This is a genomic window from Streptomyces sp. NPDC028368 (genome assembly GCF_055565615.1).
The window spans coordinates 1-53,647 of record NZ_JBVHTY010000010.1 but is presented as its reverse complement, the minus strand read 5'-3'; the positions used below and the strand labels follow the sequence as shown (position 1 = coordinate 53,647).

At 70.9% G+C, this 53,647-nt stretch carries 60 protein-coding genes, 1 tRNA gene and 1 pseudogene (1 of these 62 cut by a window edge); 40 read left to right on the top strand and 22 right to left on the bottom strand.

The window, feature by feature from the left end; genetic code table 11:
- Window positions 1–458, top strand: partial view of a hypothetical protein gene (locus tag ACZ4S3_RS23185; RefSeq protein WP_467937139.1) — the 3' portion only. The gene continues 178 nt to the left of window position 1, outside the view; 458 of the gene's 636 nt are visible here — the last part of the coding sequence; its start codon lies off the left edge, out of view; its stop codon occupies window positions 456–458.
- 32 nt (window positions 459–490) lie between these two features.
- Here ACZ4S3_RS23185 and ACZ4S3_RS23180 read toward each other — a convergent pair whose 3' ends face one another.
- From ACZ4S3_RS23180 to ACZ4S3_RS23155, 6 genes are all read right to left on the bottom strand, one after another.
- Complete coding sequence (locus tag ACZ4S3_RS23180) at window positions 491–1,885, bottom strand: FAD-binding oxidoreductase (protein WP_467937137.1); 1,395 nt, start codon at window positions 1,883–1,885, stop codon at window positions 491–493.
- Window positions 1,886–2,012: 127 nt separating this feature from the next.
- Window positions 2,013–2,603 (bottom strand): hypothetical protein, encoded by a 591-nt coding sequence (locus ACZ4S3_RS23175; RefSeq protein WP_467937135.1) that lies wholly within the window; start codon window positions 2,601–2,603, stop codon window positions 2,013–2,015.
- Between the two features lie 34 nt (window positions 2,604–2,637).
- Window positions 2,638–3,036 (bottom strand): nuclear transport factor 2 family protein, encoded by a 399-nt coding sequence (locus ACZ4S3_RS23170; RefSeq protein ID WP_467937133.1) that lies wholly within the window; start codon window positions 3,034–3,036, stop codon window positions 2,638–2,640.
- 187 nt (window positions 3,037–3,223) lie between these two features.
- Window positions 3,224–5,458 carry a family 2 encapsulin nanocompartment cargo protein terpene cyclase gene (locus ACZ4S3_RS23165; RefSeq protein WP_467937131.1) on the bottom strand — a complete coding sequence of 745 codons (2,235 nt, stop codon included), beginning with the start codon at window positions 5,456–5,458 and terminating at the stop codon, window positions 3,224–3,226.
- Between the two features lie 80 nt (window positions 5,459–5,538).
- Window positions 5,539–6,426, bottom strand: coding sequence for an ATP-grasp domain-containing protein (locus ACZ4S3_RS23160; RefSeq protein ID WP_467937129.1), 888 nt, complete (start codon window positions 6,424–6,426; stop codon window positions 5,539–5,541).
- Complete coding sequence (locus ACZ4S3_RS23155) at window positions 6,426–7,400, bottom strand: ATP-grasp domain-containing protein (RefSeq protein ID WP_467937127.1); 975 nt, start codon at window positions 7,398–7,400, stop codon at window positions 6,426–6,428. The genes ACZ4S3_RS23160 and ACZ4S3_RS23155 overlap by 1 nt, the downstream gene beginning before the upstream one ends.
- A gap of 425 nt (window positions 7,401–7,825) precedes the next feature.
- Between ACZ4S3_RS23155 and ACZ4S3_RS23150 the strand changes: the two genes are divergently transcribed.
- Complete coding sequence (locus ACZ4S3_RS23150; RefSeq protein WP_467937125.1) at window positions 7,826–9,397, top strand: amidohydrolase family protein; 1,572 nt, start codon at window positions 7,826–7,828, stop codon at window positions 9,395–9,397.
- A 62-nt stretch (window positions 9,398–9,459) separates the two neighbouring features.
- Here ACZ4S3_RS23150 and ACZ4S3_RS23145 read toward each other — a convergent pair whose 3' ends face one another.
- Window positions 9,460–10,986: an MFS transporter gene (locus ACZ4S3_RS23145; RefSeq protein WP_467937123.1), complete on the bottom strand. Its 1,527-nt coding sequence runs from the start codon at window positions 10,984–10,986 to the stop codon at window positions 9,460–9,462.
- Between the two features lie 13 nt (window positions 10,987–10,999).
- A complete protein-coding gene (locus ACZ4S3_RS23140) occupies window positions 11,000–11,797 on the bottom strand; it encodes a GntR family transcriptional regulator (RefSeq protein ID WP_467937121.1) in 798 nt (265 codons plus the stop codon).
- A gap of 241 nt (window positions 11,798–12,038) precedes the next feature.
- Between ACZ4S3_RS23140 and ACZ4S3_RS23135 the strand changes: the two genes are divergently transcribed.
- The 3 genes from ACZ4S3_RS23135 (at window position 12,039) to rocD (ending at window position 14,858) form a co-directional block, all read left to right on the top strand.
- On the top strand, window positions 12,039–12,545 hold the full coding sequence (locus ACZ4S3_RS23135; protein ID WP_467937119.1) for an Lrp/AsnC family transcriptional regulator: 507 nt from the start codon (window positions 12,039–12,041) through the stop codon (window positions 12,543–12,545).
- 271 nt (window positions 12,546–12,816) lie between these two features.
- Window positions 12,817–13,638 (top strand): dimethylargininase, encoded by an 822-nt coding sequence (ddaH, locus tag ACZ4S3_RS23130; RefSeq protein ID WP_467937565.1) that lies wholly within the window; start codon window positions 12,817–12,819, stop codon window positions 13,636–13,638.
- A complete protein-coding gene (rocD, locus tag ACZ4S3_RS23125; RefSeq protein WP_467937117.1) occupies window positions 13,635–14,858 on the top strand; it encodes an ornithine--oxo-acid transaminase in 1,224 nt (407 codons plus the stop codon). Before ddaH ends, rocD begins: the two co-directional genes overlap by 4 nt.
- Before the next feature lie 75 nt (window positions 14,859–14,933).
- Here the strand turns inward: rocD and ACZ4S3_RS23120 are convergent, their stop codons facing one another.
- On the bottom strand, window positions 14,934–15,524 hold the full coding sequence (locus tag ACZ4S3_RS23120) for a TetR/AcrR family transcriptional regulator (protein WP_467937115.1): 591 nt from the start codon (window positions 15,522–15,524) through the stop codon (window positions 14,934–14,936).
- Between the two features lie 135 nt (window positions 15,525–15,659).
- On the opposite strand from ACZ4S3_RS23120, the gene ACZ4S3_RS23115 reads away from it, so the two are divergent.
- Together ACZ4S3_RS23115 and ACZ4S3_RS23110 are read left to right on the top strand one after the other, a co-directional pair.
- The gene (locus ACZ4S3_RS23115; RefSeq protein ID WP_467937113.1) at window positions 15,660–16,151 is read left to right on the top strand and encodes a nuclear transport factor 2 family protein; all 492 of its coding nucleotides are present in this window, start codon (window positions 15,660–15,662) and stop codon (window positions 16,149–16,151) included.
- A 111-nt stretch (window positions 16,152–16,262) separates the two neighbouring features.
- Window positions 16,263–16,784 carry an LppU/SCO3897 family protein gene (locus tag ACZ4S3_RS23110; RefSeq protein ID WP_467937111.1) on the top strand — a complete coding sequence of 174 codons (522 nt, stop codon included), beginning with the start codon at window positions 16,263–16,265 and terminating at the stop codon, window positions 16,782–16,784.
- Here ACZ4S3_RS23110 and pdxR read toward each other — a convergent pair.
- Complete coding sequence (pdxR, locus tag ACZ4S3_RS23105) at window positions 16,771–18,405, bottom strand: MocR-like pyridoxine biosynthesis transcription factor PdxR (RefSeq protein WP_467937109.1); 1,635 nt, start codon at window positions 18,403–18,405, stop codon at window positions 16,771–16,773. The genes ACZ4S3_RS23110 and pdxR overlap by 14 nt on opposite strands.
- 28 nt (window positions 18,406–18,433) lie before the next feature.
- On the opposite strand from pdxR, the gene ACZ4S3_RS23100 reads away from it, so the two are divergent.
- Window positions 18,434–19,399 carry a methyltransferase domain-containing protein gene (locus tag ACZ4S3_RS23100; protein WP_467937107.1) on the top strand — a complete coding sequence of 322 codons (966 nt, stop codon included), beginning with the start codon at window positions 18,434–18,436 and terminating at the stop codon, window positions 19,397–19,399.
- Here ACZ4S3_RS23100 and ACZ4S3_RS23095 read toward each other — a convergent pair.
- Window positions 19,366–20,115: pseudogene (locus tag ACZ4S3_RS23095) on the bottom strand (helix-turn-helix transcriptional regulator); the annotation flags it as partial. The gene ACZ4S3_RS23100 and the pseudogene ACZ4S3_RS23095 sit on opposite strands and share 34 nt — an antisense overlap.
- Before the next feature lie 85 nt (window positions 20,116–20,200).
- Here ACZ4S3_RS23095 and ACZ4S3_RS23090 point away from each other — a divergent pair.
- From ACZ4S3_RS23090 to ACZ4S3_RS23080, 3 genes are all read left to right on the top strand, one after another.
- Window positions 20,201–21,757 (top strand): MFS transporter, encoded by a 1,557-nt coding sequence (locus ACZ4S3_RS23090; RefSeq protein WP_467937105.1) that lies wholly within the window; start codon window positions 20,201–20,203, stop codon window positions 21,755–21,757.
- Window positions 21,758–21,934: 177 nt separating this feature from the next.
- Window positions 21,935–22,186: a hypothetical protein gene (locus tag ACZ4S3_RS23085; protein ID WP_467937103.1), complete on the top strand. Its 252-nt coding sequence runs from the start codon at window positions 21,935–21,937 to the stop codon at window positions 22,184–22,186.
- An 11-nt stretch (window positions 22,187–22,197) separates the two neighbouring features.
- Window positions 22,198–23,364, top strand: a complete 1,167-nt coding sequence (locus ACZ4S3_RS23080; RefSeq protein WP_467937101.1) for a flotillin family protein — start codon at window positions 22,198–22,200, stop codon at window positions 23,362–23,364.
- A 62-nt stretch (window positions 23,365–23,426) separates the two neighbouring features.
- Here the strand turns inward: ACZ4S3_RS23080 and ACZ4S3_RS23075 are convergent, their stop codons facing one another.
- On the bottom strand, window positions 23,427–23,600 hold the full coding sequence (locus tag ACZ4S3_RS23075; protein ID WP_467937099.1) for a hypothetical protein: 174 nt from the start codon (window positions 23,598–23,600) through the stop codon (window positions 23,427–23,429).
- Window positions 23,601–23,882: 282 nt separating this feature from the next.
- Here ACZ4S3_RS23075 and ACZ4S3_RS23070 point away from each other — a divergent pair, with 282 nt between their 5' ends.
- Together ACZ4S3_RS23070 and ACZ4S3_RS23065 are read left to right on the top strand one after the other, a co-directional pair.
- Window positions 23,883–24,230 carry a hypothetical protein gene (locus ACZ4S3_RS23070; protein WP_467937097.1) on the top strand — a complete coding sequence of 116 codons (348 nt, stop codon included), beginning with the start codon at window positions 23,883–23,885 and terminating at the stop codon, window positions 24,228–24,230.
- A gap of 176 nt (window positions 24,231–24,406) precedes the next feature.
- Window positions 24,407–25,465, top strand: coding sequence for an NAD(P)-dependent alcohol dehydrogenase (locus ACZ4S3_RS23065; protein WP_467937096.1), 1,059 nt, complete (start codon window positions 24,407–24,409; stop codon window positions 25,463–25,465).
- Window positions 25,466–25,592: 127 nt separating this feature from the next.
- Here the strand turns inward: ACZ4S3_RS23065 and ACZ4S3_RS23060 are convergent, their stop codons facing one another.
- Window positions 25,593–27,866 carry an MMPL family transporter gene (locus tag ACZ4S3_RS23060; RefSeq protein WP_467937094.1) on the bottom strand — a complete coding sequence of 758 codons (2,274 nt, stop codon included), beginning with the start codon at window positions 27,864–27,866 and terminating at the stop codon, window positions 25,593–25,595.
- Between the two features lie 199 nt (window positions 27,867–28,065).
- Between ACZ4S3_RS23060 and ACZ4S3_RS23055 the strand changes: the two genes are divergently transcribed.
- The 8 genes from ACZ4S3_RS23055 to ACZ4S3_RS23020 all read left to right on the top strand — a co-directional run bounded on the left by ACZ4S3_RS23055 (window position 28,066) and on the right by ACZ4S3_RS23020 (window position 32,326).
- Window positions 28,066–28,392, top strand: a complete 327-nt coding sequence (locus ACZ4S3_RS23055; RefSeq protein WP_467937092.1) for an ArsR/SmtB family transcription factor — start codon at window positions 28,066–28,068, stop codon at window positions 28,390–28,392.
- Window positions 28,389–28,625 carry a hypothetical protein gene (locus ACZ4S3_RS23050; protein ID WP_467937090.1) on the top strand — a complete coding sequence of 79 codons (237 nt, stop codon included), beginning with the start codon at window positions 28,389–28,391 and terminating at the stop codon, window positions 28,623–28,625. The genes ACZ4S3_RS23055 and ACZ4S3_RS23050 overlap by 4 nt, the downstream gene beginning before the upstream one ends.
- A 123-nt stretch (window positions 28,626–28,748) precedes the next feature.
- Window positions 28,749–29,240 (top strand): LAETG motif-containing sortase-dependent surface protein, encoded by a 492-nt coding sequence (locus tag ACZ4S3_RS23045; protein WP_467937088.1) that lies wholly within the window; start codon window positions 28,749–28,751, stop codon window positions 29,238–29,240.
- 18 nt (window positions 29,241–29,258) lie between these two features.
- Window positions 29,259–29,903, top strand: coding sequence for an RNA polymerase sigma factor (locus ACZ4S3_RS23040; RefSeq protein ID WP_467937086.1), 645 nt, complete (start codon window positions 29,259–29,261; stop codon window positions 29,901–29,903).
- On the top strand, window positions 29,900–30,400 hold the full coding sequence (locus ACZ4S3_RS23035; RefSeq protein WP_467937084.1) for a hypothetical protein: 501 nt from the start codon (window positions 29,900–29,902) through the stop codon (window positions 30,398–30,400). The genes ACZ4S3_RS23040 and ACZ4S3_RS23035 overlap by 4 nt, the downstream gene beginning before the upstream one ends.
- An 82-nt stretch (window positions 30,401–30,482) precedes the next feature.
- A complete protein-coding gene (locus ACZ4S3_RS23030; RefSeq protein ID WP_467937082.1) occupies window positions 30,483–31,061 on the top strand; it encodes a DUF4232 domain-containing protein in 579 nt (192 codons plus the stop codon).
- 186 nt (window positions 31,062–31,247) lie between these two features.
- Window positions 31,248–31,562: a type II toxin-antitoxin system VapB family antitoxin gene (locus ACZ4S3_RS23025; RefSeq protein WP_467937080.1), complete on the top strand. Its 315-nt coding sequence runs from the start codon at window positions 31,248–31,250 to the stop codon at window positions 31,560–31,562.
- Window positions 31,563–31,672: 110 nt separating this feature from the next.
- Entirely contained in the window at window positions 31,673–32,326 is a 654-nt protein-coding gene (locus ACZ4S3_RS23020) for a LytR C-terminal domain-containing protein (RefSeq protein ID WP_467937078.1), read from the top strand.
- Window positions 32,327–32,398: 72 nt separating this feature from the next.
- Here ACZ4S3_RS23020 and upp read toward each other — a convergent pair whose 3' ends face one another.
- The gene (upp, locus tag ACZ4S3_RS23015; RefSeq protein WP_467937076.1) at window positions 32,399–33,034 is read right to left on the bottom strand and encodes a uracil phosphoribosyltransferase; all 636 of its coding nucleotides are present in this window, start codon (window positions 33,032–33,034) and stop codon (window positions 32,399–32,401) included.
- 301 nt (window positions 33,035–33,335) lie between these two features.
- On the opposite strand from upp, the gene ACZ4S3_RS23010 reads away from it, so the two are divergent.
- The 4 genes from ACZ4S3_RS23010 to ACZ4S3_RS22995 all read left to right on the top strand — a co-directional run bounded on the left by ACZ4S3_RS23010 (window position 33,336) and on the right by ACZ4S3_RS22995 (window position 35,024).
- On the top strand, window positions 33,336–33,536 hold the full coding sequence (locus tag ACZ4S3_RS23010; RefSeq protein ID WP_467937074.1) for a hypothetical protein: 201 nt from the start codon (window positions 33,336–33,338) through the stop codon (window positions 33,534–33,536).
- A gap of 188 nt (window positions 33,537–33,724) precedes the next feature.
- Complete coding sequence (locus tag ACZ4S3_RS23005; protein WP_467937072.1) at window positions 33,725–34,273, top strand: tRNA adenosine deaminase-associated protein; 549 nt, start codon at window positions 33,725–33,727, stop codon at window positions 34,271–34,273.
- A gap of 59 nt (window positions 34,274–34,332) precedes the next feature.
- Window positions 34,333–34,833: a tRNA adenosine(34) deaminase TadA gene (gene tadA / locus ACZ4S3_RS23000; protein WP_467937070.1), complete on the top strand. Its 501-nt coding sequence runs from the start codon at window positions 34,333–34,335 to the stop codon at window positions 34,831–34,833.
- Window positions 34,834–34,933: 100 nt separating this feature from the next.
- Window positions 34,934–35,024 (top strand) — tRNA-Ser (locus ACZ4S3_RS22995).
- Between the two features lie 221 nt (window positions 35,025–35,245).
- Here the strand turns inward: ACZ4S3_RS22995 and ACZ4S3_RS22990 are convergent.
- The 3 genes from ACZ4S3_RS22990 to ACZ4S3_RS22980 are packed head-to-tail and all read right to left on the bottom strand — an operon-like array spanning window position 35,246 to window position 37,323.
- A complete protein-coding gene (locus tag ACZ4S3_RS22990; RefSeq protein ID WP_467937068.1) occupies window positions 35,246–36,058 on the bottom strand; it encodes a hypothetical protein in 813 nt (270 codons plus the stop codon).
- A gap of 35 nt (window positions 36,059–36,093) precedes the next feature.
- Window positions 36,094–36,513: a hypothetical protein gene (locus tag ACZ4S3_RS22985; RefSeq protein ID WP_467937066.1), complete on the bottom strand. Its 420-nt coding sequence runs from the start codon at window positions 36,511–36,513 to the stop codon at window positions 36,094–36,096.
- A 30-nt stretch (window positions 36,514–36,543) separates the two neighbouring features.
- Complete coding sequence (locus ACZ4S3_RS22980; RefSeq protein WP_467937064.1) at window positions 36,544–37,323, bottom strand: DUF2127 domain-containing protein; 780 nt, start codon at window positions 37,321–37,323, stop codon at window positions 36,544–36,546.
- Between the two features lie 714 nt (window positions 37,324–38,037).
- Between ACZ4S3_RS22980 and ACZ4S3_RS22975 the strand changes: the two genes are divergently transcribed.
- From ACZ4S3_RS22975 to ACZ4S3_RS22950, 6 genes are all read left to right on the top strand, one after another.
- The gene (locus ACZ4S3_RS22975; protein WP_362702783.1) at window positions 38,038–38,202 is read left to right on the top strand and encodes a hypothetical protein; all 165 of its coding nucleotides are present in this window, start codon (window positions 38,038–38,040) and stop codon (window positions 38,200–38,202) included.
- Between the two features lie 61 nt (window positions 38,203–38,263).
- Window positions 38,264–38,557 (top strand): Dabb family protein, encoded by a 294-nt coding sequence (locus ACZ4S3_RS22970; RefSeq protein ID WP_467937062.1) that lies wholly within the window; start codon window positions 38,264–38,266, stop codon window positions 38,555–38,557.
- A gap of 201 nt (window positions 38,558–38,758) precedes the next feature.
- Window positions 38,759–39,568: an RNA polymerase sigma factor SigF gene (locus tag ACZ4S3_RS22965; protein ID WP_362702785.1), complete on the top strand. Its 810-nt coding sequence runs from the start codon at window positions 38,759–38,761 to the stop codon at window positions 39,566–39,568.
- A gap of 191 nt (window positions 39,569–39,759) precedes the next feature.
- Entirely contained in the window at window positions 39,760–40,608 is an 849-nt protein-coding gene (locus ACZ4S3_RS22960) for an RNA polymerase sigma factor SigF (protein ID WP_467937059.1), read from the top strand.
- A 203-nt stretch (window positions 40,609–40,811) separates the two neighbouring features.
- Window positions 40,812–41,582 carry a hypothetical protein gene (locus ACZ4S3_RS22955; protein ID WP_467937057.1) on the top strand — a complete coding sequence of 257 codons (771 nt, stop codon included), beginning with the start codon at window positions 40,812–40,814 and terminating at the stop codon, window positions 41,580–41,582.
- A 207-nt stretch (window positions 41,583–41,789) separates the two neighbouring features.
- The gene (locus tag ACZ4S3_RS22950) at window positions 41,790–42,263 is read left to right on the top strand and encodes a VOC family protein (RefSeq protein ID WP_467937055.1); all 474 of its coding nucleotides are present in this window, start codon (window positions 41,790–41,792) and stop codon (window positions 42,261–42,263) included.
- Window positions 42,264–42,284: 21 nt separating this feature from the next.
- On the opposite strand, the gene ACZ4S3_RS22945 is transcribed toward ACZ4S3_RS22950, so the two are convergent.
- The 3 genes from ACZ4S3_RS22945 to ACZ4S3_RS22935 form a co-directional block, all read right to left on the bottom strand.
- Window positions 42,285–43,118, bottom strand: coding sequence for a GNAT family N-acetyltransferase (locus ACZ4S3_RS22945; RefSeq protein WP_467937053.1), 834 nt, complete (start codon window positions 43,116–43,118; stop codon window positions 42,285–42,287).
- Between the two features lie 56 nt (window positions 43,119–43,174).
- Window positions 43,175–43,432: a hypothetical protein gene (locus tag ACZ4S3_RS22940; protein WP_467937051.1), complete on the bottom strand. Its 258-nt coding sequence runs from the start codon at window positions 43,430–43,432 to the stop codon at window positions 43,175–43,177.
- A gap of 372 nt (window positions 43,433–43,804) precedes the next feature.
- Window positions 43,805–44,029: a hypothetical protein gene (locus ACZ4S3_RS22935; RefSeq protein WP_467937049.1), complete on the bottom strand. Its 225-nt coding sequence runs from the start codon at window positions 44,027–44,029 to the stop codon at window positions 43,805–43,807.
- A gap of 248 nt (window positions 44,030–44,277) precedes the next feature.
- On the opposite strand from ACZ4S3_RS22935, the gene ACZ4S3_RS22930 reads away from it, so the two are divergent.
- From ACZ4S3_RS22930 to ACZ4S3_RS22920, 3 genes are all read left to right on the top strand, one after another.
- On the top strand, window positions 44,278–44,751 hold the full coding sequence (locus ACZ4S3_RS22930; RefSeq protein ID WP_467937047.1) for a MarR family winged helix-turn-helix transcriptional regulator: 474 nt from the start codon (window positions 44,278–44,280) through the stop codon (window positions 44,749–44,751).
- Between the two features lie 101 nt (window positions 44,752–44,852).
- Window positions 44,853–47,366, top strand: a complete 2,514-nt coding sequence (locus ACZ4S3_RS22925; protein WP_467937045.1) for an MFS transporter — start codon at window positions 44,853–44,855, stop codon at window positions 47,364–47,366.
- Window positions 47,367–47,596: 230 nt separating this feature from the next.
- Complete coding sequence (locus tag ACZ4S3_RS22920; protein WP_467937043.1) at window positions 47,597–48,439, top strand: YceI family protein; 843 nt, start codon at window positions 47,597–47,599, stop codon at window positions 48,437–48,439.
- Window positions 48,440–48,550: 111 nt separating this feature from the next.
- Here ACZ4S3_RS22920 and ACZ4S3_RS22915 read toward each other — a convergent pair whose 3' ends face one another.
- A complete protein-coding gene (locus ACZ4S3_RS22915) occupies window positions 48,551–49,174 on the bottom strand; it encodes an SUKH-4 family immunity protein (RefSeq protein ID WP_467937041.1) in 624 nt (207 codons plus the stop codon).
- 282 nt (window positions 49,175–49,456) lie between these two features.
- Between ACZ4S3_RS22915 and ACZ4S3_RS22910 the strand changes: the two genes are divergently transcribed.
- From ACZ4S3_RS22910 to ACZ4S3_RS22900, 3 genes are all read left to right on the top strand, one after another.
- Window positions 49,457–49,843: a hypothetical protein gene (locus ACZ4S3_RS22910; RefSeq protein ID WP_467937039.1), complete on the top strand. Its 387-nt coding sequence runs from the start codon at window positions 49,457–49,459 to the stop codon at window positions 49,841–49,843.
- A 129-nt stretch (window positions 49,844–49,972) separates the two neighbouring features.
- Complete coding sequence (locus ACZ4S3_RS22905) at window positions 49,973–50,875, top strand: DUF2268 domain-containing putative Zn-dependent protease (RefSeq protein WP_467937037.1); 903 nt, start codon at window positions 49,973–49,975, stop codon at window positions 50,873–50,875.
- 58 nt (window positions 50,876–50,933) lie between these two features.
- Window positions 50,934–51,782: a MerR family transcriptional regulator gene (locus ACZ4S3_RS22900; protein WP_467937035.1), complete on the top strand. Its 849-nt coding sequence runs from the start codon at window positions 50,934–50,936 to the stop codon at window positions 51,780–51,782.
- Between the two features lie 16 nt (window positions 51,783–51,798).
- Here the strand turns inward: ACZ4S3_RS22900 and ACZ4S3_RS22895 are convergent, their stop codons facing one another.
- The gene (locus ACZ4S3_RS22895) at window positions 51,799–52,299 is read right to left on the bottom strand and encodes a TetR/AcrR family transcriptional regulator C-terminal domain-containing protein (protein WP_467937033.1); all 501 of its coding nucleotides are present in this window, start codon (window positions 52,297–52,299) and stop codon (window positions 51,799–51,801) included.
- Window positions 52,300–52,423: 124 nt separating this feature from the next.
- Between ACZ4S3_RS22895 and ACZ4S3_RS22890 the strand changes: the two genes are divergently transcribed.
- The 3 genes from ACZ4S3_RS22890 to ACZ4S3_RS22880 all read left to right on the top strand — a co-directional run.
- On the top strand, window positions 52,424–52,618 hold the full coding sequence (locus ACZ4S3_RS22890; RefSeq protein ID WP_467937032.1) for a hypothetical protein: 195 nt from the start codon (window positions 52,424–52,426) through the stop codon (window positions 52,616–52,618).
- Between the two features lie 203 nt (window positions 52,619–52,821).
- The gene (locus ACZ4S3_RS22885; protein WP_467937031.1) at window positions 52,822–53,199 is read left to right on the top strand and encodes a hypothetical protein; all 378 of its coding nucleotides are present in this window, start codon (window positions 52,822–52,824) and stop codon (window positions 53,197–53,199) included.
- A gap of 284 nt (window positions 53,200–53,483) precedes the next feature.
- Window positions 53,484–53,647: MerR family DNA-binding transcriptional regulator (locus ACZ4S3_RS22880; RefSeq protein ID WP_467937563.1), on the top strand; the 164-nt coding region annotated here is incomplete at its 3' end.

Below are 53,647 nucleotides of genomic sequence, written 5' to 3'. Positions count from 1 at the left end.
TGGCGCTGTTCGTCGGCGTCAGCCTGCTCGGCACGCTCGACCTCGCCCCCCGCACCGGGAAGAACCTGGTCGGCGGGCTCGGCGCCCTGCTGTTCCTCTCCTACCTCTGCATCCTCTATCTCCGCCTCGGCTCGCTGCGCTGCCTGGCCCGTATCCGCGGCGTACTGCGGACCGAACCGTGGCGGCCGATCCCCGGGGCGCGGCGGTCCGGCACCACGGACTCGACCGGCGTGGCCGTTGAGCTGCGGCTGGGCGCCGACGGGAACGAGCCGGCCGGCGGCGTCACGATCCGCAAGGCACACGACGGCGCCCAGGTGGCATCCGCCCGCAACCCCGTCCACCGGCGCCACTGGTCCCCGGCCATGGAGCAGGGCGCCTGGTACGCCGGCGACTTGGCGCACGGCGTCCTCGCCCTCCCGGACGGCACCGGCCTCATGGAGGTCAAGCGCAGGCCCTAGCGGCCCGGATCACCTTCGGGCTTTCGGGCCGTTCACCGGCCCGCCGGGGCAGGCGCCGGCGCCACGTTCTGATTCGCGTGGAAGAAGTTGTCCGGGTCATACATCCGCTTCACACCCGCCAGCCGGTCGTAATGGTCCCGGTAGGTGGCCCTGACCCGGTCCTGCCCCTCCCCCGTCCCCATGAAGTTCACATACGCCCCGCCCATCGAATGCGGATGCAGCTCCTCGCAATAGTCGACCGACCACTGTTTGATGGTCTCCGCGTTGTCCGGGTCGGGGTCGATCCCCGCGATGACGCCGGACCACAGGGCGTCCCGGTAGGCCCAGGCGGTGTCGTCCTTGCCGACCCGGGCCGCGGCGCCGTCGACCGGGTAAAGGTGCATCGTCGACAGGTCGGTGGGGAGGTTCTCGCCGTACTTGAGGTGTACGCCGATGGCCTCGTCCGTGATCCGGTCGAAGAACGCGCCGCGCCAGTACCACTGCAGTCCGGGCGGCAGCAGCTCGTCGAACATGGTCTGCAGCGCCGGATACGGCATCGGCACCGCGAAGTGGAAGGTCGGCGCGCCGGGCCCGTCCGGCGCCGCGAGCGCGGTCTCCACCGCAGCCAGGTCCCCCGTCCAGCACCACACCACGCCGCACATCTTGTGCCCGTGGATCTCTTCCGGGAACGGCGGCGCGGGCGGCACCGTCAGCAGGGCGAAGAATCCGCTCAGGTCCTCGGGAGCCTGGGGGATGACGTCGCGGTACCACTCCAGCACCTCGCGGGTCTGGTCGACGGGCCACAGGGTCACCCCCACGCCCACCGTGTGCACGGGCCGCAACTGGAAGTTGAATGACGTCACCACCCCGAAATTCCCGCCGCCGCCGCGCAGCGCCCAGAACAGATCCGGGTGCTCGGTCGCACTCGCCGTCACGAAGCTGCCGTCGGCCAGTACGACATCCGCACCCACCAGGCTGTCCACCGTCAGGCCGTATTTGCGGGTGAGATAACCGTGCCCGCCGCCGAGGGTCAGGCCCCCGACACCCGTCGTGGACACGATGCCGGAGGGAAGGGCCAGGCCGAAGGCGTGCGTGGCGTGATCGACATCGCCGAGCAGGCTGCCGCCGCCCACCCGTGCCGTCCTCGCCCGGGGATCGACGCGTACCCAGCGGATCGGCGCCAGATCCAACGTGACGGCGTCGTCCTGGACGCACAGGCCGGCGCCGCTGTGCCCGCCGCCGTGTACGGCCGCTTCCAGGCCGCGGTCACGGATGAAGCCGATGGCCGCCATGACATCCGCCGCGTCCGAACACCGCACCACGGCGGCCGGGCGCCGGTGGATCATCGCGTTGTAGATCGTGCGGGCCTCGGGATAGTCCTGGTCCTGAGGGCCGATGACCGGGCCGCGCAGTGCGGTCCGCATCTCTTCCACAGTGGTGCCGTCCATGCCGCACTACTCCTCGACGAGGCGCCGCTACCGACCGCAACCCGCCCAGGCTTCGGCAGAGCCCCACAGGGCTGCTCCATCCAGCGTCCCGCCGGTCGCCGGGCCGCGCAATTCTGGGGCCGCCTCCCTACCGCAGATGCAGCCCGCGCTCCGCACGCTCGGCCTCGCGGAGCTCATCGCACACCTGCTCGGGTTCGCGGAGGATCTCCGGTTCGTGCAGGTCGGCGGACGAGCGGGCGGTGACCGGCAGCCCCAGTCCGGCGAGCCGTTCGGCCCATTCCGCGAACATCTCGTCGCTGTCATGGACGTTGGCGTCCAGACATGCCTCGAGGAAGCCGCTTCCGCGCAAGACCCGGAAGGAGGCCTCCGTGTCGACATGCACGACCGGCGCCGGCTGATCCGCCGGCTCGTCCGGATGCACCCAGTACCCGTAGTAGTCGCCGTCCTCGCCTTTGGCGAAGACCTTGAGGTACTGGGTCATCCGGTCGAAACCCGCGCAGACGGCCGCCATCTCGGGGTCGGCGCGCTCCCGCTCGTTGAGGTAGCTGTGGTCGCGCAGCGGGTCGGTCTCTCCCGGCTCCAGAAACGTGATGCCCCACTCCCCGGGGAACTCCGTGCGTCCCTCCCACTGCGCCCTCAGCAGGGCCTTCAGATCATCCGGTATCGGGCGTCCGCCCAGCCGTTCACGGGAGAACTGCGCCAAGCGGTCGTCAAGCATGCGGATCTCCGTAGGTCACGTACATCACTGCAGGTCAGGCCGCGTCGAACGCGCGTGCCAGTGCGAGGCTGTCCTCGAAGGTGATGTAGCGGGTGATCTTGCCGTTCTCGACGGTGAGATGAAAGGCGAAGGGGGAGGCGAAGGTCTTGCCCGTTGCCTTGACCATGTGGCGCATCCGGCCGAGCGCCACGGCGTCGGCGCCGTCGACGACGAAGCGCGAGATCGTGAAGTCCTCCAGCTGGAGGTGCTCGGGCAGCGACCCGAAGAACTCGGCGGCCTCGGCGCGCGTGGTGCGCCGCCCCACCCAGGGCACCTCCTTGGCACCGTAGATGTCCCACTCGATGGTCTCCGCGAACAGCTCGGCCAGCGCGTCGATTTCGCCGTTGCCGAGTCGGCGGTAGAACTCTTCGACGACGGTCCGGGTATCGCTCATCAGCGTTCCTCACAGGCGCATAAGTGATGGTTCACGCATGTCAGCGCCGCCCGGAGACGATCTATTCCGCCACCCGCCCCCCATCGGATCCACCCTCTGATCCTCCACCAGCCGTACTGGACGCACGAGTTCCGACCCGGGCCCGCCCTTGCGTGGCGACAAGGCGGGCCCGAGGGCGAGCCTCCGCCTACCCGGCCGCGGTGATCGCCTCGAGGATCCGCGCCGCCGCCGTCCCCAGCCCGGACGGCGCCCCGAGGCGGGCCGGGGATCCCGCTGGATACCGCAGGTCGGACTCGCGATAGCGGTAGCAGTCGCGGTGCCAGGTGAGGATGCCCGACAGCCAGTTCTCCAGCTCCCGGACGTAGTCGTCCAGGGCCGCGCGGCCTTCGGGCGAGAGGTTGAAGTCGTCGCAGACGACCGGGAGTTCGTTGGCGGCGACGTGCTGGAATTCCCGCATACGGGACGTCATCAGGTCGTTGATGATCGCCAGGGCGGTCGGATAGTCGCAGTCGAAGAAGTTCTGCACGACGAGGATGCCGTTGTGGACCTCGCCCTCGTACTCGATCTCCTTCTGGTACGAGAAGACGTCGTTGAGCAGCATCGCGTAGTCGGCGGCGGAGTCCTCCAGGGAGCGCAGGGTCCCGGTGCGGAAGATCTCGGGCGGGATCGTCCGGCCGTGGCCGATACGGCAGAGGGCCATCGTCAGATCGGAGCCGAAGGTCGCCCGGCGCATCTCGATGTAGTCGACGGGATCGGGGATACGATTCTGCGCCTGGTTGTCCAGCTCCCAGAGCCAGCTGGCAATCATCGTGTCGACGGCGGCGCGGAAAGTGCGGCGCGCTTCCGGCGTCATCGGACCCGCCGTGCGGGCCCACAGGTCGGCCAGGGAACGTTCCATCGCGGTGGCCGGCTCCGGCACCGGCGTCGAGGAGTCGACGGGCATCTGGGCCGACAGCCGCGCGTTGGTCGCCTTGGCCGCGGCCAGGTCGCGGGTCCGGCCGAAGACCGCGGGGTAGTAGTCGTCCCCGTACGTGCCCCAGGTCAGCCACTGGGAACTCAGGTCGAGTTCCTCCGGGGTGGCGTCCGGGTCGAGGCCCGCCGCGCACAGGGGGAAATCGAATCCGGCGAGGGTGCGCTCGTCCCAGATGTCGGAGAGCGGCACTCCGGGCTGCGGCTGGAGCAGGCCCATCCGGTGCGCCCAGGAGATGCAGTTGCGGCGGGCGGCGTCCAGGTGGGGGCTGAGGGTGGTGGTGAACGGCATGTAGAGGTCGGGGATCCGCGAGGGGCCGACCTTCTGGTGCGGGATGTGGGTGTAGCGGCGTACCCGCTGCGTCTCGGAGACGGCGAGGGCGGCCTTCAGGTCCGCGGCGGTGGTGCCGAGCCCGCCGAGGGTGAAGGGCGACCAGGAGGTACTGCCGGCGGCCCCCGCCCCGCCGCCGTTCATATAGCGGCTGGAGCGCAGATGCCATTCGTGGCCGCCGGACTGCCAGTCCTGGAGCCCCTTGGCGTAGGCGAGGACGTCCGCGCAGGCGTGCGGGGCGAGCCCCTTGTCCGCGAAGAGGACCGGGAGTTCCTCGAAGACCGTGTTCTCGAATTGCTGGAGACGGGACGTGATCAGGTCGTTGACGGCTTCCGCGGCCTCTTGCGTCGTGCAGTCCAGGAATGTCTCCAGGACCAGCACACCATTGCTCAGCTCGCCTTCGTCCTCGGTCTCCCGCTGGTAGGAGAAGAGGTCGTTCCGCAGGTGCACGCCGTCGGAGAAGGTGTCCTTGAGAACCCGCAGCGGCCGCGAATCGGCGACGGCGGCGGGGACTTCGGCCCCGGTCGCGTACTCCACCAGACCGGCGGACCACGGGGCTCCGCCCACCTTGCGGCGCATTTCGATGTACTCGACGGGATTGGGAACCCGGTGAATGTTGATGTTGGACAGTTCCCACAGCGATTCGTTGAGGAGATGCTCGGTGCTTTCCCGGAAACGCGCCCGCCACTCCATCGACATGGCCGGCACGGTGCGCGCCCACAGATCGGCGAGCCCCGCCTCTACGGGATTGGTCGGCTCGGGTACGGGCGTGGCCAGGTCCATCGGCATGAAGGCCGGCAGCCGGTCGAGGTATTCCTTGCCGCCCTCCCGGTCCAGCGTGCGTTTGAACTTCTCCAGGAAGTGGTCGTCGAAGAAGAAGACCCAGACATACCAGTCGGTGACGAGGGAGAGCGCCTGCTCGGAGCAGTCCGGGTGGGTATAGGCGCACAACAGGGCGTAGTCGTGCGCATCGAGATCGCTTTCCTCCCAGATATTCGACCCCTCCAGCATTTCCATGCTCCGGGCCCATTCCTTCGAATGCCGCCGGGCCTCTTCCAGATGCGGGTTCAGCCGCGCCGGATACGGCGTATAGAAGTGCGGCAATTCGAATGGCTGTGTCATTACTGTTGCCCTCTCCCCATCGGTGCACTGCAACGGCAGAGCACTACCCGGGGAGCGCGCGGACTAGGCTTTGCATCGGCTCAACTTGCGGGAATGGGCGGGTTGTTGGTAAAGGAAGCGCGGGCCTTTGGTAGGTGTTCCCGTACGGGTTTGCGGACGGTCGCCCGCAGCGCCAGTTCCGCCAGCGCCTCCGGTGCGCCCTCCTGGCCGCGGATTCCGGGGAAGGCGTTGATGTCCACGATGAGCGGTGCGCCGCCGCCGGCGTCGAGGATGTCCACGCCGTAGACCTCCAGCCCGAAGACCTCGCCGACCCGCAGCGCCGGTTCGGTCCAGGCCGCGGGCAGGTCGCGCACCGGCAGCGGCAGCGTCGGCCCGCGCCCTTCCGGCGCCAGTTCCGAGCGGCGCCGCGCGGCGAAGAGCCGGCCGTCGATCACCCACAGCTTGTGGTCCCAGCCGCTGTTCGCGGTGAACTCCTGGACCACCACCGGCTCGTCGGCCCATTCGGCGGCCAGTGCGTGCAGCTGAGCGGCACCGTCGGCGCGGGCCACCAGGTCATGCCGGCGGCTGTGGCGACTTTTGATCACCAAGGGGGTGGCCGGTCCGCCGTCCGCGGCCAGCGCGGCGAGCGTCGGCACATATGTGGTCGCCGCGAACGGCAGGCCGGCGCCCCGGGCCAGCTCCGCCATCTCGACCCGGTCCTGGCAACGGGCGGTGGCCGCCGAGGAGTTGATGACCCTCGCACCGCGCTCCTCCAGGAGGGCGGCCAGGGCCAGCGCCCGTGGCGTACGCGCCTTGAGCAGGTAGACATCGGCGAGCCCGGCGGCGGAGGCGTGGACCGGTCCGGCCGGGCGGGTCCAGGAAGCTTCCGCCGGATCCAGGAATTCGACCTGGTGGCGGGGTGCCAGCACTTCGGTGGCGGCCGCCAGCAACGGGTGCTCGGGGTCCGCCGTCACCAGACAGATCCTCATCACGCGCCGCCCACCGCTGCCGCGGAGCGGGTCTTGGCCGGCACCACCTGGGGCCGGGCAAGGGGAGCGCGCCCGGCGGCGGCCTGTTCGCCGACCGCCGCCGCACCCGCCGGAACTCCGGCAGGAAGTCCCGTACGAGCCCCCGCATTTCCCTGGGTACGGCCTCCCGTACGCGCGAGCCGCAGCACCGCCTCGCCCACCTTGGCCACGGCATCCGGCACCTGACGAAAGCTCGGGAAGTCATTGACATCGACGACCACCGGGCCGTCCGGCCCGAGCAGAATGTCCGCCCCGTACAGATCCAGCCCGAAGACCTCACCGATCTCGGCGGTGATCCGGGCGACTTCGGGCGTGAGCGGGACCTGGCGTTCGCGGACGGTGTGCGCCGGGTGCAGGGGGGAGCAGCGCTCGGTCGCGTAGAGGTCGCCGGCGACGCTGTACACCTTCAGATCGGTACCGGAGTTGGGGACGTACGGCTGGGCGATGAGCAGCCCGTCGCCGGCCGCCTCGAAGCCCGGCTCCAGCAGCCGGTCCGGCGTCGCAACCAGGCGTACGGCGCGCCCGGAGCTGCCGTCGGCGGGCTTGACCACCAGCGGGTATTCCGCCTCGGGTATCTCGGCGAACTCCTCGGGCCGGGACGCCACATAGGTCACCGGGACCGGCAGCCCGCTGCCCCGCGCGATCACCGCGGCGAGCGCCTTGTCGCGCACTCCCCGTATCGCCCGCGCGTCGTTCACCGTCGTCAGGCCGACGGTGGCGGCGGCTTCCAGAAGGGTCAGGCCGGGGCCGCCGGAGACGGTCTTGAGGACCCAGGCGTCATGGCTGCCCGCCTGTATCGCCTCCGATATCCGGATCAGCGACCGGCCCGGCCACATCACGTCCACCTGGTGGTCCCAGGCGCTGAGTTGGCGGATCACGTCCAGCGGCATGCCGTCGTGGCGGTACTGCTCCTCCACCAGGAAGCAGAGTTTCATCGGTACACCTTCAAAGCGTCGTGTTCAAAGCCGTCGTGATCGCCACATGACGCACCAGGATCCCATGCGTCTCTTGGGCACCGGGCTGTGGCCCGGATCCGGCCGCCAGGGGCGCCCGGCGGTGTTTCGGCGAAGTTACGCCACCGCCCGGATCCGGTACGCGCGCCATGAGCTGGGCTTTGCCGGCCCCGGCCGGGGGCTTCGCCACCCGCCTCCCGACCTCGTGAATCCCGCATGTCGGAAGCCTTGTTCCGCTTCTGGCCGGGTCCTAAGGTCGGGCCACCCGGCGCGGCTGACCTCGTACACGGGTGCTTTCCGGCGTCGACACGTGCGCGGCCCACCCCGCCGCTGCCCGGCTACCGACGCCCGAGGACGTACGTGCTCAGCGGGATCTACGTGTCGGAGCGAGGAAGCAGGCGAGCGGGTTGGCGAACGAAGAGCAGGACCGGCAGCAGTGTGAGCAACAGGAGCGGCACCAGGAGCAGGCGGTACCCCGGGACGACGGCCAGGACGGCGTCGGACGGCGCGGCTTCCTCGTAAAGATGGGCCTGACCAGCGCCGGAGGACTCCTCGGCGCGGCGATGACCAGCGGCACGGCACAGGCGACAACGGCGCAGGAGGCAACGGCAACTCCCACGGCCACGGCCACCACCACAGCGGCAGGGCAGAAGAACGCCCTGCGCCCCGGCCACTTCGACGGCACCGAGCAGCTCCTCGTACCCGAGCTGCTGCTCCTCCCGGAGGGACCGGTCCGGGGCCAGGCCGTCCTCGTCAAAGGCGGGAAATTCCACGCGATCGGCCCCGCGAAGAAGCTGATGGCCGCGCATCACGGTCTGCACCCGGTGCGCCTGGACGGCCATCTGCTCATGCCGGGGTTCGTCGACGCCCACCACCACCTCACCCAGAGTTTCGGCAAGGCCCAGTCCTTCGGGCAGCCTTCGGAGATCTTCAAGACGATCTGGGAGCCGCTGGAGCATGCGCTGGACGAGGAAAGCGCCTATCTCTCGGCAAAGCTGGCTGCCCTGGAAGCGCTGCGTGGCGGCTTCACCACCGTCGCCGACGCCGGAACCCGCGCTCCGGTCGATGTGGCGGCGCTGGCGAAGGGCACCGAGGAAGCCGGTATCCGCTGTGTCCTGTCCAAAATCGTCTCCGACGGGAAGGGCGGGCCCGCGCACCTGGGGCGGTGGGACGCCCACCCTCTGATCCATCCGTCGCTGGCCATCGCCGTGCCCGAGGACGCACCGGATGCCGTCATCAAGCACACCGTGGACCTCTGCGCCGAGGCCGGCGCGATCCTCCAGATCCATGTCAATGAACATCTCGCCTCGGTGGAACGCTCGTTGAAGAGCCTGGGCCGCCGCCCGGTCGACCATCTGCACCACATCGGCGCGCTCGGACCGCACACGCTCGGCGCGCACGCCACCTTGCTCACCCCCGCCGAGATGCGCATGCTGGCCGACTCCGGGGCGGCGATCAGCTACAACCCCGTGGCCAGCGCCTGGAAGGGCAACGCCGTCACCCAGGCCACCATGCTGGCCGCGCTGGGCGTGCGGTTCGGGATGGGCACCGACGGCACCCGCGGCGACGGCTTCCGGCTGCTCGACGCCGCGGAGTCGGCGCAGCGGCTGACCAGCGGAATGGCCACCGGGGACTCGGTGTGCGGGGCCGGGCGGCTGTGGCTGGAGCATGCGACGTCGCGCAGCGCCGACGCGCTCGGGCTGGGCCGCGTCACCGGCGAGATCGCCGTGGGCAAGGCCGCCGACTTCCTCGTCGTGGACATCAACGTCCCGGAGCTCACGCCCTCCTACGACCTGCAGTGGGAACTCGTCCGCCTGGCCAACCGCGACCTGATCACCGCGGTCGTGGTCAACGGCCGGCTGCGGCTGTGGGAGGGCTGGCCCCCCGACTGGGACGCCCGCGCGCTGGTGGAGCGGGCGGCGACGGTGGGGCCCGAGGTCGTAAGCAAGGCCGAACTCCAGCGCGTCGAACCGAGATAGCCGGGGGCGGGGGCCGAGGCCGGGGGCCAGGACCCGGACGGTGGCCGGTGATCGGGGGCCGGTCACCGCCCCTTCGGGATCCACCGGGCGATCAGCAGCGCCGTGAGCACCACTCCCCCGGCCAGCCCCAGCGTCGCCATGTGCAGTCCGCCCGTGAACGCATCGACCACCGCCGCCCGCAGCCGGCCGTCCGCCGTACGGGCCTCGGCCGCCGCCACCGTCGTCGGATGGCCGGGGCCCGACAGCGGCGCGGGCAGCCGGGCCGCGAAGACCGCCGTCGTGATCGTGCCGGTCACCGCGATGCCGAGGGCGCTGCCGAGCTCCCGGGCCAGGCTCTGCAGTCCCGATCCGGTGCCGGCCCGGTCGGCGGGCAGCGCGGCCATCATGGCGTGCGAGAGCAGCGGGGTGGCGATGCCGCAGCCGAGCGCGGTGAGGCCGGCACCGAGCGCGTAGAGCACGTACGGGGTACGGGCGTCGGCGGCGGAGACCGTGCCCAGCCCGCCCGCCAGCACGAACATGCCGACGACGACCGTGCCGCGCCGCCCGCACACCCGCTCCAACAGCAGCCCGCAGCGCGGCCCGGCCAGCAGCGCCACCGCCATCGGCAGCAGCCGCACCCCGGCCCCCAACGGCCCGTATCCCTTGGCGTACTGCAGATACTGGCCGTTGAGGTAGAAGAGCCCGAACATGCCGGTGAACAGCGCCGCCATGCCCACCGCCCCGGCGCGCACACCGGGGCGGGCGAACAGCCGCGGGTCGAGCAGCGGCTCGGCGACCCGCAGTTCATGCCGCGCCCAGGCCGCCAGCAACAGCCCCGCCACGGCGAGCGCCCCCAGGACCGCCGGGCTCCCCCACCCCGACTGCGGTCCGGACACGATCCCGTACAGCAGCGCCAGAAAGCCGCCGGTGAGCAGGGCGCTGCCGAGCGGTGCGGCCGGGCGCGGATAGCGGGCGGTGACGGGAGTGACCGCGGCGACCAGCAGCAGGGCGGCCAGCGCGAGCGGCACCAGACAGACGAAAAGCGTGCGCCAGGTGCCGTACCGGAGGGCCGCGCCGCCGCCCACGTTCCCCAGTACGGCGGCGAGCCCGGTCATCGACGCCCAGATGGCGATGGCCTTGCGCCGCGGCCCGTCCGGCAGCCCGTCCACCAGCAGCGCGAGCGTGGTGGGCAGTACGGCGGCCGCGCCGACGCCGCTGATCATGCGCCCGGCGATCAGCACCCCGACGTGCGGCGCGGCCGCGCACACCACCGAACCGACGGCGAAGACCCCCAGCCCGCTGAGCAGCGTGCCCTTGCGCCCCCGGCGGTCGGCCAGCGCCCCCGCGGGCACCAGCAGGCAGGCGAAGACGACGACATACCCGTCCACGACCCACACCACCGCCTCCGCCGACGGGCGCAGCGCCCCGGCGGAGAGGTCGGGGATGGCCAGGTTGACGGCGGAGACCATGCCGACGACCAGGGTGACGCAGAGGCACATGGCGGTGGTCATCAGGGCGCGGGAGCGGCCACCTCGGCCGGCCGTACCCGTACCCGTTGCGGTATCCGTGTCCGTGTCCGTGTCCCCGTCCGTATCCGTACGCGTAGCCACTCGCGTACGCCCCCTATGACGGGCGGGGTGGGCCGGTGACCGTGCCCCGCGCCCGGTCGAGCGTCGCGTGCAGCGTCAGCCGGTCCCCCCGCAGATGAATGAACTCCAGGTCGGCGGGGCGGCCGTCGGCGAGCCGGGTGAGCCGTTCGACGGCGAGGACGGCACCGCCCTCGGGCATCGCCAGCACCGCGCACGTCGCCGGATCCGCGACCACGGCCTGCACCGACACCTCGGCCCTGCCGAGCGGCATCCCCGCCTCCGTCTCGATCAGGTCGAAGACGTCCTGCCGCTCCAGCGCGTCCCGCCCCCGCGCCAGCAGCGGCTCGCCCACCTCGGCGATGAGATACGTACAGTCCAGGGACAACGGCGCGCCGTCCACCCGCCGCAGCCGCTCCAGATAGACGGCCGGCGCCCCCTCGGCCAGCCCCAGCCGCCGGGCGACCGAGCCGGGCGGCCGTACGATCCCGGCCTCGCGCACCTCGTTGACGACCGTGCCGTGCCGCTGCAGCACCTCGGCCAGGCCGGACAGCTCCCCGAGCGGATGCTCGTACGCCCGCCCGACGGCGACCGTTCCCACGCCCCGCCGCCGCTCGACCAGCCCCTCGTCGCGCAGCAGCCCCAGCGCCTGCCGCACCGTGTTCCGCGAGGCCCCGAACTCGGCGATCAACGCCCGTTCATCCGGCAGCACCCCGCCAGGGAACGCCCCCCGCAACACCTGTCCCCGCAGCACATGGGCCACCCGCCGAGCCCGATCGGCCCGCGTCAGCGGCTCCCCGGCCGCCCCACCGTCCCCCGGCTTCGGATCGCGCACCAAGCCTCCTCGCTCACCCGGATCGAACGCGCCCGACGCTAGGCGCCCGGCGTTACGGCGAAGTTACGCCGCCCCATCTGACCTGCATAGATCGCTGACCTGGGGAAGAGGGGGGCGAGACACGGGCAACGCCACCGCCGCGGCCGCTCCCCTGCGGGCGCACCGTGCGGCAAGCTGATCGCTACCGTGGGGCGGCCCCGCAGGCACCCGCTCCCGCACTCTCTCGAAAGGGCCGTCCGCCATGCCCCACAAGGCCGCCCCGTTCGACACCCTGGACCGCCGGATCGTCGCCGCTCTGATGGAGAACGGCCGGGCCAGCTTCGCGGAGATCGGCGCGGCCATCGGTCTCTCGTCCACCGCGGTCAAGCGCCGGGTCGACCGGCTGCGCGAGACCAACGTGATCACCGGGTTCACCGCCACCGTGCGGCCCGCCGCGCTCGGTTGGCTCACCGAGGCGTACGTCGAGGTGTACTGCGACAGCGCGGCGCCGCCCCGCCGCCTCGCGGAGGTCGTACGCAACCACCCCGAGATCGCCGCCGCGATGACCGTGACCGGCGGCGCCGACGCGTTGCTGCACGTCAGGGCGACCGACGTCGAGCACTTCGAGGAGGTGCTGGAGCGCATCAGGGCCGAGCCGTTCATCCGCAAGACGATCAGCTACATGGTCCTGTCCCATCTGCTCCCGGACAGTCCGGAGGCGGGCGCACGGCAGCCGAGCGCCGCACCCGGCGCAGCAAACCATCAGTAGCGGCGCGACATACGCAGCATTCCTGCGCCAACGAGCAGCTTTCGTTTCTTGTGGCCCGAATCGGGGGCTCCTTACCGTGGAGAACGCCCGGTTGACGACCAGTGACCCTCGGTCACCCCGTCTGGTTCCACCCGGCCGCTCCGCTCCACCCACCCCCGCCTGCCCCGCAGGAAGCGAAAGGGATGCTTCTGTGCCAAGGGATGTTTCCGCGCCACGGGACGCCTTCGCGTCGACGAGCCGTCCGGCACTTCGTACGACGCCGCGTACGACCATCCGCACGCCGCGCGCCCGGCGCTATCTGGTCTGCGAGCCCAGTCACTTCGACGTGCGCTACGCCATCAACCCCTGGATGCGTGAGAACGCGCAGGTGGACACGGCCCTCGCGGCCCGGCAATGGCAGACACTGATCCGCGCCTACCGCGAGCACCACCACACGGTGGAGGCCATCGCCCCCGCACCGGGCCTCCCCGACATGGTCTTCGCGGCGAACTCCGCGCTGACCGTCGCGGGCAAGGTCTTCGGCTCCCTCTTCCACGCGCCCCAACGCCGCCCGGAATCCACCGAGTACGAGACCTGGTTCAAGACGGCGGGATACGACGTCTACCGCCCGGAGTCGGCGTGCGAGGGCGAGGGGGATCTCGTACCGGCCGGCCGCTACATCCTCGCCGGCACGGGCTTCCGTACGACCCGCGAAGCCCACGCCGAGGTGCAGGAGTTCTTCGGCGTACCGACCGTCGGCCTCCGCCTGGTGGACCCGTACTTCTACCACCTGGACACCGCCCTCTTCGTCCTCGAAGAAGCGCCGGAATCGGGCGACGCGAACATCGCCTACTACCCCGAGGCGTTCTCCTCCGGCAGCCGCGAGGTGCTCCAACGGCTCTTTCCCGACGCGCTTCTCGCCACCCGGGACGACGCCATGGCCTTCGGCCTCAACTCCGTCTCCGACGGCCGGCATGTCTTCATCGCCCCCCAGGCCACCGGCCTCATCGACCAGCTCGCCGCCCGCGGCTACGTCCCCGTCCCCGTCGACCTCTCGGAATTCCACAAGGCCGGCGGCGGCATCAAGTGCTGCACCCAGGAGATCCGCTCATGACTGTCACACCTCAGCGCACCCGCCGCTCGTCGGACGCCTTCATCCAGGCCGAAGCCCCCGTCGTCGCCCACAACTACCACCCGCTCCCCGTGGTGATCGCGCGCGCCGAGGGCGTCTGGGTCGAGGACGTCGAGGGGCGCCGCTATCTCGACATGCTGGCCGGCTACTCGGCCCTCAACTTCGGCCACCGCCACCCCGCCCTGATCGAGGCCGCCCACCGCCAGCTCGACCAGCTCACCCTCACCTCCCGCGCCTTCCACCACGACCGCCTCGCCGACTTCGCCACACGCCTGGCCGGCCTGACCGGCCTGGACATGGTGCTCCCGATGAACACCGGCGCCGAGGCGGTGGAGAGCGGCATCAAGGTGGCCCGCAAATGGGCGTACGACGTCAAGGGCGTCCCGGCCGGTCAGGCCACCATCGTCGTGGCCGCCGGCAACTTCCACGGCCGTACGACCACCATCGTCAGCTTCTCCGACGACGACACCGCCCGCACCGGCTTCGGGCCCTTCACGCCGGGCTTCCGCACCGTCCCCTACAACGACCTCGCCGCCCTCGAAGCGGCCATCGACGAAACGACCGCCGCCGTCCTGATCGAACCCATCCAGGGCGAGGCGGGCGTCCTGATCCCCGACGACGGCTACCTCACCGGCGTACGCGAGCTGACCCAACGCACCGGCTGCCTCTTCATCGCCGACGAAATCCAGTCCGGCCTCGGCCGCACCGGCCACACCCTCGCCGTCGACCACGAATCCGTCCGGCCCGACATCCTCCTGCTCGGCAAGGCCCTCGGCGGCGGCATCGTCCCGGTCTCCGCGGTCGTCGCCCGCCGTGACGTCCTCAGCGTCCTCGGCCCCGGCCAGCACGGCTCCACCTTCGGCGGAAACCCCCTCGCCGCCGCCGTCGGCTCGGCCGTCATCGACCTCCTCGCCACCGGCGAATTCCAGCGCCGCGCCGCCGAGTTGGGCAAGGTCCTGCACACCGGCCTGGCCGCCCTCACCACCAAGGGCGTCACCGGCTTCCGTACCCGCGGCCTCTGGGCCGGCATCGACATCGACCCGGCCCTGGGCACCGGCCGCCAGATCAGCGAACGCCTCCTGAACGAAGGCATCCTCGTCAAGGACACCCACGGCTCCACCATCCGCCTCGCCCCGCCGCTGACCATCAGCCGGGAAGAGCTGGAGGGGGCACTGGACGCCCTGGAGCGCACGCTGTCGTAGGCCCGCCGCCGGCGCCCTCGCGCGCCCGCTCGCATGAGGGCGCCCCCTCCGGAGGTCGATTTCGAGGGGGCGCCGTCATGCCCGTTCCGACGCCATCAGTGCGCGCGCCGCCGCGCCGGCGTCCCGCGCCGCTTGTGGGCTGCCGGATATCGCGGCCGTGGTGATCGCCCCGTCGACCAGCAGCGCCAACTGGCCTCCCAGCACGGCGGGTTCCCGCACCCCGGCAGCGCGCGCCAGCTCGGTGAGGTAGTCGAGCAGCGCCCGCTTGTGGTCACGGGCGGCGGCCGTCACGGAAGCGGACGTCGCGCCCAGCTCACCGAAGGAGTTGATGAAGGCGCAGCCACGGAAGCCGGGGGCGGTGAACCACGTGTGCAGCCAGTCGAAGACGGCTGCCGGGCGGGCTTCGGGGGTGGCGGCGTGCTCGGTGACATGTGCGGCGAGGGCGCTGCGCCAGCGGGTGTCACGGCGGGTCAGGTAGGCGGCGACGAGGTCGTTCTTGGAGGGGAAGCAGCCGTAGAGGCGCTTGAGGGAGACCCCGGCCGCGGTGCGGAGTTCGTCCATGCCGACGGCTTGGATCCCGCGGTCGTAGAACAGCTTCTCGGCGGCGTCGAGTATCCGCACGCGGGGCTCGTCCGTGGCCGTACCGCCGCCCTCGTCCTGGCGCATTCCTGACTCCCGCTTCCCTGGAGAACGTTCGTTCTCTAGAGTAGCCGAGGCGGTGGAGAACGAACGTTCTCCACCGGTCACGCACGTCAGAGCAGGCCAGGAACAGTTCAGGAACAGGACAGGAAGGAGCCCGTCATGGCGTCACGACCCCCGTTTCCGCCGTTCGACGAGCAGAGCGCGCGGCAGAAGGTGCAGGCCGCGGAGGACGCGTGGAACACCTGCGATCCCGAGCGCGTCTCGCTCGCCTACACCGAGGACTCGATCTGGCGGAACCGCGACACCTTTCTCACCGGCCGCGACGCCATCGTGGCCTTTCTGCGCCAGAAGTGGGCCCGGGAGCGGGACTACGCGCTGCGCAAGGAGCTGTGGTCGTACAGCGGGAACCGCATCGCGGTGCGGTTCCAGTACGAGTGCCGTGATGCACAGGGGCAGTGGTGGCGCAGCTACGGCAATGAGCTGTGGGAGTTCGACGAGGACGGGCTGATGCGGCGGCGCGAGGCGGGAATTCATGACGTCGCGATCGAGGAATCGGAGCGGCGGATCTTCGGGGCCCGGCCGGATGCGGAGAAGGGGGAGGAGACGCAGAAGGGGCCGGCGGGCACATCGGCCGGTCTTCCCTTCCGTTGAGGGCGCCGGGGACGGTTGAGGGGCGGGCGGGCACCGGAAGGTAGCCTGCACCGGTCAACGCCGCGTTGACCTTCGTTCGTGCAGTTGCCGTCTCCATGGGGGAACTCAGTTATGTCCGCACCGCCGCCGCCCTATCAGAATCAGCCGCCGCAGCAGCCGTACGGGTATCCGCAGCAACAGCAGCAGCAGCCCTATGGGCATCCGCAACAGCAGCAGCCGTACGGGCAGCCGCAGCCGCCGCGCGGGCCGCAGCGGCCGCCGCAGCGCAGTCCGTTGCGGGCGCTGATCACCGCCGTCATCGTCCTGGCCATCTTCGGCGGCGGGGCCTGGTACGTGTGGAACTACAACACCGATCCCAACGGCGGCAAGGCCGCCGAGGAGGCCTCGGCGTCCGCCTCGGCCAAGGCCTACGACGACAAGCACAACCCGAAGGTCGGCGACTGCGTCAAGGTGGACGGCAGCGGCGATGACGTGGAGACGACGGTCGTCGGCTGTGACTCCGCCGAAGCCGAGTACAAGCTGGGCGAGACCCTGACCGGCGCCGACAAGAAGTGCGGGCCGCAGTACGTCTACCGAATCGCGACCTGGAGCCGGCACAGCGTCGGCCAGACCATGTGCTTCACCAAGGCCTGACCGTCGGCCCGCTCGCCGGCCGTCGCCCGCGGGAGCGGGTGGCGGCCGGTGCTGTTGTCCGTCGGAGGGCCCGGCCGATGATCTCCACACCCTCGGTGATGGCTGCCGGGGAGCTCGCCGCGTAGCCGAGAACGAGCCCCGGCGGATGGGGGCGCTGGCTGTGCCAGGACAGGGGCTGGACCTTCACCCCGGCGGCGAGGGCCGCGGCGGCAAGGCCGGTGTCCGAGAGGCCGGCGCGCGTCGTATCCGCCGGTTCCTCGAAGGTGAGGGTCAGGTGCAGCCCCGCGGCCGCGCCGTGTACGACCGCGCCCGGCAGATGCGTACGGATCGCCGCGATCATCGCGTCCCGGCGGCGGCGATGGCGCGTGCGCAGGAGCCGTAGCCGGCGCTCCAGTTCGCCCGATTCCATCAGATGGGCCAGTACGCACTGCGGCAGCACGGCGTTGCCCAGGTCGGCGAAGCGTTTGGCGTCGGTCAGCGCGTCCCGGTATTTCGGCGGCGCGAGCAGCCATCCCACCCGTAGGGCGGGCGCGAGCAGCTTGGACACGCTGCCGGCGTAGCAGACGTGCTCGGCGAGCATGGCGCGCAGCGCGGGCACTGGTGGGCGGTCGTAGCGGTGCTCGGCGTCGTAGTCGTCCTCGATGATCAAGCCGCCCTCGCCCGCCCAGCGCAGCAGTTCACGGCGTCTGCGGCCGCCCAGCACCACCCCGGTGGGGAACTGATGCGCCGGCGTGAGCAGGACGGCGGGCGCCCCGTCGGCCCGTAGCGCATCGACGCGAATGCCCTGGCCGTCCACCGGGATGGGCGGCGTCCGCACGGCCCAGTTGTGCAGATGCTGGCGTACGCCGAGCGATCCGGGGTCCTCCACCGCTACCGCGGAGATGCCGTCGCGCCGCAGGACCTGGGCGATCAGGCCGAGTGCCTGCGCGGTGCCGGCGACGATCAGCACCTCCGACGGGTCCGCCCTGATGCCGCGATTACGGGCCAGCCAGTTGGCGACGGCGAGGCGCAGCGCCGGTGCGCCTCGGGGATCGCCGTAACCGAGGTGCGCCGCCGGGACGTCGCGGAGGACGGCGCGTTCGGCGCGCAGCCATGCCGCCCGCGGGAACGCCGTCAGGTCGGGCACGCCGGGCGAGAGATCGATGCGGGCCAGGGCCGTACGGAGGGAGTCGAAGACGTCCGGGCCGGGGGCGGTGGCGAACGGTGCGGGCACCGGCGGTGGCTCGGCGGGCACGGCCTCCGCCAACGGCGCGGGTGCCGCCAACGGCGCGGCGACGACGACCGTGCCGCCCCTCCCCCGCCCCGCGATCTGCCCGTCCTCGGTCAGCCGCTGATACGCCTCGGTCACCACGCCACGCGATACCCGCAGGTCGGCGGCGAGCGCCCGGGTGGCGGGCAGCTTGCTCCCCACCGGGAGGCGGCCGTCGGAGATCGCCAGCCGCAGCTGCCGGGCCAGCCAGTCGGAGCGCCCGCCCGTGGGCGCGCCGTCGATGTCCAGCTGGAGGAAATCGGCCCCGGGGGCCGCGGGGCCGGGCGTCGCCGCTGCCGCTGCCGCTGATGTCGTACCGGTGCGCGGCGAGGTTATGGACCGGTCGGCAGGGTTGTCTTTGGACCTGTTCACCGGGCCATTGTGGCGGCACGGTGAATCCATGTACACGGGCAGCGAGTTGAGCGAATTGAGCGGTTTCACGGCACAGGCACGCGAGACGGCCGGCGATTACGTCCACGGATATTCGGAACGGGAGGCCCGCAGGCTCGGCGATCAGGCCGACACCCTCGCCTCCCTCCTCCATTCCGGTACGTCGTATCCCGCGGGCAGCCGTGTCCTGGAGGCCGGCTGCGGGGTCGGCGCGCAGACCGTGCACCTGGCCGAGGGCAGCCCCGGGGCGCGGATCGTCGCCGTCGACCGGTCCGCGGAGTCGCTGGCGCAGGCGCGCGCTCATGTGGCCAGGCATGCGCCGAAGGGGCGGGTCGAGTGGCAACAGGCCGATCTGTATGAACTGCCCTTCGGGGACGCGACCTTCGACCATGTCTTCGCCTGCTTCGTACTGGAGCATCTCGGCGATCCCCGGCGCGCGCTGGCCGAACTGCGGCGCGTCCTGCGGCCCCACGGCACCCTCACCGTCATCGAGGGGGACCACGGATCGACGCTGTTCCATCCGCAGAGCCGTGCCGCGCACGACGTGATCGGGCACCTGGTCCGGCTCCAGGCGGACGCCGGCGGGAACGCGCTGATCGGCCGGGAGCTGCAACCGCTGCTGGCCGCCGCCGGGTTCGACGACGTGGCGGTCCGGCCACGTACCGTCTACACGGACGGGACGCAGCCCGCGCTCGCCGACGGGTTCACCCGGCGGACCTTCATCGCCATGGTCGAAGCCGTACGGGAGGAAGCGCTCCGCGCCGGACTCGGCACCGCCACCGACTGGGACCGGGGAATCGCCGGTCTACGGCGCGCCGCGGACGACGGCGGCAGCTTCCACTACACGTTCTTCAAGGCCGTCGCCGTCAAGGGGAGCGAGACGAGTTCGGGCAGCTTCCGGGCCGTCTCCGCGTCCGAGGGCATACACGCGAACAGCTTGACGCCGGGCGCGTCCAGCGCCGCCAGCTTCACATAGTCGAAGGTCAGCGGCCCGACCACGGCGTGGTCGAACTCCCGGCGGCTGCTGCCCAGGTCGGCGAGGTCGTGCGCCTCCCACCAGGCATGGAACTCGGGGCTCACCTGCCGCAGGTCGGCCGTGAGCCGCTCGAAGCGGGGCGCGCCGAACTGTCCCCGCGCGTCCGCCCGGAACTGGGCGACCAGGTCCCGGGCCTGCCCCTGCCAGTCGACCAGCAGGGTGCGCAGGGCCGGATCCGTGAACACCAGCCAGAGCAGATTGCGTTCGGCGGGCGCCAGCTGCGCCGGGTCGCCGATCAGTGCGGCCTCGGCGCGGTTCCAGCCGACCAGGTCCCAGTTGGCGTCGAGGAGGTAGGCGGGGTGCGGTTCGAGGGCGTCCACCAGGCGTTGCAGGGCGGGGCCCGGTCCGCGGCCAGGTGGCTGCTCCGGGGGCCGCTCGTCGGCGAGCGCGAACAGATGGCGGCGCTCCACGGAGCTGAGCATCAGGGCGCGGGCCAGGCTGGTGAGGACCTGGCGGCTTACGGTGATGTCCCGCGCCTGCTCCAGCCACGTGTACCAGGTGACGCTCACCCCGGAGAGCTGCGCGACCTCTTCGCGGCGCAGTCCCGGCGTACGTCTGCGCGGTCCCGCGAGGATGCCCGCCTCGGCCGGCGTGACCCGCTCCCGGCGCGACCGCAGAAATTCCGCCAGACGGCGCCGTCGCTCCAGGTCGGCCATCGCACTCGATTGACGTAGGGGGTAGCTGGAACACCAGCATAATCGGTCTCTGTATCTCTGTTCGGGCCTGGATGACGCTTACGGCATGACCCGGACCGAGCCCTCGGGCACCCGCTCCCAGCAGGCCGCCACGAGGCAGCACACCACGCACCCCGCACACCCCGCACCCCCGCGCTCCCCCTGGCCGGCCCTGGCCGTCGTCCTGGTGGGGGCGTTCATGGCGGTCCTCGACACCTTCATCGTGCTCGTCGCCGCGCCCGCCATCCAGGCCGATCTGCACGCCTCCGCCGCCGACATCCAGCTCATCCTGGCCGGTTACCAACTCACCTACGCCATGGGCCTGATCACCGGCGCCCGGCTCGGCGACCGCTACGGCCGCCGACGGCTGTTCCTGATCGGTATGGCCCTGTTCACGCTGGCCTCCGTGGGCTGCGCCGTCGCGCCCGACCCCGGCAGCCTGATTGCCGCGCGGCTGGCGCAGGGACTCACCGCGGCCGCGATGTTCCCGCAGGTCTTCGCGATGATTCAGGTACTGATCCCGGCGGCGCAGCGCCCGAAGGCGTTCGGCGCGCTCGGCGCCGTCATCGGCATGGCCACCATCGTCGGCCAACTGCTCGGCGGTGTCCTCATCTCCAGCGGCTTCTCCGCCGCCCTGTCCGCCGACCTCTTCGGCTCCGCCTGGCGGTCGGTCTTCTGGGTCAACGTCCCCATAGGGCTCGCCACTCTGTTTCTCGCCCTGCTGCGCGTGCCCGAGTCGCGCGCACCGGAGGCCAGGCGCCTCGACCTGCCGGGGGCCGTCGTGCTGACCGTGGCGCTCTTCCTCCTTGTCGTGCCGCTGGTCGAAGGGCGCTCGTACGGCTGGCCGCTGTGGACCTGGCTCAGCCTGGCCGGCAGCGCGCTCGCGTTCGGCGCGTTCGGCCTGGTGGAACGGCGGGTTGCGGCTTCGGGTGGCGCTCCGCTCGTCCACCTCGGGCTGCTGCGTACCCGCCCCTTCGCCGTCGGCATGACGCTGGTCGTGGTCGCGTACGCGGGCATCAACTCCTTCTTCCTCGTCCTCTCGCTCACCCTGCAGGACGGTCTGGGCATGGACGCGCTGGGCGCCGGACTGGTCTATACGCCGCTCGCCGTCGCCTTCTTCGCGGTCAGCGTCATCGCCGGACGGCTGGCCCGCTTCGGCCGCCGCCTGCTCCAGGCCGGCGCGCTCGTCAGCGGCCTCGGGTACATCGCCACGATCGTGCTGGTCGGCAACGCCGGTACGGCGCTGACGGCCTGGGCCCTGGCACCGTCGCTGGTGCTGGTCGGCGCGGGCAACGGGCTGCTGGTCACGCCGCTGCTGAACGCCGTACTCGCCAACGTCGGCCCCCAGCAGGTCGGCATGGCCTCCGGCGTGCTCTCCACCTGCCAGCAGGTGGGCGGCGCGGTCGGCGTCGCGGTCGTCGGCGTCCTCTACTACGACTCCCTGGGCAGCGCCGCACACAACGACACCGGCGCGTACGGGCATGCGCTGACCACGGCCGTCGTCTTCAACCTGGTGCTGGCGGCGGCGATTTCGGCTCTGCTGCCGCTCCTCCCCGACACCGCCGCGGCACGCGCCGACGCGCCCGCTCGACGCCCCGACACCGCCGCGAAACCGGGAACGTGACCACCGCGGCCCCCGGTGCCCGTTCGGCAGCCCGGCGCACCGGTCCGGCAGGGCCGACACGCCGGACCGACCGGCCCGGAAAAGCGCCGGTGGCTCGGCGGGCCCCGAGGATAGGCCGCCGCTCAACGGAGCGCTATGGTCGGTTTTCCAGGAACGTAACGGGGAAGGCAGCAGCCGATGGCGCAGGATGAAGCCGTGATCGGCTGTACGGGGGTGCTGTTGATCGGCACTCGCGGGGCCGCCGGCCCCGGTGAGGTTCTGGTGTCGGTCAGGGGTGGCTCCGAGGCGTTTGTCGCCTGGTCGGCCGAGCCCCTTCCGGTGGGCGCGACGGTCCTCGTGATCGAGTCCCGTGGCGCGCGCCAGGTCGACGTCATTGAGTGGGCTGATCCGTTGGAGGCGTTGTCCGGCGATCCCGGCGACGCCGGTTGAGGAGACGAAGGATGTTCGGTTACCGCGTTCCGGCCCCCGATCAAGCCATGCTGATCTCGGGAGGCAGGCGTGGACAGGGGGGCGCACCATTCCGAGTGGTCACCGGTCACGGCAAGTTCGTGCTGCCGGTCTTCCGTAAGGTCCGCTTCCTGACGCTGGCGATGTGTGAGGCGGAGGTCGACGAGAAGTGCGTCACTCGGCAGGGCATCGCGCTGACGGTGCGTGCCGTGATCGCGTTCAAGGTCGGCAACGACACCGAGAGCGTGGTCAACGCCGGCCAGCGTTTCCTGTCCGACCAGGACCAGATGTCGGTGCTGACCGGCCGGATCTTCGCCGGTCATCTGCGGTCCATCATCGGTTCGATGACGGTCGAGGAGATCGTCACGGAGCGGCAGAAGCTGGCCACCGAGGTTCTGGAGACGTCCAAGACCGAGATGGCCAAGATCGGCCTGACCGTCGACTCCCTGCAGATTCAGTCGATCGACGACGGTGACACCGGCTACATCGACGCGATGTCGGCTCCGCACAAGGCGGCCATCCAGCGGCAGGCCCAGATCGCCCAGGCCCAGGCCACCCAGGCGTCGGTCGAGGCGCAGCAGGAGGCGGCGCGTAACCAGGCCGAGTACTCCCGCCGGACGGCCATCGTCCAGGCCGAGTACAACGCCGAGGTCGAACGCGCCCAGGCCAAGGCCGCGCAGGCCGGTCCGCTGGAGCAGGCGCACGCCCAGCAGGAGGTGCTGGCCGCGCAGACCGAGCTCGCCGAGCGGGCGGCCCAGCTGCGTCAGCAGCAACTGGTCGCCGAGGTCGTCAAGCCCGCCGAGGCGGAGGCCGAGCGCATCCGGCTGCTGGCCCAGGCCGAGGCCGAGCGGATGAAGATCCAGGCCGAGGCCGCCGCCTCGTACGACCGGGTGGCGCTGGACCGCATGGTCATCGACCAGCTCCCGCAGATCGTCAAGGAGGCCTCGGCCGGCCTCCAGGGCGCCAATGTCAATGTCCTCAACGGCGCCGACGGCCTCGGCGAAATCGCCGCCGGCCTGGTCGGTCAGGGCCTGACCATCCTCGACTCGGTCCGCCGCAACCTCGGCGCCACCGACGCGCCGGACCGCGGCACCGACAAGAACGACAACTCCGGCCAGGCCAACGGCGCGGGCCACAGCGGCCGGGTCGAGATCGAGTAGCACAGCGCTACGACAGGCCCTCGGCGGGAGAGGCGGCCACGCCGGCCACGCCCCTCCCGCCGCTACGCCTCCCGCCCCCGCTGCCGGTCCTCCTGCAGGTGGTTGCGCCGGGCGTAGCCCACCAGATGGTTGAGCACGGCGACGGTGGTGGCGATATCGGCGGCCAGATCGCCGACCCGGCTGACGCCTCCGCTGTCCTCCAGCGCCATCAGCAGCCACAGATCGGAGCGGGCCACCGTGACCCCCGCCTCGGTCGCCTGGCGGTACGCGAGGCCGCGGCCATCTGCCCCACCGCCGCGATCTCGGTGACCGGCTGATCCACCGCCCCCGCGGACATGCGCCGCGGGGGCGACTTCATCCGGCCGCCAACTCCCGGACCGCGAACAGGAGTTACGCCTGGTTCGTACACCGCGCGAGGGATCGATTCGGCAGTCCCCCTTCGTGTGACCGGGCACATCTGCGGGCGTATGCATGGGCATCAGGCAATCCGTATGGATCGCCCCAGGGAAGGAATGTCTGTGCGTCTTCACCGGACCGCCGCCACCGCAGTCGCCACCGCCGTCGGCGCCCTCACGCTCGTCCTGAGCCTGCCCGCCCCGGCCGGCGCCGCCACGGGAATCTTCACCTACATCGTCGACGACGACCCGCAGCCCTACGTGCTGCCCGAACCGCCCAGCCGCGAGTGCATCACGCTCCCCGAGGTGGCCGACGAGGCGGTGCCGCCCGCACACTCACCGCGGAACGACACCGACGCGACCGCCACGGTCTTCACAGGCCCCGAGTGCACGGGCGACCGCTTCAGCCTCCGCCCGCACGGCGGCCACGCCTCGGCCCGGCTGAAGGTCCGGTCGGTGGTCTTCTCCTGAGGCCCTGAACTGGGGCGGGCGCCACGGCCCGCCCCAGCCATGGGTTCCGCAGGGCCGGTACGCGGTCCGGCGGCGCGTCGCTCGGCGGCAGGGTGGTTCTGCCAGGACCAGGCACACCATGCCTACGTTCAAGAGGGCACTGGTTACGGGATTGGCAGTGGCTCATTCTCGATGGCATGACCACCCACACCTCTGTCGCCGCGTATGCCGCACCCGCCCCGAAGGCTCCGCTGGAGCGCACCACCATTCCGCGCCGCGAGCTGGGTGCCCACGACATCCTGATCGACATCAAGTACGCCGGCATCTGCCACTCCGACATCCACACCGTCCGCGCCGAGTGGGGCGACGGCGGGAACTTCCCGATCGTTCCCGGTCACGAGATCGCCGGCGTGGTCGCCGAGGTCGGCTCCGCCGTCACCCGCTACCAGCAGGGCGACCGGGTCGGCGTCGGCTGCTTCGTCGACTCCTGCCGGGAGTGCGAGAACTGCCAGGCCGGCCTGGAGCAGTACTGCACCGGCGAGTCCGGGAACATCGGCACGTACAACGCCATCGGCCGGGACGGCGAGCCCACCTACGGCGGCTACTCCACGCACCTGGTCGTCGACGAGAACTACGCGCTGCGCATCCCGGAGAGCATCCCGCTGGACGCCGCCGCCCCGCTGCTGTGCGCCGGCATCACCCTCTACTCCCCGCTCGCCCACTGGAAGGCAGGCCCCGGCAAGAAGGTCGCGGTCGTCGGCCTCGGCGGCCTCGGCCACATGGGCGTGAAGATCGCGCACGCGATGGGCGCGGAGGTCACCGTCCTCAGCCAGTCGCTGCGCAAGAAGGACGACGGCCTGCGGCTCGGCGCCGAGCACTACTACGCGACGTCCGACCCGGCCACCTTCGAGGTGCTGGCCAGCAGCTTCGACCTGATCCTCAACACCGTCTCGGCCGACCTGGACATCAACGCCTACCTCGGCCTGCTGCGCACCGACGGCACCCTGGTCCAGGTGGGCGCCCCGGAGAAGCCGCTGACGATCGCGCCGTTCGCGCTGATCCCCGGGCGGAAGTCGTTCTCCGGCTCGATGATCGGCGGCATCCCGGAGACCCAGGAAATGCTGGACTTCTGCGGTGAGCACGGCCTGGCCGCGGACATCGAGGTAATCAGCGCGGACCAGATCAACGAGGCGTACGAGCGGGTGCTGGCGAGCGACGTCCGGTACCGGTTCGTCATCGACACTTCCACGATCTGATACCTCGCACCTCGTGGTGATGCCTCCGCCCGGGGCGGCCCTTTGCAGGCCGCCCCGGGCGTCGTCGTACGGCCTCCTCGCGGTGGCCGCCGAGATGATCGCTCCTTTGATCAAGGAGAAGTCCTGATCAAAGAGAAGTGAGCGTCCCGACACGGGAGTTGCCGGCTCTCACGCCCCGCTCCTGCGCCCGCCGCATCCCCCGTGACGGCCACCAGCTCGCCCGCCCCAGCAGCGTCATCGTCGCCGGCAGGATCATGACCCGGATGACGAAGGCGTCCAGGAGGACCGCCACCGCGAGGCTGAAGCCGATCTGCTTCATCTCGGCGAGGTGGAGCAGCATGAAGCTGCCGAACACCGTCACCATCACCACGGCCGCGCTGGTCACGACCTTGGCGGAGGTGACGGTGCCCTGCAGTACGGCCTGCTGGGTGGGTACGCCGGCGAGTGCGGCCTCGCGGATGCGGCTGACGACGAAGACCTGGTAGTCCATCGACAGCCCGAAGAGGATGACGAAGAGGAAGAGCGGCACCCGGGAACCGATGGCGCTGGTCGCCGCGGGATCGAAGCCGAACAGCGTGCTGGCCAGGCCGTGCTGGAAGAAGATCACGACCAGGCCGAACGCGGCCGCCGCGGAGAGCAGGTTGAGCGCCACGCCGATCAGCCCGAGGACGACGGAGCGGAACACCGCGGCGGTGAGGAGGAAGGTGAGAAGCAGCAGCATCCCCACGACCAGGGGGAGCTTCTCGTTCTGGTGGGCCAGGTAGTCGGTGTCGTGCGGGAGGTCACCGGTGACGGCGAAACGGGCTCCGGCCACCTTGCCGACGGTGGCCGGGAGGTAGTCCTTGCGGAGGTGATCGAGCGAGGAGAGCGCCTCGGGCGAGCTGAGTGTGTACGGCACCGCAAGGTATACGGCGGTGGTCCGGCGGTCGGCCGAGACCCGTACCGTCGGCCGCATGTTCTTGGCGTAGAGCGGGTCCTGTGCGGTCCGCCGTACCAACTCGCGTACGGCGCCCGCCACTTCGGCCTCCTGGCCGGCTCCGGCCTGGACGACGACCTGGTGCTGGATGCGCAGTTCGGGGAAGGCCGCGGCGAGGCGGTCGTAGGCCTGGAGGGCCGGGATCTCGCGGGAGTGGCTGTCCTTGTTGAGGACCCGGAGGTGCATGCCCAGGGCGGGTGCCGCCAGCCCCAGCATGAGCAGGGCCGATACACACAGGGTCAGTGCCGGGTGCTTGCTCGCGGGGCGCAGCAGCGCGGTCCAGACGCGGCCGGCCTCGGCGTGGTCCTTGCCGTGGCGGGTGCGCCGGGCGCCGCTGCCGGCCGCCTTGGCCTCGCGGCGGGCGGCCCGGCGTTCGGCGCGGCGCCCGATCGTGACCAGCAGGGCGGGCAGCGCGGTCAGCGAGCTGAACACGGCGGCCACGACGACGATGATGGTGCAGGTGGCCAGGGACGAGAAGACGATGTCGGCGGCCAGGTAGAGGGTGGCGGTGGAGACGACCACGGCGAAGCCGGAGACGACGATCGCCCGGCCGGAGGTGGCGGCGGCCAGTTCCACCAAGGCCTCGGCGGTGAGCCGGCCGCCCGAGCGGGCCCGTTCCTCGCGTTCGCGCTTGAGGTAGAAGAGCGTGTAGTCGACGCCGACGGCCATGCCGATCAGGATGATGATGTTCATGCCCACGCCGGCGTCGGGCAGCACATGCGAGACGATCATGGACAGGCCGACGGCGGCGGCGATGGAGGTCAGCGCCAGCAGCAGCGGGACGGCCACCATCACGACCGATCCGAAGACGGCCAGCAGCGTCAGCAGCGTGATCGGCAGGGTGGTCGCCTCGGAGAGCGCCAGGTCGTTGTCGCGCTGGGTGTCCACACCGACGCTGATGGACGGACTGCCGGTCTCCTCCACCCGTAGCGCCGGATGGCTGCGCTGGGCCGCCGCGGTCTGCGCGGCGAGCGGCGCCAGGTGCTTATCGTCGTCCGCGTCGGTGCCCTTCAAGGTGACCTCGACCCGCAGCGTGCCGCCGTCGGCCGAACGCACCGCGGGCGCGACCCGTTTGACCTCGGGAAGCTTGTGCATCCGGGCGGTGATGTCGCGGACGGCCGCGTCGGCGGCGGCCCGGTCGAGTGAGCCCGACCGGGCGGAGATCAGCACCTGTTCGACCGGCTCGTGGTCCAGATGCCCGGCGGCCGCCATCGCCTCGGCGCGGCCGGCCTCGCCGGTGCGGTAGTCGTCGGCGGTGGCGTTGTGGGTGCCCATCGCGATCCCCACGCCCAGGGACAGCACCACGAACGCCAGCCATACGGCCAGCCCGCGCCAGGGATGCCGGGCGCTCCAGGCCGCTATCCGTACGGTGCCGGGCCGCTTTTTCCCGGCCCCCTCCCGCACGTCCATATCCCTCACATCCATGTGTCCAGCCCCTTCGACGTCACGTCGCGCCCCCCTGGACGCAAGAATGTTACGCATGTCAGTGGAGAATTACAGGTGTCTCCACGAGCCGTCAACCGTAAGATTGCGGAAGAAGAGCTCGGCGGACGCGCTTGACAGTCCGTCCCGGCGTACGAAAACCTCCGCTGAACAGGCGTCCGGAACAGCAAGAAGGTGGGCCATGAACAGCGAGGAGCTGCTGGCCCTGCTGTCCGCCGTGGGGCATGCACAGCGACTGCGGGTGATCGGCGAACTGGCCGATGGCCGGCTGTACGTCAGCGAGCTGGCCCGCCGGCTGGAGATCTCCCGGCCGCTGCTCTATATGCACCTGGACCGGCTGGAGAAGGCCGGTCTGGTCGTGGGCCAACTGGAGCTGTCCGAGGACGGCAAGGCGCTGAAGTACTTCGAACTGGCACCATTCGAGCTGAAGTTGAACGTGGCGACCGTCCTCGCCGCACTCCAGGACGACCGGTCGGGACCGAACGAACTCAAGGGGACGCATACATGAGCGGCAGCACCATCATCCCGATCGCAGTCCTTTTGATCATCTTCGCTTCGGTCGTGGCGATCGTGGCCTCGTACTTCAAGCTGCAGCGGCATCGCGCGGACGCCGCGGCGCTGGCCGAGTACCGCAAGCTCGCCGAGCAGGTCACCGCCAACCAGCAGGCGATGAACGACCGGTTGGCGGAGCTGAGCGACCGGCTCAAGGCCGTGGAGAAGCTGCTGCAGAGCGTGGGCTGAAGGCCGCGGGCCGCCCCGGAGAAATTTTCCGCACCGATCGGCAACCCCCGCCCCCGCCACACGTCGTCACGGGTGAGGGCGCCATCAGGCGCCGCCCCGTCGAAGAACGTGGAGAGCCCGATCGTGAAGCCCACCCGCACCACCCGCAGTGACGCACCCGGCGCCGCCCGCACCCGCCTGAGGGGTGCCGCCGGCGCCGGACTGCTGACCGCGCTCGTCCTCACCTCGCTGTCCACGGCCGCCGCCGCGCACGCCGACGCCCCGGCGCCGCGGCCCACGGCCGGCTCGGCGACCCCGTCGCCCGCCCCGGACGGCCGTCACACCCCCTCCCCCACCGCCCGGCCGAGCAGCCCCTCGAGCACCCGGCCCACCGCGCGGCCCAGCACCCCGCCCAGCACCGGCACCCCGTCGAGCCGCCCCACCGTCGAACCGTCCCGCCCCGGCCCCGCGCCGAGCCAGGGCCCCAAGTCCGGTGCGGCGCCCGGCCGTAGCGGCGACCAGCTCGCGCACACCGGCGCGTCCCCCGCCACCACCTACGCGCTCGGCGGCGCCGCCGCCGCACTGATCGCCGCGGGCGGCGGCACGCTCTACGCGGTCCGCCGCCGACGCGCCTGACACCCGCGCCGCGCCCCCATGGAGTACGTCGTCCCGCACACCGCCCCGGTACGGTTCGCCGCACCGGGGCCGCGGCATGCCCTGTGGCGGTGGCTGCTGCGCACCGCCCGCCCGGCGACCGCCCGCCGCGCCGCGCCCCGCCAAGGGGCCGCACACCCCGCGTATGCGCCCCACCAGCACCCGACGATCAGCGAGCTCTACCAGGCGCACCGGCTGAACATGGTCCGGCTGGCCGTCCTGCTCGTCGATGACCGGGCCACCGCCGAGGACGTCGTCCAGGACGCCTTCGCCGCCCTCTACAAACGCCACGGCGAACGGCTCGGCGAGGTCGACAACGCCCTCGCCTATCTCCGCACCGCCGTCGTCAACGCGGCCCGCTCGGTGCTGCGTCGCCGCCGTACGGCCCGCGACTACACGCCGCCCCACGAGACGGACGCCCCGTCCGCCGAGGAGCGCATCGTCCTGGACGAGGAGCACCGCGAGGTGTTCGCCGCGCTGAGCCAACTGACCGCGCGCCGCCGCGAGGTCCTCGTCCTGCGCTACTGGGGCGATCTCACCGAGGCGCAGATCGCGCAGACCCTCGGCATCAGCCGCGGCGCGGTGAAGTCCCTCGCCAGCCGCGCCCTGGATTCCCTGGAGAAGATCTTGGAGGCGCGGTCGTGAACGGAAGAGCGGACGAGAGCCGCACCGGGCGCCCCGTCGAGGAGCGGCTGCGCCGGGCGTTCGCGGCGCGCGCCGACTCGATCGACGTACGGGACCTGCGGCCCGCCGAGCCGCCGGGCCCACAGCTGCGGCGCGGACGGCTGCCCCTTGCCCGGCCCTGGCTGCGACGTTTCGGCCTGCCCCTCGCGGCGGCCGCCGCGTCCGCCGCCGTAGCGCTCGGCTATCTGGCGCTCACCCCCGACACCCCACCCGTACGCCCTGCCCCCGCGGCCCCGCCGACCCCCGTGCCCCCGACACCGTCACCCACCCCGACCCCCACTCCCTCCCTCTCCACCCCGCCCACTCGCCCCCTCCCCCCGCGCTCAACCGGCACCCCCTCCCCCGGCCCCGACCGCTCGGCCATCATCGGCTCCCCCTCCCGCGGACCCGGCCGCACGCCCACCCCCACCCGCGTCCCCACCAGCGGCTCCCCCAGCCCCACCGCACGCCCGCATTAGCAGCGCGTTAGCCGATCACCAACGCCCCCGCCGAGGATTGTGACCCTCACCACTCAGCAGCGCCCGCCCCGGGGGAGCCCCTATGCCGTACGCCGCCGCCATCGGACGCCGAATAACCGCTGCCGCGCTCATCGCCGCCGCCGGCCTCTCCCTCACCGGCTGCCGCGACGGCGGCGGCAACAGCAGGCCCCACGCCCCGTCACGGTCCGCCGCCGCGTCCCGGCCCCCGGCTCCCGGCGACCGCCTCGCCTGCACCCCGGAGATGCTCAGGTTCCATGCGCGCGGCGTCCGGCACCCGGCCCGCCGCATGCTCCTGACCGTCACCAACTACTCCGACAAGCCCTGCGATTTCGCCGCCCAGCCGTACCCGCTCCTGCACCTCGGCGCCGGACAACGGACCGACACCCCGCCGATCGGGCCGAGCGATCCGCGCTCCGTCATCACGCTCGCCCCGGGCAGGACCGCATACGCCGCCGTCACCACCTCCGCCGGCGGTGCACACGGCAGGGGCGAGAAGATCTCCCAGTTCGGCGTCGCACTGGCTCCCCGCACCGCGCCCTGCCAGGTCGGCCTGGACAGCGGCCCCCTGGTCCGGGTGAACCCGCACACCGCCGCGGTCACCTACTGGCAGTCGCACCGCAAGGCCGCCCTGAAGTGGTGACCCGCACGAACACGCCGCCGTACGACCCGGCCCGCCGTACCCCGTTCGTGTCGATTTCCGGTTAGCCGAAGAACGGCCCAATGCAGGGCCGTCACTCATGATCACTCCTGTTTTGCGGCTATTGATCGCCTTTACGCTCCTGTGGCATGGCTGCGCCCGCAGCCGCTCGCCCGGTAGGCTTTCCGTGTGATCTTCAAGCGCATCGGAAATGGGCGGCCGTATCCCGATCACGGCCGGGAGAGCACCCGCCAGTGGGCGGACGTCGCCCCGCGCCCGGTACGCCTCGACCAGTTGGTGACGACCAAGCAGCAGCTCGACCTGGAGACGCTGCTCGCCGAGGACTCGACGTTCTACGGCGACCTCTTCGCGCATGTCGTGAAGTGGGAGGGCGATCTCTACCTGGAGGACGGGCTGCACCGAGCCGTGCGCGCCGCCCTTCAGCAGCGCCAGGTGCTGCATGCCCGGGTGCTCGAACTGGACGGCAGCACCGCAGCGGGCTGACGCCGCGCACGTCGCCGCCCCCGGCCCGTATTGACCCGTTCGGGTTGCCTCACACACCACCGGCTGATCATTTAGTAGGCACGGCACGCCGCCCGCACTACGCTGCGGACATGAGCATGCTGACGCCTCCAGGCATGGGCGGTAAGAAATACCGCATTACGGGCGACAGGTACCCGCGGATGCGCCGTCCCCGGCACCGTCGCCGGATCGTCCTCACCCTCGTGGCCGGGGCCTGCGCCCTCGGCCTGGTCGGCTGGGGATCCCTGCAGCTCATCGACGTCTTCGGGGGCAAGGGCAATACCGCCCAGGCCGCTGCGGGCAAGAAGAAATGCAAGCCCGACGACGCGGCGGACCGGTCGCACGCCGAACCCGCCGTCCGTAAACCGCTGCCCAAACCGGCCGCGCTGACCATCAATGTTTTCAACGCCACCCCGCGCAGCGGCCTGGCCAAGCGCACCGCCGACGAACTCGAGAAGCGCGGCTTCAAGATCGGCAAGGTGGGCAACGCCCCGGCCCACTTCGACAAGCAGGTCAAGGGCGTCGGGATACTGCTGGGCCCCAAGGCCGCCGCGTACGGCCCGCTGAAGCTGCTGGGCACCCAGCTCGCGGGCGCCGAGCAGCGGACCGACAACCGCAAGGGCGCCGATGTCGACCTGATCATCGGCACCGCCTTCAAGGACCTGGCCAAGGCGAAGGACGCCCAGAAGGCCGTGGCCCAGCTGGCGAAGGCACCCTCGCCACACCGCGCCGCCACCAAGTGCTGACACCGCTTGCACACACTCGGGCCCCTCGCCGATCGCCGGCGAGGGGCCCGAGTGGTGAGGGAAGGCGGCGGGTCAGCCGGCGGTGCCGTACATCCGGTCGCCCGCGTCGCCCAGGCCCGGCACGATGTAGCGGTCCGCGTTCAGCCGCTCGTCGACCGCCGCGGTGACCACCGTCACCGGCGCGCCGGCCAGCTCCTTCTCCATGACCTCGACGCCCTCCGGCGCGGCCAGCAGGCAGATCGCGGTGACATCGTCCGCACCGCGCTTGATCAGCTCACGGATCGCCGCGACCAGGGTGCCGCCGGTGGCGAGCATCGGGTCGACGACGTACACCTGACGGCCGGAGAGGTCGTCGGGCATCCGCGTCGCGTACGTGTGGGCCTCGTACGTCTCCTCGTTACGGACCATGCCCATGAAGCCGACCTCGGCGGTGGGCAGCAGCCGGACCATGCCGTCCAGCATGCCCAGACCGGCCCGCAGGATCGGTACGACCAGGGGGCGCGGGTGCGAGAGCCGTACACCGGTCGTCGCCGTCACCGGGGTCTCGATGTCGACCCGCTCGGTGCGCACATCCCGGGTGGCCTCGTAGGCGAGCAGGGTGACCAGCTCGTCGGCCAGCCGCCGGAAAGTCGGGGAGTCGGTGCGCTTGTCGCGCAGCGTGGTGAGTTTGTGCGCCACCAGCGGGTGGTCGACGACGTGCAAGCGCACAATTTCCTCCAGGGGTCTGATCTGCAACAACGGCCGCAGCAGCGACCCAGCCCTCAAGGCTACCGGCGGGTGACGCAAGACAGCTCCCTTCACGCCGTGCATCGAGCCCAAGGCCCCTTGGCGCCATTGCTCGGCAGGTTCTTCAGAGCGCGTCGATGTCGCGGCTTCGCTGGCACAAACACACCACAAAGGGGGAAAATAGGAACATAAGGCCGATTTCTTCTCCTGGGCCGTTCCTAGTTCTCGCTCCCGGTTCTCGCTTCCGGATTTCTCTTCCGATGCCGTGCGAGGTGATGGCAGCATGCCCGACCCTCAGCCGCGGCCCGACGACGCGCACAACGCCGGTCACGACGTCGAGAGCGAGGCGGCGCGCCGACGGCGGCGGGCCCAGTTTTTGCGTGAGCGGCACGATGCGAAGGAGCTGCGGGACCGCGTCCAGCCCCGCCGCGCACGGGCCGCCCGGATGCGCCAGGCCATGCGGATGCGCACATTCCGCTGGTAGCCGTACGCCCCGCGCGCCCGTCCGCACTGCGGCACGTGAGCGACATCTCTCACAACGACCGCACGACGCAGCGTCGAAGACCCCGCGCGAACGCCATGTTTCTGCCACGATTCCGAAGGGGCGGGACCCGCGACGCGACAGCGTCGTCCCCGCCCGGCCCGGACGTTATGACAGGTGGGAGAGTCACGGTGTATTTCGCCGCACTGCTCGCGCGCACCGAAGACGGGTGGGAAGCGAGCGATACGGAGCTCGACGAAGTGGAGACCCTGTCCGATCTGGCCGATCTGGCCCGAGAGGCGGCGGTCGACGACGACACGGTGGTGGCCTTCATCGAGCAGGAGGACGCCTGGTTCGGCGTCATCCGGGTGGACGGCGAGGAAGACCCACGGGTCTTCCTCTCCAATGCCGCCGCTGCCGCCAAAAGCTCGTACGGAGCGATGCTGACCGACGAGCTGCTGGGCCGCGATAACGATGACGCGGACGATCTGGACAGCCTCAACCTGGACGGCACGGAGGACGGCGAACCGGAAACTGACGACAACGTTGATAACGACGACACCATTGACGCGGTGAACGGCTCGGAGAGCCTCGCCATTGCGTCCGGCCCGCTCGGCGACTTCGGGCTCCTGGCCGACCTCGGTGTCAGCGAGAAGGAGCTGCTCGCCCTGGACGGCGACGCGCTCTCCACCATCGCCGACTCCCTGGGCTGCACTGAGGTCCTGGAAGCCGTGCGCTGATAGCGGCCGGGCCCGGCGCCGGGCCCGCGCCCCCGGTCACGTCCCCGACACTTGGGTACATGACCGTCCCTCCATCCGCCCCGCACCCCTCCCCCGCGCCCGACCCGCTGCGCGATCCCTGGATCGCCCCGATGCGGCGGGCGCTGGACGAGGCCGCCCGCGCCACCGGGACGGGAGACGTCCCGGTGGGCGCCGTTGTGCTGTCCGCCGACGGCACCGTCATCGGCACCGGCCACAACGAACGCGAGGCCACCGGCGACCCGACCGCGCATGCCGAGGTCCTGGCACTGCGGGAAGCGGCGCGGGCCGTCGGGCAGTGGCGCCTGACCGGCTGCACGCTCCTTGTCACCCTCGAACCCTGCACGATGTGCGCGGGCGCGCTCGTCCTCTCCCGCGTCGACCGCGTCGTCTACGGCGCCCGCGACGCCAAGGCAGGGGCCGCCGGCTCCCTCTGGGACGTCACCCGTGACCGTCGCCTCAACCACCGCCCCGAGGTCATCACCGGCGTCCTCGAGGCCGACTGCGCCGCCCTCCTCACCGCCTTCTTCCGGGACCGCTGACCCCGTCCTGGCCCCGTCAGGGCCCCTTCTTGGCCCAATTCTGGCCGCCGGCCGTAATCCGATTTCGGCGCACGGCCCCCCTTGGGCTAAGCTCTCTCTCGGTAGCGTGTCCGAGCGGCCGAAGGAGCTCGCCTCGAAAGCGAGTGTGGCGTAACCCGTCACCGTGGGTTCAAATCCCACCGCTACCGCCAGCAACACCCCTCCGAACTGCGGAAACGCGGTCGGAGGGGTGTTTTGCGTGAGGCCCTGCGCGGACGGTGATGCGGCCCGGCGCCGGCTCCGCTCGTCAGGACGCCGCCCCAGCCCGGAGGCAGGGCACCGGAGTTGGCCGATGCGTTGGGCGGTGCATTGGCCGATGCGTTGGCTGATGCATTGCGGCGTGTTGCGTGAAACCGCGCTGAGAGGCGGCCGGTCACCCCGGCGGCAGCGGCAGCGGAGGGCGGCCGATCGCCGGCCCACCGATGACGGTGACGCCGCCCAGGACCTGTTCCAGCCGGTTCAGGAGTTCCGCGGACAGGGCGCCGCGCGCCTCGTCGGCCGTATCGAGCGCGCGCCGCAGGGCCGCGGAGGTCCCGGCGTCCAGCGGCTCGGCCTTGATGACCGCTTCCCTGGTGAGCCGGGTCACCCGCCCCAGCGCATCCAGCACCCGCAGCTGCTCGGCGGAGCCACTCGGCGGTACGGCGGGGCCCGGCGGCGCGCCGGGGTAGCCGTAACCACCGCGCGGCGGCGCCTCGAATCGGGACGCCGCCGCGGGGTAGCCGTAGCCGGACTGGTGGATCCAGATGCCGTCGTGCAGGGCGTGGTCGAGGGCGGACTGCGCCGCGCTGCGGGCGGTGAGCACCGCCTCGTCGAAGCGTTCGATGTCCACCGGCCGCCCCAGCCCGAGGTCCTGGATGGTCCGCGCGAGCAGATCGCTCCACTCACGTGTGGTGGTCCGCATCCGGATGATGCGGGTCGTCTCGGCCTCCCGGCGCGTCTGCGCCTGGGCCGCCAGGGCCTCCTCGCGCGCCGCCTGCCGCGAGGCGACGGCGACCGCCCGTTCCTCGTCGGCCTGCCGGCTCGCCTCTTCGCCCGCCGCCTCGGCATCCCGGCGGGCGGCCTCGTCCTGCTCGCGCTGCGCCGCGAACGCACGCCGCTGCATCTGCAAGGGCCCCCAGTAGGCGGCGGCGCTGGTGAGCAGCGCCCCGCCGACCGCGCCCAGCAATCCGTAGACCGCCTCGGACATGGCCGTATCCCGCCCTCCGGAGAAGTGTCGGACCGTCAGTCGTGACGACGGCCCAGCGCGCGGCGGATGAAGTGGACGATCAGCCAGATCACCACGATCGCGATGATCAGGAAGATCACGAACAGCACGATCGCGATGATGCCGAGCTTCTTGAAGAAGCCCTTCGACTTCTTCTTCACCTTCTTCTTCCACTTCGACGACTTCTTCTCCTTGGAGACCGTCTGGAAGTGGCTCGAGTGCGTCGAGTGGTGCGAGAAGGAGCTGTGGCTGCCGTGCCGCCCGAACTCCGGCGCGGACGCGGGTGCGGCGACGACCGAGGTGCGGGGCTCCGCGGCGCTCTCCGCGGCCACGGCCGGCCCGGCGCTCATGGCCAGCAGGCCGAACAGAAGGGCCAGGACGGCGGCCGGACGGCGTCGCTTGTGCGGAACTGTACGGGTGTACGCGGTATGAGACATCGTGAGATTCCCCCTGAGGTCGTCGTGGCGTCAGCCATTATGGGCGGGGGTGGGCACCCCTGCCGAGGTCTCGACCTCCAGGAGGGAGGCGCTCTGCCGCTCCTCGTCGAAGGCCTTGCGGCCGCCTCGTAGTCCGAACAGCCGCTTGGTGACCGCGATGTAGAGCACCGCCAGGATGTTGATCACCAGCGTGGCGATCTTGAGCCAGCTCACCTTCTCCGTGAGCTCGTAGATCTCCAGCGGCAGGAAGGCGGCCGTCGCCACCACCGTCAGATACTCCGCCCACCGCTTGGCACGCCACAGCCCCACGCCCTCGATGATCTCCACCAGGGCGTACGCGAGCAGCAGCCCGGCCACCAGCATCAAGGTGGAGTGCTGGTAGCCGAAGGTCTTCTGGATGGTGCCGACGACCGGTGAGTGGTCCAGGTCGTAGTGGAAGTGCCGGGCCACCGGGCGGATCACATCGAGGTTTTCGTCGAAGAACCGCCGGACCGCGTCCTTGCGGTTGCTGAACTGCCACACCCCGACCGCGGCCAGCACGATGAACACGCCACGGATCGCGCGCTCGACGGCCAGGAAGCGCAGGATGAACAGGTCGCGCAGGACCTTGCCGCGCGGGACCAGCGGGGCGTCGGCGGCCGGGCCGGAGCCGTGCGGCGCGCCGAGGGCGAAGTCACCGCAGCGCAGACAGCGCCACGCCTCGCCGACCGCGGTGGCCGCGCGCAGTTTCTCCCGCAGGTGTTCCTCCTGCGGGAGGTAGGTGATGTGCCCGCGGCGCGCGCAGGTACGCCGGTCCCAGTCGATCTTCATCGTCGGTGCCCCGTGTTCCTTTCGTCCTTCCGCGTGGCCCGGCGCCGTGCCGCGGCGCGCTGCCACGCTCTGCTCTGTCGCGTACATGATGCATGCCGCGCAGGGCATCCAGGCCGTACGGGGTGGGGGACGCGCCTCACCGTACGGCCGGTTGCAGAGTTGCAGAGAGGAAGGGGTGCGGGCCGGATCTCGGGCATCTGCGGCGCCGAGGGGAAGGGGCGGCCGGGGAGGGCTGGGCTGCCCCTGGCCTGAACCCTGGGCCTGGCCGTTGGGCGTGCCCGTTGGGCCCGGCCATTGAGCCTGGCCATTGGCCGGTCGGGGGAAGCGGCATCGGGGGGACAGCCGCTCCCCCCGATGGGGACCGGACCCCAAAGTCCACGCCGCAGTCAGGGGGAGAGCGGCGCGGACCCCGCAGTGAGGCCGCGGTCCCGGGCCCCGCGGGTTCCTGCCAGATCCGCCGGGCACACCCCCATGCTGCCTCCGCCGCCCGCCTCCGCCACCCGGCAAACGGCCTTCCTTGGCGGGCCTTTGGTCCTTAAAGGCCAGATCAGCGTCGGCGCGGCGGCAAGGCGGCCGCCCACCGGCGCATCCGTCACAGCTGCCACAGTCGAACACCTGTGGTTACACTCACCCGACTGCATCGGGCCGCGAAGTGCAGCGGCACTGCAGGGGAAATTCAGGGCACTGCCGTAGGGGACAGGGGAGACGGGACCGATGGCGCAGGCGAAAAAGATCGCGTTGTATTTGGTCATCGTCTTCGTGCTCTACACGATCATTACGTCCCCGGGACGGGCCGCCGATCTCGTCCAGATAGGCTTCGAGGGCATCTCGTCCGCTGCTCAGGGCGTCGGCGAGTTCATGACCCAGCTGATCAAGTAGACGGCTGGGGCGCCGGCCGGTCACCCGACGGCCGCGCATCGTCCGCCGCACGGAGGTCCCAGTGATCCGCCACCTGGTCCTGTTCAAGCTCAACGAAGGTGTCTCCCGCGACGAGGAGCGGGTGCAGGCCGGCGTTCGCGCGTTCGCGGAGCTGGAGGGCCAGATCCCGGAGCTGACGTTCTGGGAGTGCGCCTGGAACATCACCGACCGCCCGATCGCCTACGACTTCGCGATCAATTCGGCCGTGGCCGACACCGACGCCCTCAAGCGCTACATCGAGCACCCGGCCCACCAGGCGGCCGCCGGTCAGTGGCGTGAATTCGCCACCTGGGTGATCGCCGACTACGAGTTCTGAGCCCCGGCACCCCGCACTCCGAGCCCCTCACCCCTTACGGGTGGGGGGCTTCGCCGTACCCCGCCCCCGTACAGGAAAAGCCCGCCCGCGCCACCATCCAACTCTCCCTTCAACACGGCGTTATGGGGTGCTTGCACACAGTGCACATGTCTTGTGATGCTATGACCGCTTTTGCCGGATACATGCACTGTGAAGGGTGGCGTGACCGTGACGGCCCGTACTGCGCCCAAGGCTCCATCCCGCGAGAGCCGTAGCGCGGACACGCGGGCGCTCACACAGGTGCTGTTCGCGGAACTGACGGGTCTCGAGCCCGGCACCCCCGAGCACACCCGGGTCCGCGCCGCGCTCATCGAGGCCAACCTTCCGCTGGTCAGGTATGCCGCGGCCCGTTTCCGCAGCCGTAACGAACCCATGGAGGACGTCGTCCAGGTCGGCACCATCGGGCTGATCAATGCGATCGACCGGTTCGATCCGGACCGGGGCGTCCAGTTCCCGACCTTTGCGATGCCGACCGTCGTCGGCGAAATCAAACGCTACTTTCGGGACAATGTCCGTACGGTGCATGTCCCGCGCCGCCTCCACGAGCTGTGGGTGCAGGTCAACGGCGCGACCGAGGATCTGACGGTGCTGCACGGCCGCTCCCCGACCACCGCCGAGATCGCCGAGCGGCTGAAGATCGGTGAGGACGAGGTGCTGGCCTGCCTGGAGGCGGGCCGCTCGTACCATGCGACGTCTCTGGAGGCCGCCCAGGAGGGCGACGGCCTGCCGGGCCTGCTGGACCGCCTCGGCTACGAGGACCCCGAGCTGGCCGGCGTCGAGCACCGCGACCTCGTACGGCACCTCCTCGTCCAGCTTCCCGAGCGTGAGCAGCGCATCCTTCTCCTCCGTTACTACAGCAATCTGACGCAGTCACAGATCAGCGCGGAACTGGGGGTGTCGCAGATGCATGTCTCCCGGCTACTGTCGCGGAGCTTCGCCCGACTGCGATCCGCAAACAGGATCGACGCCTAACCGGGACGAGGTACCCGTTCCCGTACAGTCCTGCACAGATATGTCGACAAGGCGCTACAGCGTGTTGCCGACATGTGACATTCTGCAGAAACCGCGTTTGCCGTGCCGCTGCCTCCGGTATTCAGGTGGAGGCATAACTCCTCGGTCCGCCTTGGCCCGAGGACACCGCAGCGACACCTCAAGGGGGTGGCATGTCCGTAGAACTGGGCAGCTCGAAGGTGCTTCCCGCGATTCCCGCGCCCGCGCCGCACCTGCACGACCACGTGCACAACGACGACGCCATCAACACCCGCACGCTCTCCCGCTCCCTGTTCCTGCGGCTGGCCACGCTCGACAAGGACTGCGCGGAGCGCACCTACGTCCGTGACACCCTCATCGAGCTGAACCTCCCGCTCGTCCGTTACGCCGCGGCGCGCTTCCGCAGCCGTAACGAACCGATGGAGGACATCGTCCAGGTCGGCACCATCGGTCTGATCAAGGCCATCGACCGTTTCGATTGCGAACGCGGCGTGGAATTCCCGACGTTCGCGATGCCGACCGTCGTCGGTGAGATCAAGCGCTTCTTCCGCGACACGTCATGGTCGGTACGGGTCCCGCGCCGGCTCCAGGAGCTCCGCCTCGCCCTCACCAAGGCCAGCGACGAGCTCGCCCAGAAGCTGGACCGCTCTCCCACGGTCCCCGAACTCGCCGTGTGCCTGGGCGTGTCGGAGGAGGACGTCGTCGACGGCCTGGCGGTCGGCAACGCGTACACCGCCTCCTCCCTCGACTCCCCGTCCCCCGAGGACGACGGCGGCGAGGGCTCCCTCGCGGACCGCCTGGGCTACGAGGACAGCGCACTGGAGGGCGTGGAGTACCGCGAGTCCCTCAAGCCCCTGCTGGCCAAACTCCCGCCCCGCGAGCGCCAGATCATCATGCTGCGCTTCTTCGCCAACATGACGCAGTCCCAGATCGGCGAGGAGGTCGGCATCTCCCAGATGCACGTCTCCCGGCTGCTCACCCGCACCCTGGCGCAGCTGCGCGACGGGCTCATCGCCGACTGAGGTCCGGTCCGCCGAGGGGCGCGCCGCTCGGCGGACAGCTGCAAGAAGGCGCCGTGATCCATACGACCGCCCTCTGTGGCGCCGCACAACCTCTGCACTCACCTGCACTCACCCGTATTCCTCTGGACGCACCTCCTCTGGACGTACCTCCTCTCTACGCGCCCCCTCTGTACTCCTGACGCATCGTCAGTGACACTGGCCCGATGCGACGGACGACGACTGTTGCCTCCGCCTCGGCGGCCGTGGTGTGCCTGGGCGTCCTGCTCACCGGCTGCGGAAGCGCGGCCCACAAGAGCTATGTCGCGGTGGGCGCGGCAGGCCCCGCCGACAGTCGGGCCCCGACGAAGGCCGTACCGCCCCAGGGCGGGGTGGAGTTGAGCCCCTTGGACGGCGGCGGCGATGACCACCACGGCGCCGATACGCGCTCCCCCTCCCGCCGCCCCTCATCAGGCTCGCCCTCCGGGCCGGACAGCGGCGCCGCGAGCGCCGGAGACCCGAACGGCGACGCGGGCGGCACCACCCCCCACGCCCCCTCCGCCAACTCCCCCACCACGCCCGGCCCTTCGGCGGAGCCCGGCTCCCCCGGCAGCGGCAACGGAGGCGGAAGCGGCAACGGCTCCCCCTCCCCCGAGCCTCCCTCCCCCACCATCCCCGCCGGCCCCGGCGCCCCCGCCGGCCTCCTGGTCGGCAAGCCGCACCTGGCCGACACCGACGTCCGCTGGTGCGAGAAGGTCACCCTCGACTTCCTCAACACCGGCAAGCACCCGGTGACCGACGGCACCGTCACCTTCGGCACCCACGTCATCGGCGCCCTCGGCATCGACTGGGCGACCATCGACTCCACCCACAAACTCCCCCTGCCGCTCGCCCCCGGCGAGAAGCGGACGGGCACCTGGCGGGTGTGCGTGGACGGCTGGCGCGTACCGCTGGGGATGCACCTCGACACCCGGGACGTCACCTTCCACTGGACGTAGACGCCTCATTCCCGTCGAAGGAGCGCGAGCACGGCCCCGGTGATCCGCATCGCGAAGCGGGCCGCCGCGAGCCCCCGCGAACGTCTGCGGAGATTTCCTCCCGATGGCCGATGACTTCAGCCCGCCGGGCCGGTCAGTACTGCTACAGGCACAACCGCCGCGCCCAGCCGGCCGCGTCAGCAAAGCCATCGACCCCAGGAGAGTGCCATGCCGCAGATCACGCCCAGCCTCTGGTTCGACACCCAGAGCGTGGAGGCCGCCGAGTTCTACGTCTCGGTGTTCCCGAACTCGAAGATCAAGAACATCTCCTACTACACCGAGGCCGGACCGCGCCCCGCCGGCACCGTCCTGACCGTCGACTTCATCCTCGACGGCAGGGAATTCACCGCGATCAATGGCGGCACCCAGTTCACCTTCGACGAGGCGATCTCCTTCCAGATCACCTGCGCCGACCAGGACGAGATCGACTACTACTGGAACACCCTCTCCAAGGGCGGCGAGGAAGGCCCGTGCGGCTGGCTGAAGGACAAGTACGGCCTGTCCTGGCAGGTCGTACCGACCGGAATGGCCGAGCTGATGAGCGACCCTGACCAGAGCCGCGTCACGCGGGCCATGCAGGCCATGTTCGGCATGAAGAAGATCGACATCGCGGCGCTGCAGGCGGCGGCGGACCAGGGCTAGCGGCCGGTCAGCCGCGCCCCGTCACGCCGTATCCGGCGTGAAGCAGTACGGCGTCAGCATGCGCACCGTGGTCAGTCCCAGCCGGGCGAGGATCGGCTGAGTGGTGGGGAGGGCTTCGGTCTGGAGGTAGCGGAAGCCGCGGTCGACGGCGAGCGCCGCGCGGTGCCCGACCAGGGCGCGGTACAGACCCTGCCCGCGCCGTGCGGGCAGGGTCGCAGCGCCCCACAACGAGGCGAATTCGCTCTCCGCGTGGAAGCGGGCCCACCCGGCGGAAGCCACCTCACCGTCCCGCGACTCCGCCACAACGACCGTGCAGGGGTCGTCCGTTGCCGTCATCCAGTGCTCCAGCGCGGCAGGCAGCCAGTCCCATTCCGTCCCGGGCCGGGCCGTCTCCATCAGCTGCTGCACGGCCTGGAACTCATGGCGACGGGTGACGCGCCGCAGTCGTACGTCGTCCGGCAGCCGAGCCCGGGTGCCCAGGGCGGAGACGATGTCGCCCGCCTCGCCGATCATGACCGCAACCGGCTCACGGGCCTTGAAGCCGGCGGCCTGAAGCCGTTCCGGGAGGTCGGTGGGGAGTCCGTCGTGATGGTCCCACTCCAGCGGCAGACGGCGCTCCGTGCAGTACGCACACTGCTCGGCGATGAGCGCATCCCATTGCCGGCCGGTCAGCTCCGGCAGATCGCGGTCCGAGGAGAAAACCAGCCCGCCCTGCCCCGGCAGGAACCTGCGCCACACGGGTCCGACGCGCTCGGCGTCCGGCCCCACCCGGCCCACGAAGTCCCCCCTGGCACCGAACCCACGGCTTCCTACCTGCCGGTCATACGCCGCCGCCAGCTCAGCCGCGGATTCCACGCGTCGTCCCCTCGCCGTACGTGCCGCCGCGCCCGGTCCTCCGGCCCCTCCGGCCCCTACACATCGCCGAATTCCACGCCGCAGCCCTCGCTGGGAACCTCGGCGCCCCCTTCGAAGCGGGCGGGCCCGGCGGTGTACGTCGCCACGGCGGTCCCTTCCTCGTTCACCACCGTGATGTGAGGCTGAATGGTGGCCCCCTTGGGTGCTGTGAACTGCAAAGTGCCGTGCTTCATTTCGAGGGAGAGCACCGGCCTGGCCGCGATCCCCTCGTGCTCATCGTGCTCATCGAGAGCCGCCGGGAATTCGTCCTTCACACCCGATCACCCTCGCTGCCCGAAGGCAGGTGCAGGTGGCGTCGCTCGCGTGATCTCCCGCCGGGCGGAGCGCTGCGGCCGCCCGCTGCCGTGTCCTGAACGTCCCATGCCGCGATCGAACCATTTGCCGTTCCGCCCATCGCGCAGCGCACCGCGACATGCCCTCGAGAGAACCTGGGGGGAGTAATAGCCGGGCCACGGCGCTCGGCCTCGGCCAGGCGGCCACAGCAATCGGGGGTCCGGCGATCGCCGGACCCCCGTTCGTACGGAAGACCTGTGGAGGGAAGAGGTGAGGGGACGAGGTGGGGGGGCAGAGGCTGGGGGGGGAAGAGGCAGCGGGGGAAGACGTAGGCGCAGCGGTCTACGGTGCGCCTACTTCAGCGCCAGCCAGGCCGCTCCCGCGATCACCAGAACCGCCACGATCACGCCCACGATGACGCCCACGCGCGCCCCGCCACCGCTCTGCTGCGGCGCCGCCGCGCGGCGGCCGTTCGGGCCCTCGGGGGTTCCGCCCTCGTCCACGAAAGCGCGGAACATCTGGGTGCTGCCCGCCGGGTCGAAGTTGCCACCGGCCTGGTTCTGCGGGTTGGTCGCCATGGGGAAGGACCCTAGCGAACTGGGTGTCCGAGGGGCACCCCTGGGGCGCGTACCCACATGACCTGCACTTATGTGAGTACGGGCGGGATCATTGACCTCGACCCGACCCAGACTTTTCGTTCGCTTTACCCCAGACGCCCGAAACAAGTTTGCCTTCAGCAACCAACATAATCTATGGTTGCCTCAAGCAACAAAGATGTTCAAGAAATGAAGACGTAGACGTGCAGTGAAGATGCGTGGAGGAGCCCGTGGCCGCTCAGAGTCAGTACGAAGAGCTGGCCAGGCAACTCAGCGCCATCGGCGCCGTCAAGCGGGAAATGGGACGGATCCTGCCTCAGGACTGCCCGCCCGCATCGGCCGGCCTGCTCACCCTTCTCGACCGCCATGGCGAGATGCGGATGAGCCAGCTCGCCGAGCTGCTCGCGATCGACATGTCGGTGACCAGCAGGCATGTCGCGCACGTCGCTGAGCGCGGCTGGATCGAGCGCAAGCCCGATCCGGCGGACAAGCGGTCGCGACTGCTGCGTCTGACCCCGAGCGGCCGGGAACTCCTGGCCGAACTCTCCGAGCGCTACACCCAGACTCTCGCCCGGTACCTGGACGACTGGACCGACACCGACGTCGGGCACCTCATCGAGCTGCTCGCCAGGCTCCGTACGAGCTTCGGCGACTGCCGTACCCGGGCGCATCACGACTCCCTCACCCGTACACCCGCAGGATGAAAAGGAAGCAAAGGAACTACATGGCTACGACCTCACCAGCCGGTGTGCGGGGCGGCCACGCCAGACACGGAGGCGGACACGGCGCCGCCGACGGGGCCCCCATGACGCACCGCCAGATTATGGAGGCGCTGTCCGGGCTGTTGCTCGGCATGTTCGTCGCCATTCTGTCGTCAACGATCGTCTCCAACGCGCTGCCCGAGATCATCCATGACCTCGACGGCGGACAGAGCGCCTACACCTGGGTCGTCACCGCCGCACTGCTGTCGATGACGGCGAGCACGCCCCTGTGGGGCAAGCTCTCCGACCTGTTCAGCAAGAAGCTGCTGGTGCAGTTCGCGCTGGTCATCTACGTCGCGGGCTCGGTCGTCGCCGGGCTCTCGCAGAACACCGGCATGCTGATCGCCTGCCGTGTGGTGCAGGGCATAGGCGTGGGCGGTCTGTCCGCCCTGGCCCAGATCGTCATGGCCGCGATGATCTCGCCGCGTGAGCGCGGCCGGTACAGCGGCTACCTCGGCGCGGTCTTCGCCGTCGCCACCGTCGGCGGCCCGCTGCTCGGCGGCGTCATCACCGACACCAGCTGGCTCGGCTGGCGCTGGTGCTTCTACGTCGGCGTGCCGTTCGCGATCATCGCCCTGATCGTGCTGCAGAAGACCCTGAAGCTGCCCGTCGTCAAGCGCGAGGGCGTCAAGGTCGACTGGGCGGGCGCCTTCTTCATCAGCGCGGCGGTCTCGCTGCTGCTGGTGTGGGTGACGCTGGCCGGCGACAAGTACGACTGGATGTCGTGGCAGACCGCCGCGATGGTCGGCGGCGCGATCGCGCTCGGCGCGATCTTCGTCTTCATCGAGTCCAAGGCCAAGGAGCCGATCATCCCGTTGCGGCTGTTCCGCAACAAGACGATCACCCTGGCCTCGGTGGCCTCGCTCTTCGTCGGTATCTCGATGTTCACCGGCACCGTCTTCTTCAGCCAGTACTTCCAGCTGGCGCGCGGCAAGTCGCCGACGATGTCCGGCGTGATGACGATCCCGATGATCGGCGGGCTGTTCATCGCCTCGACCGTCTCCGGCCAGGTCATCACCAAGACCGGCCGCTGGAAGGCCTGGCTGGTCTCCGGTGGTGTGCTGCTGACCGCCGGCCTGGGCCTGCTGGGCACCATCCGGTACGACACCGAGTACTGGCACATCGCGATCTTCATGGCCCTGATGGGCCTGGGCATCGGCATGATGATGCAGAACCTGGTGCTCGCCACGCAGAACCAGGTGGCCCCTCAGGACCTCGGTTCCGCCTCGTCCGTCGTGACCTTCTTCCGCTCCCTCGGTGGCGCGGTGGGCGTCTCGGCCCTCGGTGCGGTGCTCGCCAACCGCGTCACCCACTACGTCAAGGACGGCCTGGCCGACCTCGGCCCCAAGGCCGCCAAGGCCGCCGCGCACGGCGCCGGTAACAGCGGCGGCATCCCCGACCTGGACGCCCTCCCGGCGCCGCTGCGCACCGTCATGGAGAGCGCCTACGGTCACGGTGTCGGCGATGTGTTCCTGTACGCGGCGCCCTGCGCGCTGCTCGCCTTCCTCTTCACCCTGTTCATCAAGGAGGTCGCGTTGAAGACGCGCGGCGGACTGGCCCAGAGCTCGAGCGGCGAAGAGCCGGTGACCCCCGCGGTGATCCCCGCGGTCGCCCCGGCCGACACCGCTGCCGCAGCGCCCGTCATCGAGGACCGGGAGCCCGCCCTGGTGGGCGCCGCCCCCGCAGTCTCCGACGACGGCGACGGCCACACCCCCTCCTGGGCGCAGCCGGCCGTCGCGGCGGCCGCCCAGCCGCTGGCGGCGTACGCCTCCGCCGGTGACGGCACCCCGCCCGGCCCCGCGATCCACGGCTTCGTGCGCAACGCGGAGGGCAACCCCGTGCCCCGCTCGGCCGTCACGCTGATCTCGCTCAGCGGGCGTCAGCTGGGCCGCGCGGTCGCCCAGGCCAACGGCTCGTACGTGCTCAACGCCCCCGGCGCCGGGTCGTACGTCCTGATAGCCGCGGCCGACGGCCACCAGCCGCAGGCCTCCACGGTCGTCGTCGGCGAGACGGCCTTCGGCTACGACATCCTGCTCAGCGGCACCAGCGGCCTCGGCGGCCAGGTCCGCAGCGCGGTCAGCGGCCAGCCGGTCGACGGGGCGATGGTCGTCGTCACCGATGTCCGCGGCGAGGTGCTGGCCACCGGGAAGACCAACGCCGAGGGCTACTTCGCCTTCGACGAGCTGGCGCCCGGAACGTTCACCCTCGCCGTGAACGCCGCCAACTACCGCCCGTCGGCACTGCCGGTCGAGGTCGGCGGCCAGGGCACGACCCGTATCGAGGTCGAGCTGCTGTCCGGCGCACGGGTCCAGGGCGTCGTACGGGCCGGTGCCCAGCGCACCCCGCTGCCCGACGCCCGCGTCACACTGGTGGACGCGGCGGGCAACGTCGTGGCCACCTCGACCACCGGGGACGACGGCGCCTACGCCTTCACCGACCTGGACGGTGGCGACTACACGGTCATCGCGAGCGGCTACCCGCCGGTCGCCACCGGCCTTGCGGTCGACGCACGCGGGGTCGACGGCTACGACGTCGAGCTCGCCCACCCCGGGGACTGACCCCGGACGGACCCGGGATCCCGCACAGCGGAGCATCCCGGGCGGCAATACCCCGGACCGGGGCGCGCGTTGAGCGGAGACGCGCCCCGGCCCGGACCCCAGGGCTCCGGCGGCGGCGTTGCGCACAGGCAGGGGACGGCCTGCACGCCGCCGTCCGGAGCCCGATTCGCCCCCAAGCTCTCGCTTGGCTCGAGCACGGGGCACCGCACAGGCAACAAACGGGAGAGGTAATGACTTCGACGGGCGCGGGAACCGCGGGACTGCGGGCTCAGGTCCGCACACGCGACGGCTGGGCGGTCCAGCACGCCGTACTGACCGTCACCGACATGACGGGCGCGCAGGTGCTGCGCGCATCCGCCGACGAGGAAGGCACGATCCGCGACGCACAGCCGCTGGCCGCCGGCCCGTACACGGTGATCGTGACGGCCGTCGGCTACGCCCCGGTCGCCTCCAGCGCGATCGTGACGGCGAGCGGCCGGATGGACGTGGGCACGGTCGTCGTGGCCCGCCAGGGCGGGGCGGAACTGCCTCCGCCCGGCGCCTGGACCATCGACCCGATGCATTCGACGGTGGCCGCGGTCGCCCAGCACCTGGGCATCTCCAGCGTGCACGGCCGGTTCACCGAGTTCAGCGGCCGCATCGAGATCGCCGAGGACCTGGAGAAGTCGGTCGTCGAGGCCTCCATCAAGGCCGCCTCCATCGACACCGGCAACGGCATGCGCGACGGCCACCTGCGCTCCGAGGACTTCCTGAACGTGGAGGAGTACCCCGAGCTCACCTACCGCAGCACCGGCCTGTCGGCGGCCGGCCCCGACCGCTGGACGGTCCACGGCGACCTGTCCCTGCACGGTGTCGTACGCCCCGTGGCCCTCGACCTGAGCTACCTCGGCACCGGCCCCGACCCGTGGGGCGGCGTCCGCGCCGCCTTCCGCGCCACCGCCGAACTGCGGCGCGAGGACTTCAAGATGAACTACAACCAGGTCGTGGCGGCCGGTATCGCGGCGATCGGGACCACGCTGAAGGTCGAGCTGGACATCCAGGCGGTGCAGGGGGAGAACCTGCCGATGGGCTGAGCGGTGGAGCGACGCGCCGGCCGCGGCGGCGGATCCGCGGCGGGACGCCGCCAGGAACCGAGCCGCTGCGGCCCTCGGTCCGCCTCCGCGCCGTCAGCGTCTCTCCCCCCGTCAGCCCGTCTCCCCCGTCAGCTCGCACTCCTCCTCCAGCATGGTGAAGACGTTCTCCCACAGGACGGATGCGACGTCCGGGTCGAGTTCCTCAATCGCCTGCCGGAAGAGTCCGAGGGCCTCCGGCCCCTCCGGTCCCGCGAGCGGCTGCGCGAACTTGGTGGCCAGTCCCAGCGCCCCCGCCAGGACCGGCAGGGACGAATGCACCTCTCCGCCGTAGCCTCCGGCGTGGTCCCAGCCGTTCGGGTCGTAGAGGTCGATACGTCCCGCCACGCCGTCCAGCATCAGCGAGAACCCTTCGTACTCACCGAACCTGAAGGCGTACTTCCTCGGCGGGGAGTCGTCGTCGGGCCTCCGTCGCCCGAACAGCTCGTCCGGGTCCTCCGCCCACGGTCTGTCCTCGTCCTTGAGCTCGCAGGAGTCGAACTCGAAGACCTCCAGGAACCACTCGATCCGGACCGCCGGGAAACCGACCGTGGTCAGGAACTTCCTGGTCTCCTCGTGCTCCAGTCGCTCCGGCAGCTCCGACTCCTCGGGCCGCCAGAGCGAACCCGCGCCGAAACAGGACTCCAGCCACTGCGCCGTCGGGTTCGCGGCCGCAGCGATCCACTCGTCGACGTTCATTCTTCCCCCTGATCCACGCCGACCCACGTTGATGCACGCCGATCCGCACCGCTCCTCGCGGCTTCGCCGAACCTACAACGGGCCACTGACAGCCGGCCGTCGCCCATCACGCAACGGGCGCTTTCCGCCCCCGATTTGGGTCCAGATCGAATAGATGGTGCGACCCCGGCGACTCGGGCAAACTGCCTGTCGCGACGGGGGTACGGCCGCCCGCACCGCATCCGCGGCAGCGGGTCCGTACGACGCGTCGTGCACCACGACCACGAAAACAGGGGGACCGCCATGCGCAAGATCACCAAGGCCGCCGCGGCACTCGCCTTCGCGGCCGCCGCCCTGACCGCCACCGCCACCGCCACCGCCACCGGCGCCAACGCCGCCCAGGCGGCCGGCACCGTCCACGGCTGCCCGTCCGGGGCCTTCTGCATCTACCCGCAGAACGCCGGATGGAACAACGACCGCCCGTCGAACACCTACTACAGCTACGGGGCCCACAACCTGTCCAACCAGGTCGGGAACCACATGATCTTCAACAACCAGACGGGCGGCGCGTGGGTACGCACCTGCACCGGCTACAACGGCACGGGCGACTGCCAGGGCTGGATGGCCGCCGGCCAGTCCTTCGTCAAGGACCTGACACCGATCAACTCGGTGCTCCTCATCAGGCAGTAGTCGTTCGGGGCAGACGCATGCAGCCGGGCCGGGCCTCCTCGCGGGGCCCGGCCCGAGTTGCCGCCGCGGACGGTCCGTCCGCCCGCGCGGCTTGACCCTCCCGCAACAGGAGGCCCTACGGTCCAGGACATGAAGATCGTTGTTCATGACACGGCGTCCTCGATGTCCGACCTCCTGCAGCGCCCGCTGGAGGAGCGGCCCGACGCCCTACGGGAGATCTACCGCCCGCTGCAAACCGTCATGTCCGCTGTGACCGGGGCTGCCGATCTGGACGCGGTCCAGATGCACCAGCAGCTGGGCAGTGGCTTCCGGATCGACCGTGAGGACCCGCGCTATCTGACGGCCCTGGGGCGGATGCGGGACGCGGGGGTGTGGGAGCGGATCGAGGACCGCCTCGCCGCGGCGTGGGAGCGGCTGAGCGGTGCGATGCCCCCCGGAACCAAGAGCGCCGAGACCGTGCATGTCATCCTCACGCTCGGCAACCCCGATGACCACCACCTCACAGTGCGCAGTGGCGGCTACTTCGGCCTGGGCGGTTTCCCCGGGGCGATCCATCTGGTGATGTGGCCCGACGAGACCAGCCTGGCGAAGATCGACCACGCCGCCGCGCACGAGCTCCACCACAACGTGCGCTACTCCAATGTCGTCTGGGACCCCAGGACGGTCACGGTCGGCGAGCAGGTCGTGGCCGAGGGGCTGGCCGAGGCGTTCGTACGGGAACTGGCCGGCGAGCGGGCCATGGGGCCCTGGACGACGACGCTGTCCGGCGCGGAACTGGACGAGGCCCACGCGAAGATCACGGCCGGGATCGACGTGGCCGGAATGCAGAACCTGACCGCGTACGTGCACGGCGATGCCACCGCTCAGCTCATGGGGCAGCAGCCCGTCGGACTGCCGGACTTCGCCGGATACGCGGCCGGCCTGCGGATCGTGGACGCCCACCTGGCGGCCTCCGGGCTGACCGCCGCCCAGAGCGTCGCGCTGCCGGCCCGCGACATCCTCACGAGCGCGGGCGTGCCGACCCGCGCATGACGCACCCGCGGACCGCGCAGCGACGTCGGCGCCCGGCGAGGTGAGCGACACTGGGCCGATGACGAGTGAGGCGCGCGAACCGGAGCCGACCCGCGCCGGGGAGAACGCCGAACCGGACGGCCCTGACGGCCTCACCGTCGGCCGGACGGCCGCGCTCGTGGGCGTCAGTGTGAAGGCGTTGCACCACTGGGACGCGATCGGCCTCGTGCGTCCCGGCGGGCGCACCATGGCCGGGTACCGGGTGTACTCGGGCGAGGACATCGCCCGGATCCACCGGGTCCTGGTCTACCGGGAGCTCGGGCTTCCGCTCGCCGAGATCGGCCGGATCCTCGACGACCCGCGCGCCGACGCGCGCGACCACCTGCGCCGGCAGCGGTCACAGCTCGTGGAGCGCATCTCCCGCCTGGAGACGATGCTCTGCGCCGTCGATCGCATGATGGCGGCCGCGCAGCCCGGGATGCGGCTGACTCCGCAGGAGCAGGTCGACATCTTCGGCGACGACTGGCAGCCCGCCTGGGTCGAGGAGGCCGAGGACCGCTGGGGCGACAGCGCACAGTGGGCCCAGTACGCCGAGCGGGCCGCCGGGATGACCCCGGAGGACTGGAAGCGGGTCGCGGCCACGACGGAGGCGCTGAACGCCGACCTCGCCGCGGCGCAGCGCGCCGGCGTCGCACCCGGCTCCGACGAAGCGAACGCCCTCGCCGAGCGGCACCGCGCGTTGCTCTCGACGTACTTCGACTGCACCCATGCGATGCAGGCCTGCCTGGGGCGGACGTACGTCAGCGATCCCGGGTACACCGAGTACTTCGACACCGTCGCGCCGGGCCTCACCGTCTGGCTGCGCGACGTGCTCTTCGCGAACGCCGAGGCCCACGGCGTCGACCCGGAGTCCGCGAGGTGGGAGTGAGCCCGCTCGATGGGCTCTACGGCCCCGCCGGACCGGCGTCCCGCTCCCGCATCGCCTCGATCCCCGCGATCTGCAGATCCAGCGCGAACGTGAAGTCGCGGTCGAGCATCTCCAGCGCGCTCCCGCCCTCCTGGACGTTCGTGGTGCGCATGGACAGCTCCATCATTTCGGCGAACTCCGGGCGTTCCGAGATCGCGGCGACGACCTGCTCGAAGTAGTCGTCGAGGCTCAGGCCCGCGGCGCGGCAACGGGCTTCGTGGAGGCCGCGGATGGTGGAGAAGCCGTAGACGAACTGGAAGACCGAGGCCGGCGCGCCGGAGGTTTCCACCGGGCTCAGGCCGCTGCGGCGCATGATCCGCAAACTGGCGTTGGCGAAGGCCGTCGCCTGCGGGCCGACGTTGATGAACTCGCCCAGGAGCCGGGCCGCCCAGGGGTGGCGCAGCAGCATGTCGCAGTAGCCGGTGGCCAGGAGGCGCAGCTGGTCGCGGCAGTCCCAACGGCTCGACCAACGGCTCATCCTGCCGGGGGGGCTGCAGACCCCCGGCGACAAGCACCTCTCTCCCGCACCTCCCCCCTCACCTGTCAGGCCCTGGATGGGGCATCGTGCGGTGACGCCACCAGCGTCGTCTCGTTGGCACGGCATGACGACCACACCCCGTGTACTCACCGGCCTCGCCCTGGCGGCATTTCTTCTCGCCCCCATCCCGGCGCAGGCGATGGCCGCTCCCAAGGACGCGCCGGCCCCGATTCAGCCCAACATCAAAGCTCCCCTGAGCGGCCTCTTCACGGACTACCCCAGCCCGGCCGACTGGAGCATCCTCGGCGTCCGTCTCTGACCCACCGGACGTCCTGAGCCGCTAGCACACGACCGGCTTTTCCGCCCCCGATTTCGACCCAGAACGAATAGATGGTGCGACCCCGGCGTCTCGGGCAAACTGCCTCTCGCGACGGCGGTACAGCCCCCGCGCCGCATGCGCAGCAGCAGGCGGCCGGGGGCCTGCACGGCACGTCGCATCACCAGACCAGTAGGGGGAACAGCATGCGAAAGATCGCCACCGCCTTCGCCGCCCTGGCGCTTGCCGCCGGCGCCCTGACCACCGTCAGCGCCACCACCGCCAGCGCCGCCCAGGCGGCCGGCACCGTCCACGGCTGCCCGGCCGGAGCCTTCTGCATTTACCCGCAGAACGCCGGCTGGAACAACGACCACCCGTCGAACACGTACTACAGCTACGGGGCCCACAACCTGTCGGGCCAGGTCGGCAACCACATGATCTTCAACAACCAGACCGGCGGCGCGTGGGTACGCACCTGCACCGGCTACAACGGCACCGGCGACTGCCAGGGCTGGATGGCCGCCGGCCAGTCCTTCGTCAAGGACCTGACACCGATCAACTCGGTCCTGCTCATCCGGCAGTAGCCGGTCTGATCCGGTGGTAGCCGGTCACCGTTCGTCGGTTCACTCGGGCCGGGTCTCCTTTGGAGGCCCGGCCCGAGTGCCGTTGCGCTAGATGATTGAGTCCAAGGGCTCGTAGCCGTAGGCCGCCAGCGAGCGGTGCCGCATGTCGCTGCCCTCGCTCGCCCAGCGCGTGCAAGGCGTGCCCGTTTCATCCTGGCGGTCAGCGGAGAGCACGCGACGCATGCTTCAGTACCTCGGAGGAGGTCTCGGTCGGGGCCCAGCTGGGGAATGGCCTTGAGTCTCCAGTGACTGGAGACAGCAGAGTGGGGGACATGGACGTTACGACCCTCTACTCGATCGGGGAGCTTTCCCGACGGACCGGCTTGTCTGTGAGGACCATCCGGTTCTACTCGGATTCGGGGGTGGTAGCGCCGACCACTCGTAGTCCCGCCGGTTATCGGCTCTACGA

What these genes read in the sequence shown, in the direction of transcription:
- ACZ4S3_RS22955 (WP_467937057.1), top strand. Translation starts at nt 40,812, where the DNA reads ATGCGACGGACGACGACTGTTGCCTCCGCCTCGGCGGCCGTGGTGTGC.
- rocD (WP_467937117.1), top strand. Translation starts at nt 13,635, where the DNA reads ATGACTGTCACACCTCAGCGCACCCGCCGCTCGTCGGACGCCTTCATC.
- ACZ4S3_RS23085 (WP_467937103.1), top strand. Translation starts at nt 21,935, where the DNA reads ATGGCGCAGGATGAAGCCGTGATCGGCTGTACGGGGGTGCTGTTGATC.
- ACZ4S3_RS22910 (WP_467937039.1), top strand. Translation starts at nt 49,457, where the DNA reads ATGCGCAAGATCACCAAGGCCGCCGCGGCACTCGCCTTCGCGGCCGCC.
- ACZ4S3_RS23020 (WP_467937078.1), top strand. Translation starts at nt 31,673, where the DNA reads ATGAGCATGCTGACGCCTCCAGGCATGGGCGGTAAGAAATACCGCATT.
- ACZ4S3_RS22975 (WP_362702783.1), top strand. Translation starts at nt 38,038, where the DNA reads ATGGCGCAGGCGAAAAAGATCGCGTTGTATTTGGTCATCGTCTTCGTG.
- ACZ4S3_RS23165 (WP_467937131.1), bottom strand. Translation starts at nt 5,458, where the DNA reads ATGACACAGCCATTCGAATTGCCGCACTTCTATACGCCGTATCCGGCG.
- ACZ4S3_RS23180 (WP_467937137.1), bottom strand. Translation starts at nt 1,885, where the DNA reads ATGGACGGCACCACTGTGGAAGAGATGCGGACCGCACTGCGCGGCCCG.
- ACZ4S3_RS22925 (WP_467937045.1), top strand. Translation starts at nt 44,853, where the DNA reads ATGACGCACCGCCAGATTATGGAGGCGCTGTCCGGGCTGTTGCTCGGC.
- ACZ4S3_RS23160 (WP_467937129.1), bottom strand. Translation starts at nt 6,426, where the DNA reads ATGAGGATCTGTCTGGTGACGGCGGACCCCGAGCACCCGTTGCTGGCG.
- ACZ4S3_RS22985 (WP_467937066.1), bottom strand. Translation starts at nt 36,513, where the DNA reads ATGTCTCATACCGCGTACACCCGTACAGTTCCGCACAAGCGACGCCGT.
- ACZ4S3_RS23170 (WP_467937133.1), bottom strand. Translation starts at nt 3,036, where the DNA reads ATGAGCGATACCCGGACCGTCGTCGAAGAGTTCTACCGCCGACTCGGC.
- ACZ4S3_RS22920 (WP_467937043.1), top strand. Translation starts at nt 47,597, where the DNA reads ATGACTTCGACGGGCGCGGGAACCGCGGGACTGCGGGCTCAGGTCCGC.
- ACZ4S3_RS22960 (WP_467937059.1), top strand. Translation starts at nt 39,760, where the DNA reads ATGTCCGTAGAACTGGGCAGCTCGAAGGTGCTTCCCGCGATTCCCGCG.
- ACZ4S3_RS23050 (WP_467937090.1), top strand. Translation starts at nt 28,389, where the DNA reads ATGAGCGGCAGCACCATCATCCCGATCGCAGTCCTTTTGATCATCTTC.
- ACZ4S3_RS23100 (WP_467937107.1), top strand. Translation starts at nt 18,434, where the DNA reads ATGTACACGGGCAGCGAGTTGAGCGAATTGAGCGGTTTCACGGCACAG.
- ACZ4S3_RS23090 (WP_467937105.1), top strand. Translation starts at nt 20,201, where the DNA reads ATGACCCGGACCGAGCCCTCGGGCACCCGCTCCCAGCAGGCCGCCACG.
- ACZ4S3_RS23040 (WP_467937086.1), top strand. Translation starts at nt 29,259, where the DNA reads ATGGAGTACGTCGTCCCGCACACCGCCCCGGTACGGTTCGCCGCACCG.
- ACZ4S3_RS22915 (WP_467937041.1), bottom strand. Translation starts at nt 49,174, where the DNA reads ATGAACGTCGACGAGTGGATCGCTGCGGCCGCGAACCCGACGGCGCAG.
- ACZ4S3_RS23010 (WP_467937074.1), top strand. Translation starts at nt 33,336, where the DNA reads ATGCCCGACCCTCAGCCGCGGCCCGACGACGCGCACAACGCCGGTCAC.
- tadA (WP_467937070.1), top strand. Translation starts at nt 34,333, where the DNA reads ATGACCGTCCCTCCATCCGCCCCGCACCCCTCCCCCGCGCCCGACCCG.
- ACZ4S3_RS22900 (WP_467937035.1), top strand. Translation starts at nt 50,934, where the DNA reads ATGACGAGTGAGGCGCGCGAACCGGAGCCGACCCGCGCCGGGGAGAAC.
- ACZ4S3_RS23080 (WP_467937101.1), top strand. Translation starts at nt 22,198, where the DNA reads ATGTTCGGTTACCGCGTTCCGGCCCCCGATCAAGCCATGCTGATCTCG.
- ACZ4S3_RS23155 (WP_467937127.1), bottom strand. Translation starts at nt 7,400, where the DNA reads ATGAAACTCTGCTTCCTGGTGGAGGAGCAGTACCGCCACGACGGCATG.
- ACZ4S3_RS22990 (WP_467937068.1), bottom strand. Translation starts at nt 36,058, where the DNA reads ATGTCCGAGGCGGTCTACGGATTGCTGGGCGCGGTCGGCGGGGCGCTG.
- ACZ4S3_RS23030 (WP_467937082.1), top strand. Translation starts at nt 30,483, where the DNA reads ATGCCGTACGCCGCCGCCATCGGACGCCGAATAACCGCTGCCGCGCTC.
- ACZ4S3_RS23060 (WP_467937094.1), bottom strand. Translation starts at nt 27,866, where the DNA reads ATGGATGTGAGGGATATGGACGTGCGGGAGGGGGCCGGGAAAAAGCGG.
- ACZ4S3_RS23135 (WP_467937119.1), top strand. Translation starts at nt 12,039, where the DNA reads ATGCCCCACAAGGCCGCCCCGTTCGACACCCTGGACCGCCGGATCGTC.
- ACZ4S3_RS23110 (WP_467937111.1), top strand. Translation starts at nt 16,263, where the DNA reads ATGTCCGCACCGCCGCCGCCCTATCAGAATCAGCCGCCGCAGCAGCCG.
- ACZ4S3_RS22905 (WP_467937037.1), top strand. Translation starts at nt 49,973, where the DNA reads ATGAAGATCGTTGTTCATGACACGGCGTCCTCGATGTCCGACCTCCTG.
- ACZ4S3_RS23055 (WP_467937092.1), top strand. Translation starts at nt 28,066, where the DNA reads ATGAACAGCGAGGAGCTGCTGGCCCTGCTGTCCGCCGTGGGGCATGCA.
- ACZ4S3_RS23175 (WP_467937135.1), bottom strand. Translation starts at nt 2,603, where the DNA reads ATGCTTGACGACCGCTTGGCGCAGTTCTCCCGTGAACGGCTGGGCGGA.
- ACZ4S3_RS22890 (WP_467937032.1), top strand. Translation starts at nt 52,424, where the DNA reads ATGACGACCACACCCCGTGTACTCACCGGCCTCGCCCTGGCGGCATTT.
- ACZ4S3_RS22895 (WP_467937033.1), bottom strand. Translation starts at nt 52,299, where the DNA reads ATGAGCCGTTGGTCGAGCCGTTGGGACTGCCGCGACCAGCTGCGCCTC.
- ACZ4S3_RS22950 (WP_467937055.1), top strand. Translation starts at nt 41,790, where the DNA reads ATGCCGCAGATCACGCCCAGCCTCTGGTTCGACACCCAGAGCGTGGAG.
- ACZ4S3_RS22980 (WP_467937064.1), bottom strand. Translation starts at nt 37,323, where the DNA reads ATGAAGATCGACTGGGACCGGCGTACCTGCGCGCGCCGCGGGCACATC.
- ACZ4S3_RS23065 (WP_467937096.1), top strand. Translation starts at nt 24,407, where the DNA reads ATGACCACCCACACCTCTGTCGCCGCGTATGCCGCACCCGCCCCGAAG.
- ACZ4S3_RS22935 (WP_467937049.1), bottom strand. Translation starts at nt 44,029, where the DNA reads ATGGCGACCAACCCGCAGAACCAGGCCGGTGGCAACTTCGACCCGGCG.
- ACZ4S3_RS23115 (WP_467937113.1), top strand. Translation starts at nt 15,660, where the DNA reads ATGGCGTCACGACCCCCGTTTCCGCCGTTCGACGAGCAGAGCGCGCGG.
- ACZ4S3_RS22885 (WP_467937031.1), top strand. Translation starts at nt 52,822, where the DNA reads ATGCGAAAGATCGCCACCGCCTTCGCCGCCCTGGCGCTTGCCGCCGGC.
- ACZ4S3_RS23120 (WP_467937115.1), bottom strand. Translation starts at nt 15,524, where the DNA reads ATGCGCCAGGACGAGGGCGGCGGTACGGCCACGGACGAGCCCCGCGTG.